The organism is Marinimicrobium sp. UBA4509, from assembly GCF_002388575.1.
In the GTDB taxonomy this organism is placed as follows: Bacteria; Pseudomonadota; Gammaproteobacteria; order Pseudomonadales; family Cellvibrionaceae; genus Marinimicrobium; species Marinimicrobium koreense.
In genome coordinates, this window is record NZ_DGMV01000027.1 from 71,247 (window position 1) to 118,634 (window position 47,388).

Sequence of the window (47,388 nt, forward strand, 5' to 3'; positions counted from 1 at the left end):
AGGGTGACTGACAGCAAAACCATGGACGTGGTGGAAATGGTGCTCGGTGGCACGGTGAACAAACAGATCGTCAGTCTGATCAATCACAACGGCGGCCACGCCATCGGCATTACCGGCAAGGACGGGCAACTGATCCGGGCCAAAAAGCTTTCGGCCAAGCGCCAGACGCCGGATATGCAGGCACCGGAGATCATCGACATCGGTCACGTAGGCGAGGTCGCCAGTATCAACACCTCGGTGATCGACATGCTGATCAACAGCGACTTCATTCCGGTGATTGCCCCGATCGGGGTGGGCGATGACGGCGCGTCCTACAATATTAACGCTGACCTGGTGGCCGGCAAAATTGCCGAGGTATTGCAGGCCGAGAAGCTGATGCTGCTGACCAACGTGGCCGGTCTGCAGGACAAGAGTGGCGAGGTCTTGACCGGGCTGACCACGCAGCAGGTGGACAGCCTGATCGCTGACGGGACCATTTACGGCGGCATGCTGCCCAAAATCGGCTGTGCGCTGGATGCGGTGAAAAGCGGCGTGAACAGTGCCCACATCATTGATGGACGGGTTGCCCACGCGGTTCTGCTGGAGATCTTCACCGACGCTGGCGTCGGCACGCTGATCACCAACAAGGCGCAGCAAGCCGCTCAATAACGCGCCCGAAAGCCGCACTGATCATTGAAAACCGGAGGCGATGGGGCAAGCCCCGCATCCTGTGCTAGGATATCCCCGTCGCCTGAAACGTCCTGAGGCCGCGCCGAAGGATTCACCCCTGACAACCTATGGACCGCCATGAGCAAGCCCACCGCCAAATCCTCCCGCCGCCAACAGATTCTGGAATCTCTGGCTCACATGCTGGAAGCCAGCCCCGGTGCCCGTATCACCACGGCCGCCCTGGCTCGGGAAGTGGGCGTCTCGGAAGCGGCGCTGTACCGCCACTTCCCCAGCAAGTCCAAGATGTTTGAAGGGTTGATCGAGTTTATCGAAGACACGATTTTCACCCGCATCTCCCTGATCCTGTCGGAGGAGCCGGCCGCTTTGCGCCGGTGCGAAAAGATTCTGCTACTGCTGCTGACCTTCACCGAACGCAACCCCGGCATCACCCGGTTGCTCACCGGCGACGCCCTGACCGGAGAAACCGAACGGCTTCGGCTGCGCGTCGCCCAGCTTTTTGAGCGGGTGGAAACCCAGTTGAAGCAGGTGTTGAGAGAAGCGGAATTGCGAGAGGGGTTACGGCCCAATTTGCCCTTGTCGGCCGCCGCCAATCTGTTGATGGCCTGCGCCGATGGGCGGATCACCCAGTTTGTGCGCAGTCAGTTCCGGCGCCCACCGACCGAGCACTGGGCGGAACAGTGGCCGGTATTGGTGAGCGGCCTGATGCGCGAACAGGTTCCGGCCTGATTCGCACCTCGGGGGTTCAGCGGCGGCCCTCGGCCGCCCGTATCTCGGCGAACGCCTCAATGTCCTGATCAAACTTGTCCGCCACCTCGTCGTACTCCTCCTGGCGATGGCGGATCTGCGCCTGTATTTCCTGAACTTCGGTTTTCAACGTCCCCAGATTGACCAGTACCGACTCGGGCACCTCCTGGCCGCTGCGCTCCAGACGCGCGGCCCGACTCTCCAGGTCCCGAATCTGCAAGCGCACATTGCTCAGGTTACTCTCCAGAATACTGATATTACCCTGCAGCTCCGCCAGACTGCGCCGCTTTGCATCCTCGATATCCTTGACCGTGCTGTACCGACGCTTCAGTTCCTGCTCGTAGGCCTCACGTTCCTGTCGAGCCTGCCGTTCGCGTGCTTCGGTTTCCAACTCTTCGTCGCTGGGCGCTGGAGGCACGGTTCTGAGCACCTCCCCATACATGGACACGACTTCGTAACCTTTCGGGACGTACTTCGGAGGGATGCGATCTTCCAGCACCTGCACGCCTTCATCGTTGGTGTATCGGTAGTACACTTTATCCTGCGCCTGGGCCAGCGACGCCAGGCCCAGGAGGCAGGATACCGAGAACCACAACACTGATTTACGCATAACGCCCTCGTTGCTCCATCGCGCTTGGGCGCGGATTCTGATTACACGCCGTACTCGGCGCGATAGGCTTCAATGGCCGCCACTACCTCTGGGCGGGCCTTGTCCGCTTTCAGATAGGCCACCACATCGTCCAGATTGACAATACTGACCACCGGAATGCCGTACTGCTGCTCCACCTCCTGGATCGCCGACAGGGAGCCCTTGCCGCGCTCCTGACGGTTAAGACCAATCAACACCCCCGCCGGTTCAGCGCCCGCCGAACGAATCAGTTCCATGGACTCACCCACGGCGGTTCCCGCAGTAATCACATCGTCCACAATGAGTACCCGACCGTCCAGCGGCGCGCCCACCAGAGAGCCGCCCTCGCCGTGGTCCTTGGCCTCTTTGCGGTTGAACGCGTAGGGCAGATCCCGACCATGCTGGTCGGCCAGGGCCACGGCCGTGGTGGTGGCCAGGGGAATCCCCTTATAGGCCGGGCCGAAAATCAGATCCACCTCCACCCCGGAAGCCATCAAGGCCGCTGCATAACACCGCCCCAGCCTGGCCAGCGCCTGGCCGGTCTGGAACTTGCCAGCGTTGAAAAAATACGGACTGACCCGGCCGGATTTCAGGGTAAACTCGCCAAAACCCAGGGCCTGGTGCTCAATCGCCAACTCGATAAAGTCGCGCTGGTAGTTCTCCATGCAAAACTCTCATAAATACGCTAGATTAAAAGTATCGGCTAAACCGGTAGGGCCCGGCATCAACCAACGGTCACTCTTGTGACCCCAATTATAACCGTCGCGCCCACGCCCGCATTGCCCAGCCGGCAATCCGTCCCGAACTAAAGTGCGGAAATGGCCTCCAAACGGCGAAATTCCGGGGTTTTTCTGTCACTAATTAACACAAAGATAACAAGCTCGGGTATCATACACAGTCCGTTAACAAGGGGCTAATATGAGAGTTATCAGTCTTAGCGTCGATGGTGTTTTCCAGGCGGCTCAGCGCGGTCTGTTTGACTGGCTGGACAGCCAGGATGCAGACGTCATCTGTCTGCAGGATCTGCGCGCACTGGAATATGAACTGGAAGACAAGCCGGTATTTCAACTGGACGGTTATTTCAGCTACTTCTTCGACTCCGGGACACCGCACTACAATGGCGTGGCCATCTACACCCGCAAGCAGCCCAAGGCCCTGATTTTTGGCCTGGGGTTCTCGTCCGGCGTGGATATGGAAGGTCGTTACCTGCAGATTGACTACGAGCAGCTGAGCATTGGCTCAATGCTGGCGCCCAGTGCTACCTCGGAAATGGAATCCCAGGAAGTGAAGATCAAGTTCTTCGACGATCTGCAGGCCCATCTGGACAAGATTACCCGCAAGCGCCGCGAGTTCATCTTCTGCGGTAACTGGGCCATGGCCCACACTCCCCGGGATGTGACCAACCCGGAGAAAAATGAGCACGAATCCGGCTTTCTGCCCCACGAGCGGCAGTGGCTGAGCCAGGTGTTCAACCAGATCGGCTATGTGGATGCCTTTCGCAAGGCCAACAAGGACCCGGACGAATACAGTTGGTGGCCCAGCGGCAAGATCAATGACGGTGAGGGCTGGCGCACCGATATGCAGATCGTGTCAGCGCCCATTGGCCAACGGGTCGAACATGCGGCCATTTACAAGATTCAGCAGTTTTCCAGCCACCTGCCGGTGATTGTGGACTACGATATCGAGCTTTGATCGGTCGGGTGGGGTAGCGGCGGATGGGGTAACGGCGGATGCGCCTTCGCTTATCCGCCCTACGCAACCCTCGGTTGCATCCATCGCAATCCGGTCCGGGTTACTCCGCCAACGCCGCCTGCTGCAACCGATTCAACTCCCCAATCCCTTTCTTGGCCAACGCCATCATGGCTCCGAACTCGGCCTCGGTAAACGGCTCGGCTTCGGCGGTGCCCTGGATTTCGATGATGCCACCGTCATCACCCATGACCACGTTCATGTCGGTATCCGCACTGGAATCCTCTGGGTAATCCAGATCCAGCACCGGCACGCCCTGATAGATGCCAACGGACACCGAGGCAATGGCGCGCTTGAGCGGACTGTCCTTCACCAACCCCTTCTCCTGCAGAAACGCGACCGCATCGGCCAACGCCACCCAGGCACCGGTAATGGAGGCGGTACGGGTGCCGCCATCGGCCTGAATCACATCGCAGTCGAGCTGGATGGTGTTCTCGCCCAGCGCGTCGAGATCAATCGCCGCACGCAGGGAGCGGCCGATCAGACGCTGGATTTCCACCGTGCGCCCCCCTTGTTTGCCACGGGCCGCTTCGCGATTCATCCGCGAGCCGGTGGAGCGGGGCAGCATGCCGTACTCGGCGGTCAGCCAGCCCTGGCCCTTGCCGCGCAGAAAGGGCGGCACGCCCTCGACCACGCTCGCGGTGCAGATCACCTTGGTGTCCCCAAATTCCACCAGCACCGAACCCTCCGCGTGCTTGGTGTAACGGCGGGTCAGGCGCACATCGCGCAACTGGTCGGGCTGGCGGCCACTGGGGCGCTGAACGGTCGTCTCGGTCATGATCGGAATCCTGTACTGTCAAAGGGTTTGAAAAAGTCGTCTGTGGTAACATCGCCGGTTTAATGGGAGCGAAGCCTACCAGCTCCGCCCCCACAGTGTCACCGCCGCATTCAGACAGAGGATCGCCCATGCCACGCAGTATGACCGGTTTTGCCCGCACATCGCAGCAATATGACTGGGGCACACTCACCTGGGAGATCCGCAGCGTCAACCACCGCTACCTGGAGCCGGCCTTCCGCCTGCCCGACGATCTGCGCGAAATCGAGCCCCATCTGCGCGAGCGCATCCGCAAGAGCCTGCACCGGGGCAAGCTGGAAATGAGCCTGACCGTGCAGAAGGAAGAGGGCGCCGACCAGGCTCTGGGCATCAACCTGCCCAGAGTCCGCCAGCTCGCCGAAGCGGCGCACACCATCGGCAACGAGCTGCACGATGCCGCACCGATCAACCCGCTGGAAGTGTTGCGCTGGCCCGGCGTCTTGCAACAGGCCGAACTCAATCGCGAGACCCTGATTGAAGCCGCCCTGGCGCTGTTTGACCAGACCCTGAAACAACTGCTGGAACATCGCACCCGCGAAGGTGGCGAGCTGGTGCAGTTCATTCACCAGCGGTTGGACAGCATCAGCGCCGAGGTGGTGAAACTGCGCGAGCGGTTACCGGAAATACTGACCGCCCAGCGCGAGAAGCTGCAGAGCAAAATCGAAGCACTGAAGGTCGACCTGGACCCGGAGCGTCTGGAGCAGGAGATCACCCTGCTGGCACAGAAAGCCGACGTGGACGAAGAGCTGGATCGCCTAGACACCCACGTCGCCGAGGTGAAGCACACCCTGACCCAGAAAAACTCCCTGGGCCGCCGGCTGGATTTCCTGATGCAGGAGCTGAACCGCGAGGCGAATACGCTTTCATCAAAAGCCATCGTAGCAGACACCACTCAATCGGCGGTGGAGCTTAAGGTATTGATTGAGCAGATGCGGGAGCAGATCCAGAATATTGAATGACCATTTTTTGCTTTCCCTTGGTCGACTTTCCCTTCCTTTTTTCATGCAACATACTGATTTATAACAATATATTGGTTTCAAGCCATTTCACCCTGTTTCAGGCCGTTTCAAATAAACGGTGAGTAACATGGTGAGCAAATCGGAGTTTGGTACGCCTCTCAATACCAGATAAGTTACCAAATGGGTCGCAAGGGGGGTGAATCAAACTGGGCAAAACTGGCACCCTAACCAATAAGGGTATTGCCGGCGCACCTTAAGCGGAAAATCCAGCGTCAATCCTATACAGTAGTTCCTCCACCGCTTTAACGCCCTCGGTGTCCTTCAGAGCCTCTGTGGGTGCTAAACCATCCAAGGCCTTGCAAGGCGCATTCATCCAGCGGTTCGAAATATCATCACCGCCCAAGATATGTATAGCCAGCCGCTCAACACGACGTCGCTCCTCGTTGTCACTTGTCTCTGCTTCGTTTCGGTTCATGTTCACTCCCTACTTGAGCCACCATAGATGATGCATATACTCTAGCTTAGATGAGATCCATCACTATTATTCCGCAGGAGGAAAGGTGAAAACCTACGAAATTTCATTCTCTGATAGAGAAACGCTGCCCACTCACCTGGAGTCTGTGGCGGCGTCGCTGGAACTTTCACCCGAGGAGTTAATCAAGCGATTTATTGTGGAAGGGATGAGGCCATACAACTCAAATTTCTGCCCTAGCATACCCGGAACCTCTTTGGAGGATTTTTTTGTTCAAAATGGCGTTCTCAAACCAAAGGGTTGATCAATATGGTATTTAAAACCTCCACCTTCCCGATTTAGCCTCTGAAAGACTCCCATTCACCCCTATCGAAAAAATTTCTTTCGAGCCCAAGTTTCAAGGTTATCGCCTTTATATAAACCGACAATACAAACTGTCGAAATGGCAACGATAAACGACATATACCCAATTAGACCTGCCAGCATGTTCATTGTTTATCAACACCTTTACATAAATGCTCAGTAGATAATTGTCATCCAGCGTCACCTTGACGTCAAGATGCAAGTAATATCCGGACACCTGCTTTGTTCTACTGTGACAATTGCCGAAAGAGGGCCAGGCTTCGTAGCTCGCGGTGATCGAAAGTATATTCTTCTCGAGACTAGAAATTAATTCAGTAGCCTCGCCAACAAATGCTCCGCCTCCTCTTCAGAAGACATCGCCACGCACCCCACCCCATTACAAGCTTGGTAGCCTTCGTCGGCCAATAGGCTAACCGCTCGGCTGGTTGGCACCAGAATAAATGATCGTTCCGGTGGTTGGCCATCCTGTCTGAGAGAATCCCGGTAGATGTGGGCGGAAGCCATCGCATCCAGAATTCTGGCTTTGCTTGCGGAATACTTGCTGTCCAGGCAGATAAACCGCTTACCCTTTGAATCACCGAATTCTAGAACCAAATCGGGACGACGTTCCCGGCTGATGGAGCTATAGCCGTAAGCGTTAGTTCTTTCCATCGAAGGGCACACGAGCTGCGAGTACAAAGTGATCGACTGTTCGCCGCGACGCCCCATCAGGGCGCGGTCAGCGGCTCTCGGGTTTTGGCGCAAGCGCCAGTCGTAATCCGGAAACTGCGTTTCGAGCTGCTGAGCCAAAGCGACAAAGCACCAGGCCTCGTAGATCTCCCAGGTAGGAGCCAGGTAGTGTTGCTCATCGTCGGCCAACGCTGACAGGCCTTGGCGCAATAAACGAACGCCCAGACGACGAGTCATGCTGTAGTGTGGATTGCCGGAAACCGCATTCAGTTCGGCGGCGCTGGACTGGCGGGTACTCACTTCGCTGAAAGGCGCACGGCGGGAAAGTCGGGTGAACTGTCTTTCCGCCCGGCGCAAATACTCTAGGCGTCGAGGCAGACGCGGTGTCAGCTCGGTGACAGTTTCAGAGACCTGTTCGGTAAAGTCGATAAGATCGTAGATCAATCGCTTCGTCAGACGGCGGACCTCGCCCAGTTGACGAGTAATCAAGCGGTTAGCCGGGTTATCGAACGTCGGCTCATGAAACGGCACATCCAACCGCTGCTCATGCACGTCACTTGGTGCCACCGATTCGTCCGACAGTGCGGCCATCATTTGTGGAGATTGTGCGAGCTGACGCATGGTCGTGCCGTCTATCCGCCGAACCTGAGGCAGGGCGAGTTGTTCACGGCGGCTCCTGGTCCGAATGATCGGACGCTCGATAATAAGCTGTAAGCCGCGCTGGTACCGATCGATGAACTGTCTCAGACGCGCGTAGCGAAGCCACAGTGACAGCTCTGAGCCCGATGCTCCACCGAGACCATGTTGAGCGGGTTCGGTGCCCAGTACAAGATCGGGGGCGTAATCGACGATCTGCGCCAAATACTCTACATACTGCTCGCGGCCGGTTTTGTGAGACGCCGGCTCTATATCGGCAACATAGCGCAGTGGCTCACTACGGTGGGGCCACTCCAGTTCAAACATCACTTCGCCGGCATAGTAGCCTGGTGACCAACACCAGTAGATACCCGACCCATCCCTCTCCAGAGGCCCATCATCCACAAAAAGCCGGGCCTGCCCTTCGGGGCAAGCAATCCGGTATTCGCTGGTCTCTTGCAGGCCAGCCAAGGTCGCGCGCGGGGACAGAACACCAAGCTCTTGATATTCGCCTCCCCGATACCGATAAACCTTCAACTCCATAATCAGCGCCAGAACCGCATCATGCCGGTATCGACCAGATCCGTCTGCAACGATTGGACCTTAACCTTACAACGCACCAATCCGTGCTGATCCAGTATCTTCGTCGCCTGCGTTAGCGCCGCTTGCAGTCGTTCACTCTCCGAGCCACGCAGCTTGGGCAGAATGCGAGCGTACACCACATCATCCAACGCTTCCCGTAAGCTGAAATTCGGTGCCGCTTTGGCCAACTTCAGATAGGACAGGACATCCTCAACCGAGCGCCAGCCAAAGTGCAGGCGTTCCGGTGCCAGGGCATTAAGCAGACCCGACAGACACTGACGGACTTCCGTTAATTGGTCCGTCGTCAAGTCGAAATGATCCCAACGTGGATAGTCCGCCAGATCAATATCCCAGAACTCCAGCGTAAACGCGCGGTCCAGTACCTTGTCCGATAGCCCATGAGTGGTTTCATCCATATTGACCGTGCCAATAAACGCCACGTTGGCCGGGAACGGGATTGCCTTGGGGACGCCATCAAAGGTGTCGGCTTCGTCGTGGAGGCGCAGCTGATCTCCCGACTCCATCGCCGACAACACCGGCGCAAAATACTGTTCCGGGTGAGACAGGTTCATCTCGTCCAGAATCACTACAAAAGGATGCTCCGGATGATTGGCCGCCTGTAACAAAAATTCCAGTAGACCGGATCTTTCATATTTCTCCGGCACCAGCGGATTGATGTAACCAAACAGCGGTGAAGGGTCATACCAGCCGGGCTGCACCGCCTGCACGAACACACGGCGAGCCGGGTCGGCCCCGAACTGCTGGACCAACGCCGCACCATAGCGCTGCGCGAGCATGGTTTTCCCAGAACCGGACAGTCCAGCCAGAATGGCAAAGTGTCGGCGGGGGTGCGACCACAGGCCGAGGTGTAGCTGGCTCACCAGCCGCTCCGGGAACGCGGTATCTTCCACGACAGATTGAATCAAGCGGGCCTGGTCGACCGTAGCCACCGATAACGTTTCGCCGCTGCTCTTTCTGGGCTCGGGCTCTTCCTCTATCGGTCGCGCCTCCAGAAACTCAGGCTGCCAATGAATCTGCTCAACCCAGTCTCGCCCGATGTCCGTCAGTCGATATTGGCCATTGGCCTGCTGTTCCAGCAACTCAAAATCCCGTAACCACTTGAGCATCGCCGCCGGCGCATAGCTGGTCGTCCAGCCGGGGTTGACCTTCTGTAGCAACTCAACCAACTCGGGTTGGCTGTACTCCCGTTCATTCAGCGCACACAGAACGTGGTCTACCCCCAGGGTGCGGGTGATAAACAGCGGGATCAGCTCTTGCGGGTCTTGGGTTTCCAAGAACAGTTCGCCGCGCGCGGTCTGGGTAAAAATGCCGTCCTGTTCTTGAATAACATAAAATTCATTTTTGAGAATGGTGATCAGAGTACGCAGGCTGCTGTCTCGATAGTCCGGCAACTCCGAGCGCAGGTAGTCCATGAGCTCTTCACGGCTAACGCCATCCACCACAAAACTCAATGCACTGATGATAGAGGCCAGACCGCCCCGAATGCTGGTAAAGCCTTTACGACGTTGCAGCGCCGGCAAGGGCTTCAAGGTAATATCACCCTGATCCGTGGTGGTTTCCGCCTCCGCCTCTGTGCTGGCGCTTTGCACATGCGCCTGATACACCATCCAGGGCAAGGTCATACGCTCGGCCAGTGCGCGGGGGCTGTCGTCGGTTGGCCCCAGCAGGTCGTGCAATCGCTCCATCAAGTCGATCTGACGTTTGATTTCTCCTGGCTTTTTCTGCTTACCGAACCAGGCCCGGTGGCACTCCAGCGCCATACGCCGGTAGGTGATGGTAGTAAAATAGCGGGGGTAGAACGCGGCCAACACCCGGAAAATCTTCACCCGAGCCACCCGCTTGCAATACGTTTTCATCCGTGAGACCAGGCCATCATGAAAGGCCTGAAAGAAGGCAAGCCGCGCCTCGGAATCTTCGGGCACGGGGCGAACCGACTGCTCCGCGACCCACTCACGAAACTCAGGCGCTTCCAAGGCTGCGCTGACATCCACCGTGCCCATACCGACGCCGCTTACCCGGTTTTCGTCCCAAAGCACCTGCTGAAACCCACGTGTCTTTCGGGTTTCCAGATCGGCGCTCTGCACAAACGTCAGGAGGTCGGTAAGTCCGCTTAGCCAGCCGGGGTTACGCTCAAAGGGGTTGATACTCTCCAGGGTGGCTCTCAGAGTTTCGTCGTTGGTGAAATTCGATTGCGTCGCCATTATTTACCTCTTGTTATGGATGATCACCAGCCAAGTTTACAGCGTGGTCCTTTGCTTGGCGCCCTGGCTTTTGTGTCATGGAAACTCCTGGTTCAAAATCTGTATATAGGCGCTGTAGGCGTAGACCCGATTGCGCTTTTGACCAGTGATTTCGCTGACGATACCGCAGCGTTGTTCCAGCGCAGCCAGCGCTTTGTTCACGGTGGCATGGGTCAGGCCGGTTCTGGCCACCAGCTTGTTGACGCTGGCAATCGGTGTTTCAAAAAGCGCATCCAGCACTTGCTGGGCAGAGGCGGCCAATCGACCCAGCTCGCCCAGTCGCTCCCGGTCGTAGGCGCGGAGTTGGTTAAGTTTCTGAGCCATGGTAACGGCATGGGTGGCGGTATCGGCGACCGCATCCACAAAGAACAACAGCCACGCTTCCCAATCCCCGGTTTCCCGCACTTGCTGCAAGCGCTCGTAATAGGTTTGCCGGTGTTTTTTGAAAAAAACGGACAGGTACAGCAGCGGTTCATGTAAGACCTTGGCTTCTGCCAGAATCAGAACAATAAGGAGCCTGCCCAGGCGGCCATTGCCGTCCAGGAAGGGGTGGATGGTTTCGAACTGAACATGGGCCAGCGCCGCCTTGATCAGCGGGTCAGTTGCCTCGGGCTGATCGTTGATGAAGCGCTCCAGCTCCGACCAACAGTCGGCAATGTGAGTTGCCGGAGGCGGCACAAATACCGCCTCATCGGGCCGGTGACCGCCCAGCCATACCTGGTTTTGGCGGAACTGACCGGGCCCTCGGCTGATCCCACGGCCGGAGGTCATCAGCGCTTCGTGGACCTCCATAATCAGCCGATGAGCGACCGGGTGGCCCGCCCGGATGCGCTCAATGCCCAGGTTGAGCGCATTGACGTAGCAGGACACCTCTTGCACATCATCCATGGGCACACCGGGCTGGCCTTCCATCTCGTAAAGCATCAGATCGCTCAGGGAGGACTGGGTGCCTTCGATCTGGGAGGACATGACGGCCTCTTTGCGGACGTAGCTGTACAGAAACAGAGAAGCATCCGGCAAAAGGGTGCTGATGGCATCCAGGCGTCCCAGTGCCAGCATGGCCTGGTTGATACGGCCTTGCAGCTTGTTGTCGACCTCCAGCGGGGGGCTAGGCGGCAAAGGCGCGGGGACAAAAGCCTGGCAGGGCACGCCGCCCGCGATACTGAGGACTTTGTGGCCGGTTATGCCTCTTTTCATTGGGATTACCCTAAAATAAGTGCAGCCATTATTTTAACTTATTAACAAAAATAAAATAACTGTTGTATTAATGTTAACCTTGGCTCCCTGAGGCGGCCATATCGCCGAGTTTCGGCGGCGCTGTATAGCTGGGGCTGGCGGTCCGGTGACAAGGAGGAATGACTGGTACTACTGCCCGGCTGACTCGGTTCGGCCCACACACACCCGATTTCGCCCCTGATGCTTGGCATCGTAAAGCGCCCGGTCGGCGCGCCCATAGAGCAGGCTTTTGGTGTCGTCCGGGCAGGCTTCGGTAATACCGAAACTCATGGTGACTTCACCATAACGACCGCCATACTGCGCCACCAGTTCGCGCTTGCGTTCGGCGACCCTGATCGCCTGTTCCGCGGTAGTGCTCGGGAGAATAAGCGCAAACTCCTCACCGCCCATGCGCACCAGCGTATCAATTTCCCTCAGCCCCTGATGCAGGCACTGAGCAACATCCTTGAGTACCCGATCGCCCGCGTCGTGACCAAAGCGGTCGTTGATTCGTTTAAAGAGATCAATGTCCGTGAGAACGAGCGCAAAGGGTGTGCGCGTGCGGTGGAACAGAGCCAGCTGCGCTTCTACCTGCCGGTCGTAAACCCGGCGATTGGCCAGGCCGGTGAGCGGGTCTTGTGTTGCCATCAACTCCAGTTTTGCGTTGACCTCGGAAAGCTGTTCCTGGCGCTGCTCCAGTTCGCGGGCGAGCGCCTGCACCTGTTCCAGGGCCTGGGCCTTTTCTTCCGTCGCCTGCTCCGCCGCTTTGCGCGCCTGTTGCAGTTGTTCCTCGACCAGGTTGCGTCGCTGCATGGGTAACAGCAGTAACTGATACCCCGGTTCATCTCCGGCCACCGAGGATGCACTGAGCAGCACCGGTAGCGGTTGCCCGGAAGCGTTGGTAAAGGTCAGGATCATTTCCTCGGCGTGGCCGTGCAGACGCAGCGCCGGCAATACATGCCCCAGATAGTAGATTCTGGAACCGCCGGTCATCCAGCTCTCTGGCGCATGCCCCACCAGCGCCGTCTCTGGTCGGCCCAGCCAATCACAGAGCGTACGATTGACTGCGGTCACGATATTGGCCTCATCGAGAACGATAAGGCCCCCCGGCAGGCGGTCTATGTCAGGCTGCATCCTGGGTGCCCTCAATCACGGCACGGGCCACCGCTTCAGGGTTGCTGATCTGAGGGTAGTGTCCCGTGGCGTCGAGCCGCCGGATGCTTCCTTTGAGCAGAGCCCACTCGAGGTATTCGATCACCGCGGGCGGGACAATCACGTCCTGCTCGCAGTACAGCACGAGCGTGGGCACCTGAACTTGGGACAAACGGTCGCGGACATCGCTGAAAAAAGTGGTTTCCGCAAAACGGCGGGACATGGCAGGGTCGGCATTGAGAAAACTCTCACGCAACTGCTCGGCGAGGGCGGGGCGGTCGCCGTTGGCCATGACGATCGGCGCCAGATAACCGGCCCACTCGAAGTGGTTGCGCTCCATCAGGTCCAGCAGCTCCTGCACGTCCTCGCGCTCGAAACCGCCGTGGTAGTCCGGCGGATCATTGATGTAGCGGGGTGAAGGGCCAATGGCAATAATCTGGCGAAACAGCTCCGGCTCGGCGATCGACGCCAGCCAGCCAATGGTACCGCTGATCGAGTGCCCGACCAGAATAGGCCGCCGCTCCAGGCCGAGGGCCTGCACTAGCTCAATCAGATCCTCGGCGTAAGCCGAGAGGTCGGCGTAACGCTCAGCGTCGAATGCGCTTCGGTCGGAGCGGCCGCAACCGATGTGGTCAAACAGCACCACCGGATACTCCCGGGCCAGGGCGTCCGCCACCGGCGCCCAGATTTGCTGATCACAGCCAAAACCGTGAGCAAGAATCAACGTCGGCCGGTCGGTTGAGTCGGGGGCAGGCCCCAACCATGAAGTCTGGTGTCGCCTGAGGATGTCGGCAGATAACATGAGTACCTCGGTCAAGGGCCTCCGGCCCGATACCTCATCAAGATAGCTCATGGTAGCAGGGGCTGCCGCTTATGAGGGCCAATTACAACGATTGTTGTGCCAACCTCCGGTCGCGCAATGGCCGGTCAGCCAGCGGCGCGCTGCCGCAGTCGTTGCCACTCTTCCTCCAGGGTGTTGTCCGGCAAGGTCTCGCCCGCGCGACGATACCAGTACCCCGCGTTGCCCAGATCGCCCTCTTCGCGGTGCAGGTAGCCGTGAATCAGGCAGGAGAGGGGGTCATCCTGGGCCTGAACCAGGTCGTGAGCGCCGTGCCAATCCCCTTCGCGGGCCAGTTCCAGTGCTTTGAGTTGAGTGTTCACCCTTAGGCCTCTTCGGACGGTTCGTAACAATACTCCGTCAGGATACCCCATCCCGCACTTGGGGCTCCACGCTGGCCTCCATCCGCTCCCGCTCCTGATCCAACCGGGCCAGGGACTGTGCCGGCGCAAACCAGGCTGCCAACAACAGGATGCCGATGGCGCCACCCAAGCCATAGAGCGCGCCGACTTCTACTTTACAGTCCACCACCAGATCGCACACCGAGCAGGTGCGCGGGGCGCTCTGAAGATACGATAGCACTTCCGTGCTGCGCCCCCAGTTGCCTTTGCCCGCGCACTTGATGTGAGGCACGCCGTGAACCCATAACGTGAAGGGATTCACTAGTACCACGACGGCATGGCCGCCGCCAAGCTCAATATTTTTCAATGGCACCTGACCGACGATATCGCCCTGGACCTCCGCCAGCAACCCCGCGCCTTTGTCACCCTGCAGTAACGCGGGGCCATCGAAACGTTTGAGCTGGCTCCCCGTCTTTATTAGAAGCACACACCCGCGGAGGGACTCGCTACGGGAGTCAACCTCTGGACTGAACCGGAACAGATCGCACAACGACTTCACAGTGCAATGCGCCAACCTTTTTGCAGTATTTGCTCATAAAAACATCAAACCAACATTGCCAATTCGTCTAAATCATCACGGGGAACCTGGGTATTGACCTGTATCAAAGCACTTTCCGAAATATGTACTACCCTGTAGGTAGTCAGCCTTGAATAACGAGATCGAAGCACGGAGTCGCCATGTCAGTCGACACGCACCCATCCGAAGTAGACAACTCGCAGGAGAAACGTCGCGAGTGGCGAATGTTCGCCTTCATCGTGGTTTTCCTGTTCCCGATACTCACCGTTGCCCTGGTCGGCGCCTACGGTTTCACCATCTGGATGTACCAGCTCCTGGCCGGGCCTCCCGGAGCGGGTTGATTCCCGCAGCGCTCTCAACGCCACCCACTTTGAACCACCACCAGGAGGCTTCTCATGGCCGTCATGCACCATGAGCCCGACCATCAACAGATACCCGTCACGACGCTGCCGGTTGAGTGGCACGTTGCCAGTGTGATCGTGCACACCCAGCCCGAGGCACTGACCACTACCGAACAGTGGCTGCGCGAGCTGCCCCAGCACTGGCCGGACGAGACCCTCAAATGCGCCGAAATACACGCCCAAAGTGATCAGGGAAAGTTGGTATTGGTGCTTGAGAGCACCGAAGCACAAGCGATTCTGGATGTGATTGACCAGACCAGCGCGCACCCCGGCGTTGTCAACGCCGCACTGGTCTACCACGAAGTGATTCCGCCGGAGGAACAACCGCAATGAATCTGACCCGCCGCCAATTCGCCAAGGCCAACGCCGCTGCGGTAGCCGCCGCGGCCATCGGTATGCCGCTGCCCGCCAGCGCCAGTAACCTGGTCACCAACCGCGAGCTGACCAACCTGAAATGGAGTAAGGCCCCCTGCCGGTTCTGTGGCACCGGCTGTGGCGTCATGGTCGCCACCCGGGACAACCGGGTCGTGGCCACCCATGGCGACGTCAAAGCCGAGGTGAACCGGGGCTTGAACTGTGTGAAGGGCTACTTTCTGTCGAAAATCCTGTACGGGCCGGACCGGTTACACAAACCGCTGCTGCGGATGCGCAACGGCCAGTACGACAAGAACGGCGACTTCCAGGAAATCTCCTGGGACCAGGCCATGGACCTGCTCGCCGACAAGTTGAAGCAGTCGATTCGCGAACATGGCCCGGAGAGCGTCGGCCTGTTTGGGTCCGGGCAGTGGACCGTCTGGGAAGCCTACGCGGCCAGCAAGCTGTTCAAGGGCGGGCTGCGCAGCAACAACCTCGACCCCAACGCGCGCCACTGCATGGCCTCGGCGGTGGGCGGCTTCATGCGCACCTTCGGCATCGACGAGCCCATGGGCTGCTATGACGACATCGAGCACGCCGATGCGTTCGTGTTGTGGGGATCGAACATGGCGGAAATGCACCCGGTGCTGTGGAGCCGGGTCACCGACCGCAAGCTCTCCTACGAGCATGTCCAGGTGGTCGCCATGTCCCCCTACGAAACCCGCAGTTTCGATCTGGCGGATCTGCCCATAATTTTCAAGCCTCACACCGACCTGATCATTCTCAACTACATCGCGAACTACCTGATCGAGAATGACAAGGTCAATCACGAGTTCGTCAACAAATACACCCGCTTTGTGAAAGGCCAGGACGATATCGGGTACGGCCTGCGCGCCGAAGATCCCCGCCAACAGCGGGCCAAAGGCGCCGACAAAGCCAACACCTGGAGCGATATCACCTTCGAGGAGTTTGCCGAATTCGTCAAACCCTACACCCTGGAACGGGCCGCCAAGGAAACCGGCGTCCCCAAGGCCCGCCTGGAACGGCTGGCAAAAATCTATGCGGACCCGGACATCAAGGTCATGTCCTGCTGGACCATGGGCTTCAACCAGCACACCCGCGGGGTCTGGGCGAACAACATGATCTACAACATTCACCTGCTGACCGGCAAAATCAGCGAGCCGGGCAACAGCCCCTTCTCGCTGACCGGCCAGCCCTCGGCCTGTGGCTCGGCTCGGGAAGTGGGCACCTTTGCCCACCGCCTGCCCGCCGACATGGTGGTCACCAACCCAAAACACCGGGCCATGACCGAGAAAATCTGGAAGCTGCCCGAGGGAACCATCCCCGACAAGGTGGGCTTCTCCGCCGTGGAGCAGAGCCGCAAGCTGAAAGACGGGGTGCTCAGGGTCTACTGGACCCAGGTGACCAACAATATCCAGGCCGGCCCGAATACCAGCCAGGAAACCTTGCCCGGATGGCGCAACCCGGACGCCTTTGTGGTGGTCTCCGATGTCTACCCCACCGTCTCGGCCCAGGCCGCCGACATGATTCTGCCCAGCGCCATGTGGGTGGAGAAAGAGGGCGCCTTCGGCAACGCCGAGCGACGCACCCAGTTCTGGCACCAACTGGTACCACCGCCCGGCGATGCCCGCTCTGACCTCTGGCAGTTGATGGAAGTCTCCCGGCGCATCAAAACCGATGACGTCTGGCCAACGGAGCTGCTCGACAAAGCCAGCGATCTCAAAGGCAAAACGCTGTTCGATGTGCTCTTTGCCAACGGCCAGGTCAACCAATTCAGCAACGATGACCGCGCCGAAGGTTACGACAACTATGAGTCCGAGGCCTTCGGCTTTTATGTGCAGAAAGGCCTGTTCGAAGAGTACGCTCGCTTTGGGCGCGGCAAGGCCCACGACCTGGCCAATTTCGATCGGTACCACGAGGAGCGGGGCCTGCGCTGGCCTGTGGTGGACGGCAAGGAGACCCGGTGGCGCTTCCGCGAGGGCCACGACCCCTACGTGGAAGCCGGCAGCGGTGTGCAGTTCTACGGCAAACCGGATAACCGGGCACTGATTTTTGCACTGCCTTACGAGCCTCCCGCGGAGTCGCCCGATGAGGAGTACCCCTTCTGGCTCAGCACCGGACGGGTACTGGAGCACTGGCACACCGGCTCCATGACCCAGCGGGTCGAGGAGCTGAACCTGGCCGTGCCCCACGCACTGGTGTACATGAACTATGAGGACGCGCGCAAGCAGGGCTTCCGCCGCGGGAGTGAAGTGCGGGTGATCAGTCGGCGCGGCAATATCCGGGCACGGGTAGAAACCCGGGGCCGGGTCAAGCCGCCGGAGGGGTTGGTGTACATTCCGTTCTTTGACGCCAACCGGTTGGTGAACAAGCTCACGCTCGATGCCACCGATCCGATTTCCCTGCAGACGGACTTCAAAAAGTGTGCCGTCCGCCTCGAACTGATCAGCCTTGCGTAACGGAGAGCCCATCATGATCAAACTGATTAGACGCAGCATTCTGATGGCAGGCCTGGTGATGCCGCTGATCGCCTCAGGTGAACCACCGCAGGAGGTCTCGGCACCGGATGGTGTGCGCCAAGGCGGCACGCTCAGCCAGACCGCCGAGGCGCCTCCGCTGGCCAATGTGCGCTCGAGCATGCGCCGGCCCACACGCAATTACCCCGAGCAGCCGCCGATGATTCCGCACACTATCCGCGGTTACCAGGTGGACACCAACTTCAACCAGTGCCTGACCTGCCATAGCCGCAGCGCCACCGAAGTCAGCGGCGCCCCCATGGTCAGCATCACCCACTTTGTCGACCGGGACGGCCAAACACTGGCCTCGGTTTCACCGCGCCGCTATTTCTGCGTGCAGTGCCATGTGCCCCAACACGACGTCGATCCGGTGAAGGTCAGCACCTTCAAAGGGATTGATCAGGTGCTGGAAGATATCATCAAGCGCGGCGAATAGCGGGGGACGGTTATGTGGAAAACACTGAAGGCGTATTGGAAAACGTTCAATCGACCCGCGACGCACATCAGCCTGGGGGTTCTGACTCTCGGCGGGTTCATTGCCGGCATCATATTCTGGGGCGGCTTCAACACGGCATTAGAATTCACCAACACCGAAGAATTCTGCATCAGTTGCCATGAAATGAAGGCCAACCCCTACGAGGAGTTGATCCCGACCATTCACTACACCAACCGCTCCGGTGTGCGCGCCACCTGTTCAGACTGCCACGTTCCCCACGACTGGACCTACAAAATCGCCCGCAAAATGGAGGCCTCCAAGGAGGTGTGGGGCTGGATCTTTGGCACCATCGATACCCGGGAAAAGTTTCTGGACAAGCGCCGCATGCTCGCCGAGCGCGAGTGGCGCCGGCTGAAAGCCAACGACTCACTGGAGTGTCGCAACTGCCACAACTTCGAGTATATGGACTTTACCCAGCAGTCGCCCCGGGCCCGGGAAATGCACTCTACCCTGCTGGCCAGCGGCGAGAAAACCTGCATTGACTGCCACAAGGGCATCGCCCACAACCTGCCAGACATGCGCGGCGTGGAATCGGGCTTTCACGGCGACCTGAGCGAGGTCTACGCCCCCGGCAGCACGGCCGTGGCCCGGTTTCTGTTGACCGAGGAATAGCCTTCGCTCACAATTCCGGGACCGACCAGGAGACCGAATTGTGAGCGACAACGTCATTGCCTTCAAACGGCCCAGCGCCAAAGAAAAGCACAAGGGTAAGACCTTGTGCCGCAGTGGCTTTCATAAGTGGAAGGTGGTTACCGAGCGTAAGTTTGATGTCAAGCAGGGGAAGTTGGTGACCCAGCTGAGGTGCACTCGGTGCAGTAAAGAGAAAGTGGAAGCGCTCTGATACTAACCGGCTACATCAATAAAGCTGTTAATTGATAAGCGGCCGGTGAGCGGGTCAGAATCCGGATGAAAGTCGGCTTCGATGCAGCCCGAATGAAGGATATTGCGGGGATAGACCACCATCCGATTGAAAACACCTTCAATGCGATCGATTTCTTCGAATAACGGCGTAGATCCATTGATGTAGGCACGGCCGGGCATATTGGGTCCATCATTCTCCGACTCCAATGACCGCAAGTAGGCCACTTTCCTCTCTTCCGTGAGCCGCTCAAAGCCGGTTTTGCGATGTCGATAGAACGCCGTGCCACCGTACCCGGATCGAAACAGGTAGTGGATGGCTGCCAGGCCTTCTGGTTCCAAAGAATCGAAATGGGGAATACGCTGCAACAGCGACAGTCGCTCCGGCGGTGTCGTGACCAATGAATACTGGCACATGGTAAATTTGAGCGTCCGGCCAGACAAGCCAAAGGCATCCGCTATGGCCCCTTGAAGACTCTCCAGCACAAAGCGCTGGTAAGAAAGAGAGACAGGCGCTCGAATGCCGGGGAAGAAGCGCGACAGGGTCGTAAAGTTCAAATGACTCGCTTCTGCACGCAGCCGCTCTGGCTGCTCCACCAATTGGTCAATGATCATTATCGGTGTGCGCTCTTCCCCGACATGTTCGATCCGAATCGACCGATCAGGCGATGGGGCCCATACACGATCAACGCTCACGACAATACTCCTCAACGAATGCTCCGTGCGGGGGGAGCTTCTCTACCCCCAAACTCACCTGCCGCCTGAAATCATCCAACGTTTTCTTCAGTCGCTCATCACCCATAGCACGGACAACCGGGTGGTAGCGTTCTGGATTGATTCGTTGCCCCAACATGACCTGCACCCATGAATCAAGGCGGAACAGTTCGTTTGGAGACTGGTAGGCATGCCCCTGCTCCCGAAATAGAGCGATGCGCTCCCGTAATGACTCCGGAATGCTCATGCTACCGCAGTGACGCCAAAATGGGCTGTCAGACCGTTCTGTAGCGTGATAATGCAGAATGATAAAGTCTCGAATCTTTTCCAGCTCCTCTTCTGCAATCCGATTGTAATGGCTCACCAATGAAGGCGTTACACCGTCAAAGGGAAAGAGCTGTATCAACCGCGTCATGCTGATCATGATCAGGTGGATTGACGTCGACTCCAACGGCTCAACGAAACCACTGGACAAGCCCACGGCCACACAATTTTTGTTCCAGGTCTGACGCCGCCGTCCCGTGCGAAACCGGATCAGACGCGGGTCAGTCAGGGGTTTCCCCTCGATACTGGATAAGAGCCGATCCCGCGCGGCTTCATCGCTTAAATACCGGCTGCAGTACACCAGGCCATTTCCCACTCGATGCTGGAGTGGAATACGCCACCGCCAACCACTGTCGTGAGCACTGGACAGAGTGTAGGGTGGTGGTGGGCCGACGGATTCTGTCTGTACCGCCAAGGCGCTGTCACAGGGCAACCAATGACTCCAGTCCTCATAGCCGGTATGCAGAGCTTGCTCAATGAGCAATCCACGAAATCCGGTACAGTCGATGAACAGATCCCCCTCCACCACATCCCCGGATGCCATTTCCAGTGACTCGATATGGCCTGAATCGGGATTCAGCTGCACCTGTTGGATTTTGCCCTCGATGCGCGTAACACCCTCGCTTTCACTCTTGGATCGCAAAAAGGCGGCGTATCGGGTCGCATCCAGATGGTAGGCGTAGTTCAGGCTGCCGTTTGACGAGGTAGCGAACTTGCCCTCCCGAGCCGCCTCATGCTCCACGCAGTATTCCCCGAACTCTCCACCGAAACCCTGCTCCCGGGCACGCAGCCAGAAATGCTGAAAGTCAGCCATCCAGGTTTCCTTTCCGGTCTTTCCGAAAGAGTGGATATAGCGATCGCCGTCCCGTGCCCAATTCTCGAAGGCGATGCCCAATTTGAATGTGGCGCCTGTGGCTGCCATAAATTGCTGTTCATCTACACCAATCAGTCGGTGAAAGTTGCGCATGGGCGGAATACTGGCTTCACCGACACCGACGGTACCAATGTCTTCGGATTCGACAAGCACAATATTGAGCAAATCGCCAAGCTGCGACGACAATGCCGCCGCGCAGACCCAGCCAGCAGTGCCACCACCTGCAATTACCACTTTGCGTACGGGCTTGTTCACGATGCTCTCCTGTCAAACAAGTTCAATCTGCAGAAACCATATCACGGTTTTTCCAGAAACTCACCGGCAAAAAAAAGGCCGCTGCAAGCAGCGACCTTTTTTCTTACCAGGGACCACGCCAAGAGGCGGGTCCAGGCTTTCGCACGACCTTAGAAGGCGTAGCGAGCACCGATCTGGTAGCGAGCGCCCTGGTCTTGCAGATCCCAGAGCTGGTTCACAGAGCGACCATGTTGGCGAATATTTTCTTCGGTCAGGTTGATACCTTCGAAGAATACCGTCAGGTCGTCGGTCACATCGTACGCAACGTTCAGGTCAAGCTGAGAGTACTCCTCAACATAAACCGGGTTCCGCGAGTTACCACGGTTGGTTTCATTGAGGAACTTGTCACGCCAGTTGTACGCCAGACGCACGGTGAAACCGTAGTTCTCGTAAATACCTACGAGGTTGGCGGTGTCACTCAAACCTAGCAGCGCGAACTGTGACTCCGAAGGATCGCCCAGATCGTTGAACGCTACATCACCACGAACGATGGTGTAGTTGGCCTGGACACCGAAACCGGTATCGCCAAAGAAGTGCTGGGCAGCCAGTTCGCTACCGTACAGCTTAGCTTCGCGGTTGTTTACCGGTGTAGCGGTATTGAACACCATCAGCGGATCTTCCGCATTCGGAGTCAGATCGTAATCGGTCGCAACGTCTACAGCGAAGTCAGCGTCGTCACTGTAGTCAGCCGCCCCATTCGGGAAAGCATCAGGATTATCCAACACAGCGGTCATGACAAACAGTGACGTATCGTTAATGTCATAGCCACCATCGGACAACGCCTGAGCTGCCTCTTCGACTCGAGGACCATTGGTTACGTCACGCAGACCGAAGTGACTTTCCGGAATCTGCTCCGTACCGATGAAGTTGCTCACGCGCTTCTCGAAGAAGCCAGCTGACACATAGCTGGACTCATCGTAGTACCACTCAACCGACAGATCCAGGTTATCTGATTCCAAAGGCTTCAGTGACGGGTTGGTCGCGTTTGCAGTCGGAGTGGATCCCAAATAGGTGGAACCTACGTTTCCGAAGCCGCCCACGGATGCTGCCAACTGGCCGTAACCGGCGCGAGCAATGGTTTTGCTGTAAGAAAAGCGAGCTTTGACGTCATCTGTCAGCGCGATATCAAAATCCAGGCTGGGCAGAAGGTTGTCGTAATCAGACTTGACGGTAAACGCTTCCGTATTTTCACTGAAGACAGTCTGGAAGTCATTGTTGTCTTGCCAGACTCGAGCATCCGGAATCAAGGTGAATGACGTTGAGGTCACATCAGTGGTCTCGTAGCGGAAGCCGGTCACCAAGTTAGTTTCCATTCCGCCCAGCTCGCCCTGGATAGTTACTTGGGCGAACAATGCGTTGATATCTTCTTCAATCAGGTTGTTATTGGAGAAGTCCGGGTTATAAGCCACCGCATAGCCATTATCGGCAGTGCCGTATTCGCTAACAGCCCACTCCGCCAAGGCCACCGGATTGCCGCGGGCGCCGTTCTGGAAACCACCGCCAGTGGGGTAATCATCGAACTGTCCCAACAGGCTGAACTCTTGCAGCAAGCCATCAGGAATTTCACCCGGGTTGGCTACACCCCAATCACCCAGCGCCATGTAGCGATCCGAGTTCTGCTGTTCCATTTCTACCGTACGGCTTTCAACACCGAAGTCGAAACGGCCATCGTCAAACTCGAAAGCACCATTGAGCTGTACTTGAGTGACGTCAGTAGTCTGACCCGCGTACCAGACCCGAGCGACCTGGGAGCCGAAGTCATTCAAACTGAAGCCATTTTCAAATGTCGCCTGAGTCAGCGGCAGATCTCGATCCCAATCCGTTACCTGAGACGTCTGGGTCGGGTTGGCCACACTCACGTCGATAGAGCCAGCGTTACCCGGACCGTCCGGCAGACTCTCCATGGTCGAGTCATGAACGTCAAAGTTGAAGCTCAAGCGATCGTTGACCTGCCACTCAGCGTTAAAGCCAATAGAAGTAAGTTCGTCGCGCTGTTCACGCCACTGCTGCTCGTACCCGTTATCCTTGTTGGCCAAGGTTTCGGAGTAAATCGCTGGGGTAGCGACTGCAGAGTCATCGAATACCAGACGATCAACGGTGTTGCCATTGGCATACCAGAAGGTCTGCTCGCCACGATGCTCAGTAAGATAATTCTCAGCGTACACCAGATCACCGGTCAGGGTGAGGTTGTCCTGGGGCTGGAACTGCAGGGTCAACATGGCGTTGGTGCGTTCACGATGACGATCTGAAACGGAGTAACGAATATCGTTAGGGCGACCATACAATTGGCCATCTTCCGGCGCATTTTCAATCACCGCGTCATCGGTGAAGGAGTAGAGCTCATCCTCACCCCAACGACCAATGTTCCAGTCGTTAGAGGTTGCACCCGCAGCTCCGGAATCACGCTCCTGGAAGCTGGCTGCCAAACTTACACCAAAGGTGTCGGAGTCATCAGTCCAGCTGAAGATGCCGGACAGCTCGGGGGTCAGGTCATCACCCGTCAGAGTGGTGGTATCGTGAACGGCTTTAAAGCCCACGCTACCTTCGGTTCCGCGATCCAGAGGACGGGCGGTCTTGATGTTAATGGTACCGCCAATACCGCCGGTTGCGATGCTGGCGCGACCGGTTTTGTAAACTTCCAGTCCAGAAACGCTTTCTGACGCCAGGTTGGCAAAATCAAAGGCGCGCGTGCCACCACCGCGGGTACCGCTGGCGCCACTACCACCACCGAAGGTGCTGGCGGCAGGAAGCTGGCGACCATTCAGGGTCACCATGTTGTTGTCGCCGCCAAAGCCGCGGATGGTGACCGAAGAACCCTCGCCGTTACGGCGGTCAATGGACACACCGGTAATACGCTGCAGGGATTCAGCCAGGTTGGTGTCGGGGAACTTACCGATATCTTCGGCAGAAATAGCATCGACCACACCTGTGGCGTCACGCTTGATGTCCATCGCCTGCTGCAGTGATCCGCGGATACCGGTGACCACCACCTCTTCCAGCATGGGCTCGCCCTGCTGCGCGAATGCACCGCCGCTGAAGCCAGCCAGGGCCGACGAGGCCACGACTGAGGCGATCAGGCGCTTTTGAAAACTTTTACGATTGGGATTCATGGAACTCTCCTTACTGAGACCAGGTTATTATTGTCGGCACACAAGGTGCCGCAAATCATTTGCCAGCAATCCGTAAATAGCTGTTGTACGGTTTTTGGTTGATCACCACCGCTGAGCCAGGGGCAGAGTCCCTTACTGTTGTTGTCATTTCCTGCTTCGGCATCCAGACGCTCTCACTCTCCGAAAACCGATCACCGCAAACCCAATTCGGCGTCCGCTCACACGACACAGGCACCTAATTGCCAACCGGAATAAGTGCGCTAATTTTTATAACTTAGCAGGTCCGCTGACGCTTAGATTATCCTCTATGTGCCGCCTAAACCCACATTAGGGTTATAGTGACCATAAATATTAGTCTTCTAGACTATTACACTCCCGCCCATACCTTGTCAACAACCAATTGCTTAGACGAAACAATCAGTTATGAGGTCTTGATGAGGCCTTCTTCAGATTAGTTCCGCCATGACCAAAGCGCAAATATTTAAGCACTTATAAATAAGAGAGCGTACTTACATTTTATTGTACTACTATACTATTTTTTGTTGGGTTAAGCCTTTGCTCTGACTCATCGCATCAGGCCCCGCATCCCAGAGTCAACTGGCTAGTCCTGCTTGCCTCATTCTCGCGCACCCAAAACCCCGTCCACCGTACCAACTTGGCGCACTCTTTCTGTCGTCATGCCCGCGCTTGAGCCAAACACAGCTGGATTATCCTGACCCACGATGAAGCACCTCTCTGTTTTTCGGTCCACCGCTGTGCAAATCGGCCAACCCTCCCCTCATTTACGGGAAATTTCCTGGATCTGCTCAGTCGTCGTTTCGTTGGCACAGCTTTTGAATACACCAGCTCGTGCACCCGACATTCACTTGTCCCTTTAGTTTGCGATCGTGAGCCAAGCCATCTGATTGTTCCTGTCGAACAGTCAGCGACACATGACGATCAGTTCCGTCATCCGTGTTTTTCACTTTTCAGGAGTCAACAATGAACACCTTTCTTGACGCGCTTCGCTCTTTGCGTCGCTCATTGCGACGCCCTCTATCATCCTGCTTTTGTCAGATCTCAAAACGGTTGGGATTTGCATTGATTGCTTTAATGAGCCATTCCACATTGGCCGTTGGGCCACCCGAGAAAGCAGACCTGCGGTTTGGCTTCATCAAGCTGACCGACATGGCCCCTTTGGCCATTGCACTGGAAAAAGGCTACTTCGAGGATGAAGGCCTTTTCGTCGAGCTGGAAGCTCAGGCGAACTGGAAAGTGTTATTGGACGGGGTGATCGACGGGCAGTTGGACGGCGCTCACATGCTGGCCGGTCAACCACTGGCGGCCACCATTGGCTACGGCACCAAAGCCGATATCATCACCCCCTTTTCCATGGACCTGAACGGCAATGGCATTACCGTTTCCAACCAGGTTTGGGAGGCAATAAAACCTCACTTGCCAACCGGCGCAGATGGAAAAATACAACATCCGATCCATGCCGATGTCCTGAAGCCGGTCATTGAATCAATGGCCAAAAAAGGTGAAAGCTTCAAAATGGGAATGGTGTTTCCCGTTTCCACACACAACTATGAACTCCGCTACTGGCTCGCCGCCGGCGGTATACATCCGGGGTTCTACGCTCCCCACAAAGGAGACACCTCCGGCCAGAGGCAGGCCGACGCCTTCTTGAGTGTAACGCCACCACCCCAGATGCCTTCAACCCTTGAAGCAGGCACTATTCACGGCTATTGCGTGGGGGAACCCTGGAATCAACAGGCCGTTTTCAAAGGCATCGGTGTGCCCGTCATCACGGATTACGAAATCTGGAAAAACAATCCCGAAAAAGTGTTTGGGATAACCCGGGAGTTCTCCGAAAAGTACCCCAACACCACCATTCGCCTGACCAAGGCGCTGATTCGTGCGGCCAAATGGTTGGATGCAGACGATAACGCCAACCGGGAGGAAGCCTCGAAAATTCTCTCTCAGCCCTACTACGTCGGGGCCGACTATGAAGTGATTGCCAATTCCATGACCGGCACGTTCGAGTATGAAAAAGGCGATACCCGAGAGGCTCCGGATTTCAATGTATTTTTCCGCCACAACGCGACCTATCCTTATTACTCGGACGCCATCTGGTACCTCACGCAGATGCGCCGCTGGGGCCAGATCAGCGAATCCAAACCAGATGCGTGGTACTTCGACATAGCCCGAAAGGTCTATCGCCCGGACATTTATGCGCAGGCAGCCCAAGCGCTTATTGCAGAGGATTATGCGGTCGCCGACGAGTTCCCCGACTTTGCCAACGAGTCCGGCTTCAAGCCCCCGCAGGATGATTTCCTCGATGGCATTACTTACGACGGGACCAAGCCGACCAACTACATCGAATCACTGGAAATCGGTCTGAAACAGAACGACACCCTGTAGTCCCGCATTTAGATATGTTGGGCGCTGCAAATCGCCCAACCTTACCCGGAGGACGTCACCATGACTTCCACAACCTTTCAGAAACCCAGGTGGTTTCGCTGGCCCATCAGCGGCGACCGGTTGACGAACATCGTCAGCGCCATCACCTTGCCCTTGATTGGACTGGCTCTTTTCATTGGCGCCTGGCACATCGGCGCCCAGCAGGTAAACACCTCGCTGGGCACCTTTCCCGGGCCCGCTGCCGTCTTTGAGCAGTGGCAGAACCTGATCGATGAACACCAGTCGGAGAATCTTCGGGCGCAAGCGTTTTACGAACGACAGGAGAAGCGTCACGAGCGGCAATTGGACAAGAATCCAGATGCACAGCTCACCTTTCGGGACTATAACCGTCGTCCGACATTTTTCGATCAGATAGTTACCAGCCTGTTTACCGTGATGACCGGCTTTCTTCTGGCTACTGCGGTGGCTATTCCATTGGGGATAGTCATCGGCCTGAGTACTACCACCTACAGGGCAATCAATCCGATCATCCAGATATTCAAACCGGTATCCCCTTTGGCGTGGCTACCGCTGGTCACCATGGTGGTGAGCGCGGTTTACGTCAGCGATGACCCGATGTTTGAAAAGTCCTTTATCACCTCGGTGATTACCGTGGCGCTGTGCAGCATCTGGCCAACCCTGATCAACACCGCCGTGGGCACCGCCAGCATTAACAGCGACCTGCTCAACGTCAGTCGGGTGCTGAGCCTCAACTGGTTCACTCATGTAAAAACCATTGTACTGCCCTCGGCCATTCCCATGATGTTCACCGGACTTCGGCTGTCACTGGGTATTGCCTGGATGGTATTGATTGCTGCGGAAATGCTCGCCCAGAACCCGGGGCTGGGAAAATTTGTCTGGGACGAATTCCAGAACAGGTCCTCCAACTCCCTCGGACGCATTTGCGTCGCAGTATTGATGATCGGGTTCATTGGCTTTTTGCTGGACCGCTGTCTACTGCTGATTCAGAGCCGCGTCAACTGGGATAAAACAGCGATCTCTCGCTAACCAAGGAGTTTGATATGAGTCAAGTTCACCTCGAATTAACCCAGGTCGGGATCGATTTTCCCACTCCCAAAGGTCCGTTCAACGCACTCAGGGATGTAAACTTGAAAATCGGTCAGGGCGAGTTTGTTTCGCTGATCGGCCATTCCGGCTGCGGTAAATCCACCGTGCTCAATATAGTCGCCGGTCAGTATCAAGCCACCAGTGGCGGCGTGGTGCTCAATGGCAGGGAAGTGAACTCTCCGGGACCCGAGCGTGCAGTGGTGTTTCAGAATCACTCGCTGCTCCCATGGCTGACGGTTTACGACAATGTCGCACTCGCGGTCAAGCAGGTCTTCAAGGGTCAGAAGTCCAGGGCGGAAATGCGTGACTGGATCGAACACAACCTGGCACTGGTACAGATGACCCACGCCATGCACAAGCGCCCCGGTGAAATTTCCGGCGGCATGAAGCAACGGGTCGGCATTGCCAGGGCGCTGGCCATGGAGCCGCAGGTGTTACTGATGGATGAACCCTTCGGCGCGCTCGATGCACTGACCCGCGCACACCTTCAAGATTCGCTGATGGACATTCAGGCCACCCTGGGCAACACGGTCATCATGATCACCCACGATGTGGATGAGGCGGTTTTACTGTCCGACCGGATCGTGATGATGACCAACGGCCCATCAGCCACCATCGGAGAGGTTCTGCCCGTATCCCTGGAGCGCCCGCGGAACCGACTCGATCTGGTGGACAGCCCCGAGTACAACGAGTGCCGCAGTGCCGTGCTGCGTTTTCTGTACGAGAAGCAGAAGAAGATTGAATCCATTGGCGCCAAACGAAAGGCCAAAAAAAGTTGGGCACAAAAATTGAAAATTACCGGCTAGCTGCTCTATAGACAAAAACATCTTTTACCAAAAATCCATTACCCGATTACAGAACTGGAGAAACCTGCAATGCACAGAATGACTTATCCCCTGAGCGCCTCGCTCGCCCTATGCCTGAGCGCCCCGGCCGCTGTTGCTCAAAACGGTATTGTCGAAGCCCTGCAAAGCGGCGAGACCCAACTGCATCTGCGCACCCGTTTCGAAGATGTGGACCAGGACGACGTGGAAGGCGCCAGCGCCTTCACTCAAAAAACCCGCCTGACCTATGCCTCCGGACGCTATGAAGGCTTCAACCTGCTGCTGGAGATGGACGACACCACCGCGATCACCGATGTTGACTACAACGACGGCACCGGCATCAACCCGGGCACCGCCGTCATCGCCGACCCGGAAGGCACCGAGATCAACCAGTCCTACCTGGCCTATCAGGCCGGCGCCACCCAGGTGAAGTATGGCCGCCAACGCATTCTGCTGGACAATCAACGCTTTGTCGGTGGCGTCGGCTGGCGCCAGAACGAGCAGACCTACGACGGATTCTCGGTCAGCAGCAAAGCGGTGGATCAATTCGAGCTGTTCTACGCCTACGTGCACAACGTGAACCGCATTTTTGGTGAGAGTGTGGCCGGTGGCGATCACAAGCATCAGAGCCATCTGCTCAACGGCAAATACACCGGGCTTAATGCCGGCACGCTGGTGGCCTACGCCTATCTGCTGGACAACGAGACGGCGCCGGGGCTGGCCAGTGATACCCTGGGGCTGCGCTGGCAGGGCACCGTCAACGAGACCTTCAGCTACAACCTGGAGTACGCCGCCCAAAGTGAGGCGGGCGACAACCCGACCGACTATTCCGCAAGCTACCTGATGGCCGAAGGGCTGGCCAAGGGGGAGGGGTTCAATCTCAAACTGGGCTACGAGGTGCTGGGCTCGGATGACGGCGCCGCGGCGTTCGCCACACCCCTGGCCACGCTGCACGCCTTCCAGGGCTGGACGGACAAGTTTCTGGCAACGCCCGCCACCGGGGTAGAGGATATGTACTTCAGTGTGGGGCGACCGGTCGGGCCCGTGAACCTGACGCTGGTGTATCACGACCTGAGCGCCAATGAGGGGGATGCCGATTATGGCTCCGAGCTCGGGTTGGTAGCTGGCACCAAGGTGGGGCCGGTGGGCCTGACCCTGAAGTACGCGGACTACAGCGCCGATGAGTTCGCCACGGATACCCGCAAACTGTGGCTGATGGCGGCGACCACTTTCTAATCGGTCGGTTCGTCAGGCGTTATCTTCCGGGCCCAGTTCCTCATCAATCAGCCCGATCACGGTGCCCACACCGTTTTCGCGCAGCCGCTCCAGGAGCTGGGCCAGGTCGTCGACCCGCTGCGGGTCAAGCAGCCCCGCCTCGTCGGGCACCAGGCGGCCTTTGTCGATCATCCGCTGCACAAAGGCCTCGCTGGCATTCAACCGCTCGGCGGCGGCCGCTTTCGTCATACCTTGTGTCACATTCACCTCATTGGTCGATTCTCGCCGGTGTCCGGTCGATGAACCCCGGTTAAAGCTGTGTCATAATGCCGTTTTTTAGCGCCAAAGTCGCCCTGCATTGCCGGCGTTACCCACTCAACCCAGACCGACCCGAGAAGAGCAGCTTCATGAGCAGCAAAGGCATTCTCTACACCGTTTCCGCCCCCTCCGGTGCGGGCAAAACCAGCCTGGTCAACGCCCTGGTGAAATCCAGCCCGGAAGTCTGTGTCTCGGTGTCTCACACCACTCGCCCCATGCGCCCCGGCGAGCAGGATGGCGTAAACTACCACTTTGTGGACCACGCCCGCTTTGAGGCCATGCTCGCCGAGAATGCTTTTCTGGAGCACGCTCAGGTGTTCAGCAACCTCTACGGCACCTCCCGTCACTGGGTGGAAGATACCCTCAACCAGGGGCTGGACGTCATCCTGGAAATCGACTGGCAGGGCGCCCGGCAGGTTCGCGAGCAACTTCAGGACACCGTCAGCCTGTTCATTCTGCCCCCGTCGCTGGCGGCCCTGCGCCAGCGTCTGACCGGGCGCGGTCAGGATCAGCCGGAGGTCATTGAGGCCCGTATGAACGAGGCCATCAACGAAATCTCCCACTACCGGGACGCGGACTATCTGATCATCAACGATGACTTCACCACCGCACTGGCCCAGTTCCAGGCCCTGATCACCAGCCAACACCTTAGACGCGACCGGCAGGAGCAGGTTCACAAAGCCATGCTGGACGAGTTATTGGGCTGACGCACGGCGCGCAAATTGTGTACAATATCCGGTCCGATTCCCGAATTTCCCGGCGCCGGCGCCCGGACCACTTGAAGGTCCAGGATACCGACGCCATATCAATACTGTGAGTACGAGACACTATGGCACGTATTACCGTTGAAGATTGCTTGGATCACGTCGACAACCGTTTCGAACTGGTGATGGTCAGCGCCAAGCGCGCCCGCCAGCTCGCCGTGGGCGGAAAAGACCCGCACGTTCCGGAAGAGAACGACAAGCCCACCGTCATCGCGCTGCGCGAAATCGAGGAAGGCTTTGTCGATGCCAGCATTCTGCTGGAGGCTGACGAGCCGATTCGCCAGGAAGCGCCCAGCGCCGAACACATTCAGGAGACTGAGGCCCAGCCCGGCAACGAGTAAGCGCCTCGCCATTTAATACCCGGCCGGGTCCGCCCCGGCCTCGTTTGGAGTAAGGCCTTGCAGACGATCGAAGCCTTGAGTCACAGGCTTTCATCCTACCTCGAGTACAGCCAAATCAATTTGGTGAAGCGGGCCTACTTTTACGCGGAACAAGCCCACGACGGACAACGGCGCCGCAGCGGCGAAGCCTACATTACCCACCCCCTGGCCGTCGCCGACATCCTCGCCAGCATGCACATGGACCATCAGAGCCTGATGGCCGCCATGCTGCACGACGTCATCGAAGACACCGGCATCAGCAAAAAGGCCATCGCCAAGCAGTTTGGCGATACCGTGGCCGAACTGGTGGACGGGGTGAGCAAGCTGACCCAGATCGAGTTTGAATCCCACGCCGAAAAGCAGGCCGAGAACTTCCAGAAAATGGCTCTGGCCATGGCCAACGACCTGCGGGTCATTCTGGTCAAACTGGCCGACCGACTGCACAACATGCGCACCCTGGGCGCCATGCCGCCCCACAAGAAACGCCGTATCGCCAAAGAAACCCTGGAAATCTACGCCCCTATCGCCCACCGCCTGGGCATGAATGACATCCGCCTGGAGTTCGAAGACCGCGGCTTCTACGCCATGCACCCGCTGCGGGCCAGCCGATTGCAGGCGGCCCTGAAAACCGCCCGGGGCAACCGCAAAGAGCTCGTCGAGCAGATTCAGACCGCCATTGAAAAGCGGCTGGAGCGGGAAGGGCTGATCGCCATGGTGATTGGCCGGGAAAAGCATCTGTACAGCATCTACGAGAAGATGCGCCAGAAAAAAAAGTACTTCAAGGAAATCATGGATGTTTACGCCTTCCGCATCATCGTGGACAGCGTGGACACCTGTTATCGGGTCCTCGGCGTCATTCACAACCTGTACAAACCCATTGCCGGAGAGTTCAAGGACTATATCGCCATCCCCAAGGCCAATGGTTACCAGTCCCTGCACACCGTGCTGCTGGGCATGCATGGCGTCCCGATCGAAGTGCAAATTCGCACCAAGGAAATGGACGAAATGGCCAACAACGGCATCGCCGCCCATTTCCTGTACAAGAATAGCGGTGACGAGAGCATCAGCCACAGTCGCGCCCGCCAATGGGTTCAGGGCCTGCTGGAGATGCAGCGTCGGGCGGGCGACTCGCTGGAGTTCATCGAGAACGTCAAAATCGACCTGTTCCCCGACGAAGTCTACGTGTTCACCCCGAAAGGACGCATTGTCGAATTGCCCCACGGGGCCACGCCGATTGACTTCGCCTACGCGGTCCACACCGACATTGGCCACAACTGCGTCGCCTGCCGGATCAACGGCCGGCTCGCGCCCCTGTCTCAGCCGCTGCAGAGTGGCCAGAAGGTCAATATCATTACCTCCCAGGGCGCCCAGCCCAACCCCAATTGGCTCAATTTCGCCGTGTCCGGCAAGGCCCGCAGCGCCATTCGCCACTTCCTCAAGCACCAGCGCCACCACCAGTCGGTCGCCCTGGGCAAGCGACTGCTGAGCCGCTCCTTGGCGGATGTCGGCCTCAAGCTGGATCAATTGAGCGAAGAGCAGGAAAAGCAGTTGCTCACCGCCACCCAGATGAAGTCCATGGAGGACCTGCTCGAGGATATTGGCCTGGGCAACCGGGTCGCGCAGGCGGTAGCCAAACTGCTGCAGCCGGACGCCGACGTCAATCCCCCCAGCGGCAGCATCTACTCACCGCTGACCATCGACTCCGCCGAAGGCATGATGATCACCTTCGCCCGCTGTTGCCGCCCGATTCCGGGCGACCCGATCATCGGTCACATCAGCTCGGGCAAGGGCCTGGTGGTCCACCAGGACACCTGCCGCAACATAACCGAGCTGCGCCACAAACCGGAGAAAATCAGCTACGTCAATTGGGCGCCCACGGTCACCGGCGAGTTCCTGGTGGATGTGCGGGTGGAAGTGGAGTCCGAGCGGGGCATCATCGCCACCCTGGCCACCCGGGTGACCGAGCAGGGCGGCTCCATTGAGCACATCAAGGTGAACGAACGGGACGCCCACAACAGCGTCATCAACCTTTGCATCGGCGTGCACAACCGCATTCACCTGGCCAATATCATGCGCCGGGTGCGTAACCTGAGCTTTGTCCTTCGGATCAATCGGGCGAAGAACTGATTCATTGGCGCCAAAGGGTCGCCGCCGCCCGTTTGGGTATCAAGCCGGTCGGCTCACTCCAGAAAAGCGCCGTTCTCCGGTGTACAGACATAGGTTTGCGCCCGCAAGCCCGTGCGCTTGTGATACTCCTCGGCCACGGCGCGTCGCACATCTTCAATCAGGTTCGTCGGCACTAGCGCAACCGCGCATCCGCCAAACCCACCGCCGGTCATTCGAGCGCCCCCCTGCGCACCCAGCACCTGCTGAATAATTGAAACCAGCGTGTCGATTGGCGGCACGGTTATTTCAAAATCGTCCCGCATAGAGTCATGCGATTGCGCCATCAGCCGGCTCACGGCTCGGTAATCGGATTCAGCCAATGCCCGGGCCATTGCCAGGGTTCGCGTATTTTCTGACACCACATGGCGTGCCCGACGGAACACCACATCCGACATCGCTGATTGTGCCTGTAGCAGGCTCTCAATATCGACTTCTCTCAGGGAATTGACCCCCAACACGCCGACAGCCTGCTCACATTGCTGACGACGAAGGTTGTACTCGCTTCCCACCAGTCCGCGCTTGACGTTTGAGTCGACGATGACAATCTGGAATTCGGGGTCAATAGCACGATGCTCAAACTGCAGCGACTCACAGTCCAGAAGCAGAGCGCCCCCCTGCTTTCCCAGCGCGGAGGCCATCTGATCCATTACGCCGCAGGAACAGCCGACAAATTCATTCTCGGCCCATTGGCCGAGCAACGCCGCATCGACGCCAGAGAGAGGCAACTCATAAAGGCTGGCGATCGCTTTGAGCAAGGCAATCTCCAGGGAAGCGGAAGAGCTCAGCCCCGCGCCTTGTGGCACATTACCGGTGATGGTCAGCTCCAATCCGCCCACGGGGTGCCGGACCATTAACGCCTTGAGTACACCTCGCACATAGTTGCTCCAGGGTTGAACCGGATCCTGCGTGATATCGTCGAGAGAAAAATGACTGGCGTCCCCAGAATAATCCAACGCCAACACCGACACCTTCCGATCCGGGCGTTTGGCGGCGGCCACCCAGGTGCCAAAATTGATGGCTGCTGGAAAGACAAAACCGCCGTTATAGTCGGTATGCTCACCCAGCAAATTGACGCGCCCCGGGGCATAGGCCACCGTTTCGGGCCGGCGGCCAAAGGTGCGCTCGAAAGACTGTGTCAGTTTTTCCGTTTCGTCCATCATTCCACCTGCTGTTTGTAGTGAACACGGGGCAAAGCCCGCAAACGTTCTGCCGCCTGTTCGGGCGTGAGATCGCGCTGCGCTTCCGCCAACATTTCATATCCCACCATAAACTTTTTCACACTCGCCGAGCGCAACAAGGGCGGGAAGAAGTGAGCGTGCAACCGCCACTCGGGGTGACTCTCTCCGTCAAACGGGGCGCCGTGCCAACCCATGGAGTAGGGAAAAGACGTTTGAAACAGGTTATCGTACAGAGTGGTCAAGTGCTGGATAGCCTCCGCCAGTAACCGGAAGCGGTCCGTGCTGAGCTCCGATAAGCGCGCTATGGGAAAGCGCGGTAGCAGCAGGGTTTCATAGGGCCAGGCCGCCCAATAGGGAACCACTACCAACCAGTCCTGGTTCTGAAACACTACCCGGATTTGTTGTGCCGTTTCGCGCTCGACATAATCGTCCAACATGGTGCGGCCCCGCTCCTGGAAATACCGGGCAAACCGTTCCTGTTTTCGCGCCGCCAATGTGGGCAGCTGTTGCTGCGCCCATACTTGCCCATGAGGGTGAGGGTTGGAGCACCCCATCATCGCCCCCTTGTTCTCAAACACCTGCACCCAGCGGTACTGCTCACCCAGTTCCCGGGTCTGCTCACACCAGCAGGCCACAACACGCTCCAGTTCATCGATACCCAGCTCGGGCAAGGTCTTACTGTGATCGGGCGAAAAGCAGATAACCCGACTGCAGCCCTGTTCGGACGCCAGAGTAAACAGTGGATCCTGGTCCTGCGTGACCGGTGTATCCGGTGTGAGCGCCGCAAAGTCGTTGTCGAACACATAGGTCGCGGCATAATCGGGATTCGGCTCACCGTTTACTCGGTGATTACCGGGGCAGAGGTAACAGGTGGCATCGTACGCCGGTCGGCGATGGGTATCGGGATCCTCGGACTGCCCCTGCCAGGGGCGTTTGGCACGATGTGGAGATACCAACACCCAGTCACCGGTCATGGGGTTCAGGCGTCGGTGGGCATGCTCAGCCGGATCAAACCTGTCATTCATAGTGGGTCACTCATTACTCCTGAACCAAAGCGCATGGACGGCCGATACGGCGCCTGGGGATAAGCAATGAGAGTAACAGGCGCCGGAAGAATTACCATGAAGGTTATCGGGTTCCGACTCAGTTTTGAATGTCAGGATCTATCGCCGGAGCGATAAATGAGTGTCTTTTATGCCTATTTTTATATATATAACGAAATAATATTGCTCTGATGATCAAAAAAACACATCCAGCCACCAATAATATGATTTATATTAGTTTTTGATGGCCTTTTCATGATTTGCCAGGTTTGACCACTCCGCTCGCGGCCTTTTTAAGCCTGACGCCGCTCCATCCGCCAGGCCAATGCGAAAAACACCAGCCCCGCCACGGCCGTGGTGGCACCGACATAACCCGTCGAACTCCAACCCAAGCCCGCCGAAATCGCCAGGCCTCCCAGCATAGGGCCAATGGCATTCGCCGTATTGAAGGCCGCGTGGTGGGAGGCGGCAGCCAGGGTCTGGGCGCCCACCGCCACATCCATCAGGTGGGTCTGAAGGGGCGGTGATACCGCCGCCACCGTGCCCACCAGGAAGGTCATCATCAGAATGCTCCACAGCTCACCGGTGGCCGAAGGGAACACCAGATACACCGCCAGGCTCCAGAGCAACGCGCCGCCCACCGCCTTGAACTGGAATTTGTCGAACAACCAGCCGCCGAGAATATTGCCCAGAAAGCCGCCCGCGCCGAAGGTCGCCATGGCGATGGGAATCCAGCCTTTTTCCACCTCGGTGACGTACAGCAGGGTAGGGGCCAGATAGCTGAACACGCAGAAGACGCCGGCAAAGCCGGTGGCACCGATCATCAGGGCCAGCCATACCTGAGGGCGGTGAAACGCCTTGAGTTCGGCCACCGGGCGGTTACGGGGCTGGTTTCGGTCCAGGGGCAGGTAAATGACAATCAGGATCACCGTCAGAAACGACACCGCCGCGACCAGGACAAAAGCATAGCGCCAACTGATGGACTGACCCAGCCAGGTTGCCAGCGGGTTGCCGATCAACACCGCCAGGGTCAGCCCGATCATCACCCGGCTGACCGCCTTGCCCCGATCACTGGGCGGCGCCAGACTGGCCACCACCAGAGCGGCCACCCCGAAATAGGTACCGTGGGGCAGGCCGGCAATAAACCGGAATGCCAGCAGCGACTCATAGCTCGGCGCCAGGGCACTGGCGATATTGGCCAGGGTGTAAAAGCCCATCAGACCGATCAGCAAGTGCCGCCGGAACAGCCGCGCGCCAAACACCGCCAGCAGCGGTGCCCCCACTACCACACCCAGTGCGTAGCTGCTGATGACATGACCGACCTGAGGCTCGCTCACCCCCAGACCCTCGGCGATACCCGGCATCAGGCCCATGGTGGCGAACTCCCCGGTACCGATACCAAAACCGCCCACGGCCAGGGCGATTTCGATCAGCCACATCTGGGCTTTGGTCAGGGTCGGGCTGGTGGAAGTGGTCATGTGCGGTCCGTAACTGTGAACGACGCCACCGCCGGCATGCCGCCTACTGTGCTGCATACCGTCATTCGGAGCGTTGTTGTGATTGTCGTTTGTGGGGAAAGAGGCTTATGGTGGGCTGCACCACAAAGGCGCGCATTGTACCCCATTTCGGGTAGCTCGCGCAGGGCGTCTCGATGAGGGCGCCGCGCAATATCTGGCCCTGACGCCCGCCAATCACTATACTGAGTGGTTTTCCCACGCAGAGCATTACCGAAGGATTCTGTTATGACCAACCGCGCCGTGATCCACACCGATAAGGCCCCGGAGGCCATCGGCACTTACTCGCAAGCCGTCAAAGTCGACAATACCGTTTACCTGTCGGGCCAGATTCCGCTGAACCCGGAAACCATGGAGTTGGTGGACGGAGGCTTTGAAGCCCAGGCCGAGCAGGTCTTTAAAAACCTGGCCGCCGTGTGTGAAGCCGCCAATGGCAGCCTGAACCACATCGTCAAGCTGAACCTCTATCTGACCGATCTGGACAACTTTACCGTGGTCAACGAAGTCATGGCGCGCCACTTCCGCCAGCCGTTCCCCGCCCGTGCTGCGGTGGGTATCAACCAGTTACCCAAGGGCGCGCTGTTCGAAGCCGAAGGCGTCATGGTGCTTTAATCAGCCCTCGGTCAGTGTTTTGGCGCCGCGAAGCATAGCGTGGACCAGCTCCTCGGCGTCGAACTTGGTGAGCGCTTCATTGGCACCAACCTGATGGGCATAGCTCACACTCATTTCGCTGTTCAGTGAGGTGTGCAGAATGATGTAAGCGTGGCTCAGCGCCTTGTCGTCACGCACGCTGAAGGCCAGCTCGTAACCGTCGAGCCCCGGCATTTCGATATCACTCACCAGAATATCAATGGCGTTGTTGCCTTTGGCCGCCTGGCGCATTCGCTGCAGGGCTTTTTCGCCATTGGTCAGTACCTGGTAGGGAATATTCAGTCCGTCCAGCGCATCCTGGAGTTGCTTGCGGGCCACATGGGAGTCGTCCACCAGCAGGATATTCAGCGGCTTGAGCTGTTCACGCTGGACATCGGTCAGCACCGCCCGACGGCGGCCCGGCGGATCGGGGTAAACCTGGGCAAAAAGCAGTTCCAGGTCGATCAACTGAACCGCCTGATCCTCGTGCATATACAGGCCGGTGACAAAGGCCCTCTTGCCCAGCATCTGCGGGGGCGCCTTCACCTCTTTCCAGTTGGCATCCACAATCCGGTCGATACCGCGCACCAGAAAGCCAATGTCCTTGCGCTGGCAGTCGGTTATGATGATCGACCCCTGACGCATCTCCTCGTCGGACAAGGGTTTGTAGCCCACCGCCGCCGCCATATCGATGACCGGAATGGTTTTGCCCCGCACGGTGGTCGCGCCGAGAATCGCCGGGTGTTCCTGCAGAATGCGGTTGAAACGGGTATAGGGAATGATCTCACGCACCTTGAGCGTGCCCATCGCAAAGCTCTGAGTAGGCGTAAGCTTGAAAAGCAGCAGTTTCTGGGCGTGTTGCGCCTTACCGTTCATGGGCAGTCCCGGAGTCCGAAGTGAGTCTGGTGTCAGGGGGATACACTAGCGTATCGGCGGTTTGCGCGTAAACCGAAGGGAATCAGGCAATTTTCTGGGCTGGCCCGGCCGCCGGGTCCTCGGGAATCGCTTCGGCAAAGGCCTTCATCACATAATCCACACGGGCCTCCGGCGTCTTGTGCAGGCCGGCCTTCAGGGACTCAATATGGCGCAATCGGGGTAGCAGTCCCAAGCCGTTAGCCACCTGAATCGCCAGCCCCGGACGGGCATTGAGCTCCAGGAGCTGGGGTCCCCGGCTTTTATCGAGCACAATGTCGGTGCCGATGTATCCCAGACCGGTCATTCCATAGCAGCGCGAGGCGAGCACCAGCATTGAGCGCCAGTCCGGCACCTTGATTTCGTTCAGGGGCTTCTTGGTGTCCGGGTGCAAGGAGACGCCCAGACCGAACTGGACCGCCTTCAGGCAGCGTCCCGTGGCAATATCCAGCCCCACGCCCACGGCGCCCTGGTGGAGATTCGCCTTGCCATCGGAGGCATGGGTGGCCAGGCGCAGCATGGCCATCACCGGGTAGCCTTTGAAGACCACCACACGGATATCCGGCACGCCCTCGTAGGAATAGCCCTCAAAAATATCGTCGAACTCAATCAGGTCCTCGACGATCACCACATCGGGCTTGCCCCCCAGGGAGTACAGACCGGCGAGAGTGTTGGACATGTGCCGACGGATTTCTTCAATGTCAATTTCCGCTCCGGAGGCCTTTACAAACTTGCCCCCATTGCGGCCAGTAATCACCAGAATGCCTTTACCGCCGGAGCCTTTGGCGGGCTTCACCGCGAAGCCATCGAGTTCGTGAAGCTGTTTCTCGATGTGGCTGATCGCGTGCTGCTCCGACACCACAAAGCGCAGGGCCGGCGTTGCCAAACCAAACTCCTCAGTGAGCAGTTTGGTTTTCAGTTTGTCATCCACCAGCGGATAGCGCGAGCGGGTATTGTAGCGGCCAATGAACTCCCGGTTGCGGGCATTCATGCCGAGAATACCCAGCTTTTTCAGACGCCAGGGGCTGATCCACTTCATGGTTTGTCCGACCCCGCGGCGGCTTCCTGCTCCAGCGCCATGGCCCGGAACCGGCGCAATTCCGACAATTTATAGCCGGTGTATTGGCCCATCAGCATGATCAACGCCAGGATCACCAGGTTCAGCTCCGGAAAGTTGAAGCTCAGATGGTTGGCCAGGGGCAGTTGCATCAACAGATACGCCATCACCGCCACCAGCAGACTGCCCCCGCCCTGAATCACCACTTCGTGGGCACCTTCCTCCTCCCAGAGAATCGACATGCGCTCGATGGTCCAGGCGATGATGATCATCGGGAAAAAGGTGATGGTCATACCGGTACTGAATCCCAACTGATAGCCGAGCAGGCTCAGCATCGAAATCAGGAAGATCACCAGCACCACCAGCGTCGCGATCCGGGCCACCAGCAACAGGTTCAGGTGTGAGAGGTAGCTGCGCAGCATCAGCCCGAGCGACACTACCACCACAAAACTGATCAGGCCGGGCAGCAGTGAGGTTTGCAGAAACGCCAGGGAGATCAGTACCGGCATAAAGGTACCGGAGGTTTTGAGGCCCACAATAATGCGCATGAACACCACGACCAATGCACCCAGCGGCAACAGGAAAAGCATTTTGAACATGCTCTGCTCTTCAATGGGAAGCTGCTGAACCCCCAGCAGGGCGAAGGCACTGTCACTGAATTGCGCCACCGCCAGCTCTTCAGCGGGCACGGTCTGGCGGATCATGGAGAAGCTGACCCCGGAGTTTCGCCCCCCGGTGACGTCGAGCAGGGACGCTCCGCCGCGATGCCAGAGCACCAAGTTCTCCGGCACGCCCTGTTCACCGGTCTGAGGGTTGAACAGCACCCACTCCTCGCCATTGTAGGCTTCCACCATCGGGGTCAGTGTCTGGCGGCGACGGGCGTCTTCCAGAAACAGACCCATGACCTGGCGGGCGGGAATATCGGCCTGGTTCAGCAGCCGTTCCAGCAGCAGGGAACGACTGCCCACCTCTTCGATCAGCAACGACGCATTCTGATCGCCGGTCGGGTTGTTCAGTCGCTTGATCAGCTCGCGGGTCAGGCTCTCGGGGGTACTGGATGTCTCCAACGCCTGAGACAACAACTGATTGGCCGCTGTATCCTGCGGCTCTTCCCAGTACAGTGAGCGGGGCTTCGGCGCTTGTTGCTCATCATCGGGGCTTGGTTGCGGCCCTACTTCCGACACACCACCGATCAGTTGCGCTTTGTAATACAGCGTTTGAGGCCCCCTCGCTTCGCGTTTGGACCACTCCCCCCGGCGATCACCACCCTCTTCGATGATGGAGAAGCCGTACCCGGGGGACGTTGCGTGTTCGGTGTGCAGGCGGAAATCCGGCGGATTATCGGGCAAATCCAGGCTGACCAGCACCTCGCCCCCGGTGGCCTGAAAATCGACCCGGGCTTCCACCAACCAGACCGGCCGCTGCTCACCGGGCCAGAAGGGCAGCTCCATTTCCACATGCCGGGCCCAGGCGGTCGCCAACCCGGCCACCACCAGACTCACCACAATCAGGTAGAAGGGGACGCGGGATTGGGTCATTCGTCAGTGCTCTTGTCGACATCCGAAGGTTTGGGCGGTTTGGGTTCGGTAATATTATCCCGGGCGACGTCTACCAACATGACATCGCGCAGGACATTGCGGCCAATTAACAGGGGAAACTCCATATGGCTGCGATCTGACAGGGTGAATTCCGCCATCTGGGTCAAGGAGCCCATGGTGATGCGCATTTCCACCACCGGGCGTTTTTCAACATCTTCGCTGCTGGCCTGAATAATACGGACTTTGCGCGACCGGGGACGTTCCAGCTCCACCAGCTGGTCCAGGGCCGGGTCGTGAATTTTGAACCGCACCCACTCATCACCGTTGCGCTCAAAGATCTCAATCTCCCGGGCGTCCATGGAGGAGGTGGTCGCGCCCGTGTCGACCCGGGACTGCAAAACAATTCCCAGGTCCGTCAGCAGTACCCGCTCTTTGGCACCTACGACCTTTTTGTCCATGGCGTCACCGGGAACCGGCAGAGCCAGGCCCTGCGCACATTCGCTACCAGCGCCCCTGGACTCACGCCCGTCTCGTTCACTTTCAACCAGATCGCGCAGCGCTTGCTCATCCTGTTGCTGCAGCTCAATGCTCTGGCGCAGCAGCTCCAGCGCCTCGGCAATTTGCTGCTGTTGTTGCTCAAAAGTCAGATCGCGCTGCTGTTGTGCCAACAGGCACTGATTGGCGGCTTCCATATCCGCTTTTTTGACGAGAACGTGATGGGTGCTGCACGCCGAGAGGAGTGTCAATAACGGCAGCAAGGCCACCCATTTCAGGGGACGGTTGTTCATGTTTCCCTTCCGATTGATGATCATATTCATACAGTGTACCCCAGTGCGGGGGCTGGCGGCGTCAACGGCCTGCGTTACAAAGGTTAAGGCCTGGAAATTGTTCAATAGCGGGGCGCGTAGTCATCCGGTAGCCGGCGAAACCGCTTGTATTCCCATTGATATTGGGTCGGCGCTCTGAGCACACAGTCTTCCACGCTGCGGTTCAGGCCGGCGACTGACTCAGCCGCATCCTCCGCGTATATCCGTTCGTCTGCGGGCAGAACCACCATTTTGAAACCTTTTGGAACCCGCTGGGCGAACACACTCACGACCTTGCAGCCAGTGCGTTGAATCAGACCGTGCACCAGTGTCATGGTAAGCGCCGGTTGCCCGAAGAAGGGCGCCACTTCCGCACCATTGCCACGCTCGGGCACCTGGTCGGGCAGAATCGCGACAATCTCACCCCGCTTCAGCGCTTTAAGCAGTTGACTGACTCCTCGGCGATTGGTCGGCGCCATATCGATATTGTCTTTGCTGCGCCCTTTGAGAATCATCTCGTCCAGTGCCGGCTGACGAGGCGGCTGGTAGAGCGCCGTCAAACGGGCGTAGCTGGCCAGAAAGGGACCAACCGCTTCCCAGTTGCCTAAATGGGGCGCAAGAACCAGTACACCTTGCCCTTCGGTCAGGGCCGTCTTGAGCGCCTCGTCGTTTTCCACCTCGACAATATGCCGCTGCAGCCATTCCCAGGAGTGCAGCCAGACCGCCGCCGCCTCCGCGACGGTTTTGCCGGTCTCGGTGAGGCTCTGGCGCACCAGCCGCTCCCGGGCCCGATCTTTGATATGGGGCTGGCACAGTGCCAGGTTCTGCCGGGTAATACGGGCAGAGCGGCCACTGCTGAGCCACATCAGCCAGCCGGCAAAGCCGCCGAACACTCGCCCCACAGACAACGGCAGGCGCCCGAGGAGCTTCAACATCCATACGGCGAACCGTTCTTTCATGCCTAAACCACCGTTAAATCGCCAAAGTGCGCGCAGTTTACGGCAACCAGCCGTACCAATCACCCCCCAACTACCGCTATAATTCGCGGCTGTTTTCGCTCAGGGCCCTGGTGCACCATCAGCGTCCTGGCGACTGGCGCGTTATATAACGCGACTTCAATTTCTCGACCTCATGCTCGGAGGCAGGTTACCCGTGTCAGACAGTCAAACCCCCGCCGGCGCCCACTCGCCCGATGTCAGTACCTTTCAGGGGCTGATTCTCGCCCTGCAATCCTACTGGGCACGCCAGGGCTGCGTGATCCTGCAACCGCTGGACCTGGAAGTGGGCGCGGGCACCTTTCACCCGGCCACCTTCCTGCGCTCGATCGGCCCGGAAACCTGGAACGCCGCCTACGTGCAGCCCTGCCGCCGGCCCACCGACGGCCGCTACGGCGAGAATCCCAATCGGCTGCAGCACTATTACCAGTTTCAGGTGGTAATGAAGCCCTCCCCGGCCAACATTCAGGAGCTGTACCTGGGTTCGCTGAAGGAGCTGGGCATTGATCCCGCGATCCACGACATCCGCTTTGTGGAAGATAACTGGGAATCGCCCACCCTCGGGGCCTGGGGCCTGGGCTGGGAAGTCTGGCTGAACGGCATGGAAGTCACCCAGTTCACCTACTTCCAACAGGTGGGTGGCCTCGAGTGCTACCCGGTCACCGGCGAGATCACCTATGGTCTGGAGCGGATTGCCATGTACCTGCAAGGGGTGGACTCCATTTACGATCTGGTCTGGACCGTGAACCCGGCGGGCGACAAGGTCACCTACGGCGATGTGTTCCACCAGAACGAAGTGGAAATGTCCAAATACAACTTCGAGCAGGCCGACACCGAGTCGCTGTTCAACAGTTTTGATGTCTACGAGCGCGAGAGCGAGCGCCTGATCGGGGAGGGGCTGCCCCTGCCGGCCTATGAAATGGTGATGAAGGCCTCCCACGCGTTCAACCTGCTGGACGCCCGTCACGCCATTTCCGTGACTGAACGGCAGCGCTTTATTCTGCGGGTGCGCAGCCTGGCCCGGGCCGTCGCTCAGGCCTACTTCGACGCCCGCAAGGCCCTGGGCTTCCCCCTGGCCCCCGAAGCCCTGCGCAATGAACTTCTCGCGGCAGAGGGAGACGACCAATGAGTGCCGATTTTCTGTTTGAACTGGGCACCGAAGAGCTGCCCCCCAAAGCCCTGAAAACCCTGATGAACGCCCTGCGCGAGGGCATCGCCGGCGGCCTGGACACCCAGGATCTGGACTACGATGCCATTCACGCCTACGCCAGCCCGCGCCGCCTGGCGGTATTGGTAAGAGACCTGGCCGAGCAGACCCCGGTCAAAGAGGTGGTCACCTACGGCCCGCCGGCCAAGATTGCCTTCGATCAGGACGGCAACCCCACCAAGGCCGCCGAGGCCTTCGCCAGTAAAAACGGCCTGAGCGTGACCGAGCTGACCACCGAGAATGACGGCAAGGCGGACAAACTGGTGGCCCGCTCCAAGGCCGGCGGCCAGTCGGTGGTAGAGCTGTTGGGCGATATCGTCAATGACGCCCTGGCCAAGCTGCCCATCGCCAAGCGCATGCGCTGGGGCGCCAGCCGCACCGAATTTGTCCGTCCGGCCCACTGGCTGGTGATGCTCTACGGCGACGAAATCGTCGACGCCGAAGTGCTCGGACTGCGCGCCAACCGCTGCACCCGCGGCCACCGCTTCCATTACAACCACGAGCTGGATCTGTTCAACCCGAGCGACTATCTCGAGAAGCTGGCCTCCACCGGCTATGTACTGGCCGATATGGACGCCCGTCGGGACCTGATTCGCGAGCAGGTGGACGCGGAAGCCAAAAAAGTCGGCGGTACGGCGGTGATCGACGACGATCTTCTGGATGAAGTGACCGCGCTGGTGGAGTGGCCGGTGGCGCTGCTGGGCAACTTCGAAAAGCGCTTCCTGAACGTGCCCGCCGAAGCGCTGATTGCCTCCATGAAAGAACACCAGAAGTACTTTCACCTGGTGGACGCTCAGGGCAAGCTGATGCCCCACTTCATCACCGTGGCCAATATCGAAAGCGACGATCCGGAACAGGTCATCGACGGCAACGAGCGGGTGATCCGCCCGCGCCTGTCCGATGCTGCCTTCTTCTTCGATACCGACCTCAAGCACACTCTGGAAAGTCGCCGTGAGCAGCTCAAGCCCATCGTGTTCCAGAAACAGCTTGGCAGCGTGTTCGAGAAAACCGAGCGCATCGCGGCTTTAGCTCACATAATTGCTGCAGAGATCGGAGCAAACCCCTCGCTAGCAACACGTGCCGGCCAACTGTGCAAGTCTGACCTAGTCACCGAAATGGTCTTGGAATTCGACAAAATGCAGGGCATCGCTGGTTACTACTATGCTCGCAACGACGGCGAGCACGAAGAAGTCGCCCAGGCCATGAAGGAGCAATACCTTCCCAAGTTTGCCGGCGACGCGCTGCCGGAAACCACTACCGGAGCCATCATCGCCCTGGCGGACCGCCTGGATACAATTTCCGGCATTTTCGGCATCGGACAGCAGCCTACAGGCTCCAAAGATCCGTTTGCTTTACGCCGAGCGAGTCTCGGAGCTTTGCGCCTTTTAGTAGAGAAAAACTTAGACCTAGACTTACGCAAACTTTTGGTAGACTCGTTAACCTTGCACGGCCTCATCTCAGGAACCCCCAAAGCGGGAGCTCCACTCAACCGTATCTTGGACTATATGCTCGAGCGCTTCCGCGCCTGGTACGAAGACGCCGGCATTCCGGTGGAAGTGTTCCTCGCGGTGAGTGCGCGCAAAGTCAGCAATCCTCTGGATATCGACCAGCGGGTGAAGGCGGTGCACGAGTTTTATCAGTTGCCCCAGGCCCAGGCGCTCGCCGCCGCCAACAAGCGGGTAGCCAATATTCTGGCCAAGTCCGGCGCGCCGGCCGGTGAGCTCGACCCCGCCCTGCTGCAGGAGTCCGCCGAAAAAGCGCTGGCCGAAGCGGTGCAGGCGAAAGCCAAGGTGGTCGAGCCTCTGTTTGCCAAACGCGCTTACACCGAGGCGCTGACGCAACTGGCGGACCTGCAGGAGCCGGTGGATGCTTTCTTCGACCAGGTAATGGTCAACGCGGAGGATGACAAGCTGCGCAATAACCGTCTGGCACTGCTGCAGCAACTGGGTGACCTGTTCCTGGCGGTCGCCGATATTTCCCTGCTCGCTCCGGCGAAAGGCTGAGCCATGAAACTGATCATTCTGGACCGGGACGGCGTGATCAACGAAGACGCCGGCGATTACATCAAGTCCGTCGAGGAATGGCAGCCCATTCCCGGCAGCATTGAAGCCATCGCCCGGCTCAGTCGGGCCGGTTTCACACCGGTAGTGGCCACCAACCAGTCCGGCCTCGCCCGGGGCCTTTTCGACCTGGACGACCTGGAGGCCATGCACGCCAAACTTACCGCCCTGGTGGAAGAAAACGGCGGCAAGCTGGAGGCGATTTTTTACTGCCCCCACCACCCGGACGAGGACTGCAAGTGCCGCAAACCCAAAACCGGCATGCTCGATGCCATCGAGGCGGTGTTCAACACCTCGGTGCAGTCGGCCTGGTTTGTGGGCGACACCAGCAAAGATCTGCAAGCAGCCCTGACCAAGGGCTGTCAGCCCTGCCTGGTGCGCACCGGGCGCGGACGTGAGACCGAAGCCGAACTGGCCTCGTTCCTGGATGCCGCCGAGCTGGAACAGGTGCGCATTTTCGACCACCTGGAGGCCGCGGTGACAGCGCTGCTGTCAGAGCCCGAACAGGCCGACGCCGCCCCCTCCGATCCGCAAGACCACGAAGGACAGCCTTAACCGTGTTGTACAAAGCCTTTCTCTACGTCCGCACCACGATTTTCGATATTGGCTACTACGGATCGGGGATCCTGTTTGGTGCTTT

The 47,388-nt window shown here is 58.3% G+C and carries 45 protein-coding genes; 22 read left to right on the forward strand and 23 right to left on the reverse strand.

Features of this window, described 5'->3' with window-relative positions:
* The coding region (argB, locus tag B3520_RS03320) for an acetylglutamate kinase (RefSeq protein ID WP_286875410.1) at positions 1 to 648 on the forward strand (648 nt) is incomplete at its 5' end.
* A gap of 138 nt (positions 649 to 786) precedes the next feature.
* Positions 787 to 1,395 (forward strand): nucleoid occlusion factor SlmA, encoded by a 609-nt coding sequence (gene slmA / locus B3520_RS03325; protein WP_024461636.1) that lies wholly within the window; start codon positions 787 to 789, stop codon positions 1,393 to 1,395.
* Positions 1,396 to 1,411: 16 nt separating this feature from the next.
* Here slmA and B3520_RS03330 read toward each other — a convergent pair whose 3' ends face one another.
* Positions 1,412 to 2,023, reverse strand: a complete 612-nt coding sequence (locus B3520_RS03330; protein ID WP_286805230.1) for a hypothetical protein — start codon at positions 2,021 to 2,023, stop codon at positions 1,412 to 1,414.
* Positions 2,024 to 2,064: 41 nt separating this feature from the next.
* The gene (pyrE, locus tag B3520_RS03335; RefSeq protein ID WP_286805231.1) at positions 2,065 to 2,706 is read right to left on the reverse strand and encodes an orotate phosphoribosyltransferase; all 642 of its coding nucleotides are present in this window, start codon (positions 2,704 to 2,706) and stop codon (positions 2,065 to 2,067) included.
* Positions 2,707 to 2,959: 253 nt separating this feature from the next.
* Here pyrE and B3520_RS03340 point away from each other — a divergent pair, with 253 nt between their 5' ends.
* Positions 2,960 to 3,733, forward strand: a complete 774-nt coding sequence (locus tag B3520_RS03340) for an exodeoxyribonuclease III (protein WP_286805232.1) — start codon at positions 2,960 to 2,962, stop codon at positions 3,731 to 3,733.
* Between the two features lie 100 nt (positions 3,734 to 3,833).
* Here B3520_RS03340 and rph read toward each other — a convergent pair whose 3' ends face one another.
* A complete protein-coding gene (gene rph, locus B3520_RS03345; RefSeq protein ID WP_286805233.1) occupies positions 3,834 to 4,568 on the reverse strand; it encodes a ribonuclease PH in 735 nt (244 codons plus the stop codon).
* Positions 4,569 to 4,696: 128 nt separating this feature from the next.
* Here rph and B3520_RS03350 point away from each other — a divergent pair, with 128 nt between their 5' ends.
* A complete protein-coding gene (locus tag B3520_RS03350; protein WP_286805234.1) occupies positions 4,697 to 5,563 on the forward strand; it encodes a YicC/YloC family endoribonuclease in 867 nt (288 codons plus the stop codon).
* A gap of 253 nt (positions 5,564 to 5,816) precedes the next feature.
* Here the strand turns inward: B3520_RS03350 and B3520_RS03355 are convergent, their stop codons facing one another.
* Positions 5,817 to 6,038 carry an MbcA/ParS/Xre antitoxin family protein gene (locus tag B3520_RS03355; RefSeq protein ID WP_286805235.1) on the reverse strand — a complete coding sequence of 74 codons (222 nt, stop codon included), beginning with the start codon at positions 6,036 to 6,038 and terminating at the stop codon, positions 5,817 to 5,819.
* Positions 6,039 to 6,123: 85 nt separating this feature from the next.
* On the opposite strand from B3520_RS03355, the gene B3520_RS03360 reads away from it, so the two are divergent.
* Positions 6,124 to 6,339, forward strand: a complete 216-nt coding sequence (locus tag B3520_RS03360) for a hypothetical protein (protein ID WP_286805236.1) — start codon at positions 6,124 to 6,126, stop codon at positions 6,337 to 6,339.
* 365 nt (positions 6,340 to 6,704) lie between these two features.
* On the opposite strand, the gene B3520_RS03365 is transcribed toward B3520_RS03360, so the two are convergent.
* From B3520_RS03365 to B3520_RS17575, 7 genes are all read right to left on the reverse strand, one after another.
* Entirely contained in the window at positions 6,705 to 8,246 is a 1,542-nt protein-coding gene (locus B3520_RS03365) for a DUF2357 domain-containing protein (protein WP_286805238.1), read from the reverse strand.
* Positions 8,247 to 8,248: 2 nt separating this feature from the next.
* Positions 8,249 to 10,507: an McrB family protein gene (locus tag B3520_RS03370; protein ID WP_286805239.1), complete on the reverse strand. Its 2,259-nt coding sequence runs from the start codon at positions 10,505 to 10,507 to the stop codon at positions 8,249 to 8,251.
* 75 nt (positions 10,508 to 10,582) lie between these two features.
* The gene (locus B3520_RS03375; RefSeq protein ID WP_286805240.1) at positions 10,583 to 11,743 is read right to left on the reverse strand and encodes a Fic family protein; all 1,161 of its coding nucleotides are present in this window, start codon (positions 11,741 to 11,743) and stop codon (positions 10,583 to 10,585) included.
* Positions 11,744 to 11,911: 168 nt separating this feature from the next.
* Positions 11,912 to 12,895 carry a GGDEF domain-containing protein gene (locus tag B3520_RS03380; protein ID WP_286805242.1) on the reverse strand — a complete coding sequence of 328 codons (984 nt, stop codon included), beginning with the start codon at positions 12,893 to 12,895 and terminating at the stop codon, positions 11,912 to 11,914.
* Positions 12,885 to 13,715, reverse strand: a complete 831-nt coding sequence (locus B3520_RS03385) for an alpha/beta fold hydrolase (protein WP_286875412.1) — start codon at positions 13,713 to 13,715, stop codon at positions 12,885 to 12,887. Before B3520_RS03385 ends, B3520_RS03380 begins: the two co-directional genes overlap by 11 nt.
* Before the next feature lie 125 nt (positions 13,716 to 13,840).
* Positions 13,841 to 14,074 carry a hypothetical protein gene (locus B3520_RS03390; RefSeq protein ID WP_286805246.1) on the reverse strand — a complete coding sequence of 78 codons (234 nt, stop codon included), beginning with the start codon at positions 14,072 to 14,074 and terminating at the stop codon, positions 13,841 to 13,843.
* A 37-nt stretch (positions 14,075 to 14,111) separates the two neighbouring features.
* The gene (locus B3520_RS17575; RefSeq protein ID WP_286805247.1) at positions 14,112 to 14,579 is read right to left on the reverse strand and encodes a hypothetical protein; all 468 of its coding nucleotides are present in this window, start codon (positions 14,577 to 14,579) and stop codon (positions 14,112 to 14,114) included.
* A gap of 251 nt (positions 14,580 to 14,830) precedes the next feature.
* On the opposite strand from B3520_RS17575, the gene napE reads away from it, so the two are divergent.
* Genes napE through B3520_RS03425 form a run of 6 tightly spaced genes read left to right on the forward strand, consistent with a single transcriptional unit; the run spans position 14,831 to position 19,298 of the window.
* The gene (napE, locus tag B3520_RS03400; RefSeq protein ID WP_286875414.1) at positions 14,831 to 15,010 is read left to right on the forward strand and encodes a periplasmic nitrate reductase, NapE protein; all 180 of its coding nucleotides are present in this window, start codon (positions 14,831 to 14,833) and stop codon (positions 15,008 to 15,010) included.
* Positions 15,011 to 15,064: 54 nt separating this feature from the next.
* Positions 15,065 to 15,403, forward strand: coding sequence for a chaperone NapD (locus B3520_RS03405; RefSeq protein ID WP_286805248.1), 339 nt, complete (start codon positions 15,065 to 15,067; stop codon positions 15,401 to 15,403).
* On the forward strand, positions 15,400 to 17,904 hold the full coding sequence (gene napA / locus B3520_RS03410; RefSeq protein ID WP_286875416.1) for a nitrate reductase catalytic subunit NapA: 2,505 nt from the start codon (positions 15,400 to 15,402) through the stop codon (positions 17,902 to 17,904). Before B3520_RS03405 ends, napA begins: the two co-directional genes overlap by 4 nt.
* A gap of 13 nt (positions 17,905 to 17,917) precedes the next feature.
* Complete coding sequence (locus B3520_RS03415) at positions 17,918 to 18,397, forward strand: nitrate reductase cytochrome c-type subunit (protein ID WP_286804601.1); 480 nt, start codon at positions 17,918 to 17,920, stop codon at positions 18,395 to 18,397.
* A gap of 12 nt (positions 18,398 to 18,409) precedes the next feature.
* Positions 18,410 to 19,069: a cytochrome c3 family protein gene (locus B3520_RS03420; protein ID WP_265366319.1), complete on the forward strand. Its 660-nt coding sequence runs from the start codon at positions 18,410 to 18,412 to the stop codon at positions 19,067 to 19,069.
* Between the two features lie 40 nt (positions 19,070 to 19,109).
* A complete protein-coding gene (locus tag B3520_RS03425; RefSeq protein WP_286804602.1) occupies positions 19,110 to 19,298 on the forward strand; it encodes a hypothetical protein in 189 nt (62 codons plus the stop codon).
* Positions 19,299 to 19,300: 2 nt separating this feature from the next.
* On the opposite strand, the gene B3520_RS03430 is transcribed toward B3520_RS03425, so the two are convergent.
* The 3 genes from B3520_RS03430 to B3520_RS03440 all read right to left on the reverse strand — a co-directional run bounded on the left by B3520_RS03430 (position 19,301) and on the right by B3520_RS03440 (position 24,631).
* Positions 19,301 to 20,011: a DUF6445 family protein gene (locus tag B3520_RS03430; RefSeq protein ID WP_286804603.1), complete on the reverse strand. Its 711-nt coding sequence runs from the start codon at positions 20,009 to 20,011 to the stop codon at positions 19,301 to 19,303.
* Entirely contained in the window at positions 20,001 to 21,482 is a 1,482-nt protein-coding gene (locus B3520_RS03435; RefSeq protein ID WP_286875418.1) for a tryptophan halogenase family protein, read from the reverse strand. The genes B3520_RS03430 and B3520_RS03435 overlap by 11 nt, the downstream gene beginning before the upstream one ends.
* Positions 21,483 to 21,631: 149 nt before the next feature.
* Positions 21,632 to 24,631, reverse strand: a complete 3,000-nt coding sequence (locus tag B3520_RS03440) for a TonB-dependent receptor (protein WP_286804606.1) — start codon at positions 24,629 to 24,631, stop codon at positions 21,632 to 21,634.
* A gap of 1,092 nt (positions 24,632 to 25,723) precedes the next feature.
* Between B3520_RS03440 and B3520_RS03445 the strand changes: the two genes are divergently transcribed.
* The 4 genes from B3520_RS03445 to B3520_RS03460 all read left to right on the forward strand — a co-directional run bounded on the left by B3520_RS03445 (position 25,724) and on the right by B3520_RS03460 (position 30,201).
* On the forward strand, positions 25,724 to 27,034 hold the full coding sequence (locus B3520_RS03445) for a CmpA/NrtA family ABC transporter substrate-binding protein (RefSeq protein ID WP_286804607.1): 1,311 nt from the start codon (positions 25,724 to 25,726) through the stop codon (positions 27,032 to 27,034).
* A 60-nt stretch (positions 27,035 to 27,094) separates the two neighbouring features.
* Positions 27,095 to 28,081 (forward strand): ABC transporter permease, encoded by a 987-nt coding sequence (locus B3520_RS03450; RefSeq protein ID WP_286804608.1) that lies wholly within the window; start codon positions 27,095 to 27,097, stop codon positions 28,079 to 28,081.
* 14 nt (positions 28,082 to 28,095) lie between these two features.
* Positions 28,096 to 28,947 (forward strand): ABC transporter ATP-binding protein, encoded by an 852-nt coding sequence (locus B3520_RS03455; protein WP_286804609.1) that lies wholly within the window; start codon positions 28,096 to 28,098, stop codon positions 28,945 to 28,947.
* A gap of 69 nt (positions 28,948 to 29,016) precedes the next feature.
* Entirely contained in the window at positions 29,017 to 30,201 is a 1,185-nt protein-coding gene (locus B3520_RS03460) for an alginate export family protein (protein ID WP_286875420.1), read from the forward strand.
* 12 nt (positions 30,202 to 30,213) lie between these two features.
* Here the strand turns inward: B3520_RS03460 and B3520_RS03465 are convergent, their stop codons facing one another.
* Positions 30,214 to 30,429 (reverse strand): hypothetical protein, encoded by a 216-nt coding sequence (locus B3520_RS03465; protein ID WP_265366328.1) that lies wholly within the window; start codon positions 30,427 to 30,429, stop codon positions 30,214 to 30,216.
* Between the two features lie 158 nt (positions 30,430 to 30,587).
* Between B3520_RS03465 and gmk the strand changes: the two genes are divergently transcribed.
* The 3 genes from gmk to spoT all read left to right on the forward strand — a co-directional run bounded on the left by gmk (position 30,588) and on the right by spoT (position 33,769).
* Entirely contained in the window at positions 30,588 to 31,205 is a 618-nt protein-coding gene (gmk, locus tag B3520_RS03470) for a guanylate kinase (protein WP_286804612.1), read from the forward strand.
* A 122-nt stretch (positions 31,206 to 31,327) separates the two neighbouring features.
* The gene (gene rpoZ / locus B3520_RS03475; RefSeq protein WP_024461656.1) at positions 31,328 to 31,603 is read left to right on the forward strand and encodes a DNA-directed RNA polymerase subunit omega; all 276 of its coding nucleotides are present in this window, start codon (positions 31,328 to 31,330) and stop codon (positions 31,601 to 31,603) included.
* A gap of 57 nt (positions 31,604 to 31,660) precedes the next feature.
* Positions 31,661 to 33,769, forward strand: a complete 2,109-nt coding sequence (gene spoT / locus B3520_RS03480) for a bifunctional GTP diphosphokinase/guanosine-3',5'-bis pyrophosphate 3'-pyrophosphohydrolase (RefSeq protein ID WP_286804613.1) — start codon at positions 31,661 to 31,663, stop codon at positions 33,767 to 33,769.
* 53 nt (positions 33,770 to 33,822) lie between these two features.
* Here the strand turns inward: spoT and galK are convergent, their stop codons facing one another.
* The 3 genes from galK to B3520_RS03495 all read right to left on the reverse strand — a co-directional run bounded on the left by galK (position 33,823) and on the right by B3520_RS03495 (position 37,507).
* The gene (gene galK, locus B3520_RS03485; RefSeq protein WP_286875422.1) at positions 33,823 to 34,965 is read right to left on the reverse strand and encodes a galactokinase; all 1,143 of its coding nucleotides are present in this window, start codon (positions 34,963 to 34,965) and stop codon (positions 33,823 to 33,825) included.
* Positions 34,965 to 36,011: a UDP-glucose--hexose-1-phosphate uridylyltransferase gene (locus B3520_RS03490; protein WP_286804615.1), complete on the reverse strand. Its 1,047-nt coding sequence runs from the start codon at positions 36,009 to 36,011 to the stop codon at positions 34,965 to 34,967. Before B3520_RS03490 ends, galK begins: the two co-directional genes overlap by 1 nt.
* 311 nt (positions 36,012 to 36,322) lie before the next feature.
* Positions 36,323 to 37,507 carry an MFS transporter gene (locus tag B3520_RS03495; protein ID WP_286804616.1) on the reverse strand — a complete coding sequence of 395 codons (1,185 nt, stop codon included), beginning with the start codon at positions 37,505 to 37,507 and terminating at the stop codon, positions 36,323 to 36,325.
* A 264-nt stretch (positions 37,508 to 37,771) separates the two neighbouring features.
* Between B3520_RS03495 and B3520_RS03500 the strand changes: the two genes are divergently transcribed.
* A complete protein-coding gene (locus B3520_RS03500) occupies positions 37,772 to 38,155 on the forward strand; it encodes a RidA family protein (RefSeq protein ID WP_123638667.1) in 384 nt (127 codons plus the stop codon).
* Here the strand turns inward: B3520_RS03500 and B3520_RS03505 are convergent, their stop codons facing one another.
* The 5 genes from B3520_RS03505 to B3520_RS03525 form a co-directional block, all read right to left on the reverse strand.
* A complete protein-coding gene (locus tag B3520_RS03505; RefSeq protein ID WP_286804617.1) occupies positions 38,156 to 39,049 on the reverse strand; it encodes a chemotaxis protein in 894 nt (297 codons plus the stop codon).
* An 82-nt stretch (positions 39,050 to 39,131) separates the two neighbouring features.
* On the reverse strand, positions 39,132 to 40,124 hold the full coding sequence (locus tag B3520_RS03510) for an alpha-L-glutamate ligase-like protein (RefSeq protein WP_286804618.1): 993 nt from the start codon (positions 40,122 to 40,124) through the stop codon (positions 39,132 to 39,134).
* The gene (locus B3520_RS03515; protein ID WP_286804619.1) at positions 40,121 to 41,680 is read right to left on the reverse strand and encodes an inactive transglutaminase family protein; all 1,560 of its coding nucleotides are present in this window, start codon (positions 41,678 to 41,680) and stop codon (positions 40,121 to 40,123) included. The genes B3520_RS03510 and B3520_RS03515 overlap by 4 nt, the downstream gene beginning before the upstream one ends.
* On the reverse strand, positions 41,677 to 42,468 hold the full coding sequence (locus B3520_RS03520) for an ATP-dependent zinc protease (protein WP_286804620.1): 792 nt from the start codon (positions 42,466 to 42,468) through the stop codon (positions 41,677 to 41,679). Before B3520_RS03520 ends, B3520_RS03515 begins: the two co-directional genes overlap by 4 nt.
* Positions 42,469 to 42,569: 101 nt before the next feature.
* Positions 42,570 to 43,445 (reverse strand): lysophospholipid acyltransferase family protein, encoded by an 876-nt coding sequence (locus B3520_RS03525; protein WP_286804622.1) that lies wholly within the window; start codon positions 43,443 to 43,445, stop codon positions 42,570 to 42,572.
* Between the two features lie 193 nt (positions 43,446 to 43,638).
* On the opposite strand from B3520_RS03525, the gene glyQ reads away from it, so the two are divergent.
* From glyQ to gmhB, 3 genes are read left to right on the forward strand one after another with little or no spacing between them, the layout of a single operon-like run.
* Positions 43,639 to 44,610 carry a glycine--tRNA ligase subunit alpha gene (glyQ, locus tag B3520_RS03530; protein WP_024461667.1) on the forward strand — a complete coding sequence of 324 codons (972 nt, stop codon included), beginning with the start codon at positions 43,639 to 43,641 and terminating at the stop codon, positions 44,608 to 44,610.
* Positions 44,607 to 46,691 (forward strand): glycine--tRNA ligase subunit beta, encoded by a 2,085-nt coding sequence (glyS, locus tag B3520_RS03535; RefSeq protein WP_286804623.1) that lies wholly within the window; start codon positions 44,607 to 44,609, stop codon positions 46,689 to 46,691. Before glyQ ends, glyS begins: the two co-directional genes overlap by 4 nt.
* A gap of 3 nt (positions 46,692 to 46,694) precedes the next feature.
* A complete protein-coding gene (gene gmhB / locus B3520_RS03540) occupies positions 46,695 to 47,303 on the forward strand; it encodes a D-glycero-beta-D-manno-heptose 1,7-bisphosphate 7-phosphatase (RefSeq protein ID WP_286804624.1) in 609 nt (202 codons plus the stop codon).
* The last annotated feature ends 85 nt before the right edge of the window (positions 47,304 to 47,388 follow it).

Excerpts from the sequence above, each read along its gene's own strand:
- slmA (WP_024461636.1), top strand. The coding sequence starts at position 787 with ATGAGCAAGCCCACCGCCAAATCCTCCCGCCGCCAACAGATTCTGGAA.
- B3520_RS03330 (WP_286805230.1), bottom strand. The coding sequence starts at position 2,023 with ATGCGTAAATCAGTGTTGTGGTTCTCGGTATCCTGCCTCCTGGGCCTG.
- pyrE (WP_286805231.1), bottom strand. The coding sequence starts at position 2,706 with ATGGAGAACTACCAGCGCGACTTTATCGAGTTGGCGATTGAGCACCAG.
- B3520_RS03340 (WP_286805232.1), top strand. The coding sequence starts at position 2,960 with ATGAGAGTTATCAGTCTTAGCGTCGATGGTGTTTTCCAGGCGGCTCAG.
- rph (WP_286805233.1), bottom strand. The coding sequence starts at position 4,568 with ATGACCGAGACGACCGTTCAGCGCCCCAGTGGCCGCCAGCCCGACCAG.
- B3520_RS03350 (WP_286805234.1), top strand. The coding sequence starts at position 4,697 with ATGCCACGCAGTATGACCGGTTTTGCCCGCACATCGCAGCAATATGAC.
- B3520_RS03355 (WP_286805235.1), bottom strand. The coding sequence starts at position 6,038 with ATGAACCGAAACGAAGCAGAGACAAGTGACAACGAGGAGCGACGTCGT.
- B3520_RS03365 (WP_286805238.1), bottom strand. The coding sequence starts at position 8,246 with ATGGAGTTGAAGGTTTATCGGTATCGGGGAGGCGAATATCAAGAGCTT.
- B3520_RS03370 (WP_286805239.1), bottom strand. The coding sequence starts at position 10,507 with ATGGCGACGCAATCGAATTTCACCAACGACGAAACTCTGAGAGCCACC.
- B3520_RS03375 (WP_286805240.1), bottom strand. The coding sequence starts at position 11,743 with ATGAAAAGAGGCATAACCGGCCACAAAGTCCTCAGTATCGCGGGCGGC.
- B3520_RS03380 (WP_286805242.1), bottom strand. The coding sequence starts at position 12,895 with ATGCAGCCTGACATAGACCGCCTGCCGGGGGGCCTTATCGTTCTCGAT.
- B3520_RS03385 (WP_286875412.1), bottom strand. The coding sequence starts at position 13,715 with ATGTTATCTGCCGACATCCTCAGGCGACACCAGACTTCATGGTTGGGG.
- napE (WP_286875414.1), top strand. The coding sequence starts at position 14,831 with ATGTCAGTCGACACGCACCCATCCGAAGTAGACAACTCGCAGGAGAAA.
- B3520_RS03405 (WP_286805248.1), top strand. The coding sequence starts at position 15,065 with ATGGCCGTCATGCACCATGAGCCCGACCATCAACAGATACCCGTCACG.
- napA (WP_286875416.1), top strand. The coding sequence starts at position 15,400 with ATGAATCTGACCCGCCGCCAATTCGCCAAGGCCAACGCCGCTGCGGTA.
- B3520_RS03415 (WP_286804601.1), top strand. The coding sequence starts at position 17,918 with ATGATCAAACTGATTAGACGCAGCATTCTGATGGCAGGCCTGGTGATG.
- B3520_RS03420 (WP_265366319.1), top strand. The coding sequence starts at position 18,410 with ATGTGGAAAACACTGAAGGCGTATTGGAAAACGTTCAATCGACCCGCG.
- B3520_RS03440 (WP_286804606.1), bottom strand. The coding sequence starts at position 24,631 with ATGAATCCCAATCGTAAAAGTTTTCAAAAGCGCCTGATCGCCTCAGTC.
- B3520_RS03445 (WP_286804607.1), top strand. The coding sequence starts at position 25,724 with ATGAGCCATTCCACATTGGCCGTTGGGCCACCCGAGAAAGCAGACCTG.
- B3520_RS03450 (WP_286804608.1), top strand. The coding sequence starts at position 27,095 with ATGACTTCCACAACCTTTCAGAAACCCAGGTGGTTTCGCTGGCCCATC.
- B3520_RS03455 (WP_286804609.1), top strand. The coding sequence starts at position 28,096 with ATGAGTCAAGTTCACCTCGAATTAACCCAGGTCGGGATCGATTTTCCC.
- B3520_RS03460 (WP_286875420.1), top strand. The coding sequence starts at position 29,017 with ATGCACAGAATGACTTATCCCCTGAGCGCCTCGCTCGCCCTATGCCTG.
- B3520_RS03465 (WP_265366328.1), bottom strand. The coding sequence starts at position 30,429 with ATGACGAAAGCGGCCGCCGCCGAGCGGTTGAATGCCAGCGAGGCCTTT.
- gmk (WP_286804612.1), top strand. The coding sequence starts at position 30,588 with ATGAGCAGCAAAGGCATTCTCTACACCGTTTCCGCCCCCTCCGGTGCG.
- rpoZ (WP_024461656.1), top strand. The coding sequence starts at position 31,328 with ATGGCACGTATTACCGTTGAAGATTGCTTGGATCACGTCGACAACCGT.
- galK (WP_286875422.1), bottom strand. The coding sequence starts at position 34,965 with ATGGACGAAACGGAAAAACTGACACAGTCTTTCGAGCGCACCTTTGGC.
- B3520_RS03490 (WP_286804615.1), bottom strand. The coding sequence starts at position 36,011 with ATGAATGACAGGTTTGATCCGGCTGAGCATGCCCACCGACGCCTGAAC.
- B3520_RS03495 (WP_286804616.1), bottom strand. The coding sequence starts at position 37,507 with ATGACCACTTCCACCAGCCCGACCCTGACCAAAGCCCAGATGTGGCTG.
- B3520_RS03500 (WP_123638667.1), top strand. The coding sequence starts at position 37,772 with ATGACCAACCGCGCCGTGATCCACACCGATAAGGCCCCGGAGGCCATC.
- B3520_RS03505 (WP_286804617.1), bottom strand. The coding sequence starts at position 39,049 with ATGAACGGTAAGGCGCAACACGCCCAGAAACTGCTGCTTTTCAAGCTT.
- B3520_RS03510 (WP_286804618.1), bottom strand. The coding sequence starts at position 40,124 with ATGAAGTGGATCAGCCCCTGGCGTCTGAAAAAGCTGGGTATTCTCGGC.
- B3520_RS03515 (WP_286804619.1), bottom strand. The coding sequence starts at position 41,680 with ATGACCCAATCCCGCGTCCCCTTCTACCTGATTGTGGTGAGTCTGGTG.
- B3520_RS03520 (WP_286804620.1), bottom strand. The coding sequence starts at position 42,468 with ATGAACAACCGTCCCCTGAAATGGGTGGCCTTGCTGCCGTTATTGACA.
- B3520_RS03525 (WP_286804622.1), bottom strand. The coding sequence starts at position 43,445 with ATGAAAGAACGGTTCGCCGTATGGATGTTGAAGCTCCTCGGGCGCCTG.
- glyS (WP_286804623.1), top strand. The coding sequence starts at position 44,607 with ATGAGTGCCGATTTTCTGTTTGAACTGGGCACCGAAGAGCTGCCCCCC.
- gmhB (WP_286804624.1), top strand. The coding sequence starts at position 46,695 with ATGAAACTGATCATTCTGGACCGGGACGGCGTGATCAACGAAGACGCC.